Source organism: Pseudomonas sp. 22515 (assembly GCF_052044625.1).
In the GTDB taxonomy this organism is placed as follows: domain Bacteria; phylum Pseudomonadota; class Gammaproteobacteria; order Pseudomonadales; family Pseudomonadaceae; genus Aquipseudomonas; species Aquipseudomonas alloputida.
Genome location: NZ_JBQENN010000018.1, coordinates 1 through 53,340, shown reverse-complemented (window position 1 = coordinate 53,340; position 53,340 = coordinate 1). Strand labels below are relative to the sequence as shown.

Here is a 53,340-nt window from a genome sequence, read left to right as displayed (position 1 = left end):
GAACTTGGTGCCGAAGCCCGAGCCGTTGCGCGGCGCCATCAACGGCAGCTTCAGCGTTTCGCAACGCTCGCGGGTCATCGGCATGCAGATCAGGCCACGGGCATGCTTGGCCATGAAGTTGATGTGCTCAGGCTGGCAGCATTCGGCCGCCATGATGATGTCGCCTTCGTTCTCGCGGTCTTCGTCATCCATCAGGATGACCATTTTGCCCTGGCGGATGTCTTCGACCAGTTCTTCGATGCTGTTGAGCGCCACGCGGCACCCCCTTCTCAATCAGGATTTCAAGAAGCCATTGGCGGCCAGGAAGCTTTCGGTAATGCCACTGCCCTTGCTCGGTTCGGCGGCCTTGTCACCCAGCAGCAAGCGCTCCAGGTAACGGGCCAGCAGGTCGACCTCAAGGTTTACCCGACGCCCTGCACGGTAATCGGCCATGATGGTTTCGGACAGAGTGTGCGGGACAATGGTCAGCTCGAACTCGGCGCCATTGACCTCATTGACCGTCAGGCTGGTGCCGTCGACGGTGATCGAACCCTTGTGGGCGATGTACTTGGCCAGTTCCTTCGGTGCACGCACGCGGAACTGGATGGCGCGGGCGTTATCGCTGCGCGAAATGATTTCGCCAACCCCGTCGACGTGGCCGCTGACCAGGTGCCCGCCCAGGCGGGTGGTGGGGGTCAGGGCTTTTTCCAGGTTGACCTTGCTGCCGCTCTTGAGGTCGATGAAGGCGGTGCGCTTGAGGGTTTCGACGCTGACATCGGCCCAAAAGCCGTCGCCCGGCAGTTCTACGGCCGTGAGGCATACACCGTTGACGGCGATGCTGTCGCCGAGCTTGACGTCCCCCAGGTCGAGCTTGCCGGTTTCTACGTAGACGCGCACGTCTCCACCCTTGGGGGTCAGGCTGCGGATGGTGCCGATGGATTCGATGATGCCGGTGAACATGGGGTCTTCCTCAAAAACGGTTTGCGCGGGGCAAGCCCGGCATTATACGCCGGGTGCTGGCAGGGGGATGGCCGTGACCCGCCAGTCATCGCCCACTGCGCGCATTTCGGTAATTTTCAGCCGTGGTGCTTCGCTCATCTTGTCCATCGGCCAGTCCAGCAGCGGCCGGGCCTGAGAGCCGAGGAAGGTGCCAGCGACGAACAGCTGGTACTCGTCGACCAGGCCTTGCCGTGCAAAGGCACCGACCAGGCCGGCACCGGCTTCCAGCAGGACTTCGTTGACGCCGCGGGCAGCCAGGGCGCGAAGCAGCGCCGCCAGGTCGACCTGGCCATTGTCGCCCGGCAAGCTGAGCAATTCGTGGCCGGCAGCGGCATAGCGCGGGTCATCTGCGACAGCAGTCACCACCAGCGCTGGGCCCGCCTGGAAGAACGGCGCCGCCAGTGGCAGGCGCAGGCGGCCATCGACCAGCACCCGCAAGGGTGTGCGGCTGAGTGCCAGGGCGGCTGTTTCGGCATCCAGGCCCAGCTCGGCGCCACGCACGGTCATGCGTGCGTTGTCTGCCAGCACGCTGGCGGCGCTGGTCAGCACCACGCTGGAGCGGGCGCGCAAGCGCTGCACGGCTGAGCGCGCGGCCGGCCCGGTGATCCACTGGCTTTCACCACTGGCCATGGCCGTGCGGCCGTCCAGGCTCATGGCCAGCTTGGCGCGAACGAACGGCAGGCCGTGCTCCATGCGCTTGAGGAAGCCTGGGTTGAGGGCGCGGGCCTCGGCTTCGAGCACTCCGCTGGCCACTTCGATTCCGGCTTCGGCCAGGCGCCGCAGGCCCTGTCCCGCCACTTGCGGGTTAGGGTCCTGCATGGCGGCTACGACACGCGTCACGCCGGCCTTGACCAGTGCCTCGGCACACGGTGGCGTACGGCCATGATGGCTGCATGGTTCCAGGGTGACGTAGGCACAAGCACCGCGGGCAAGTTCACCGGCCTGGCGCAGGGCATGCACTTCGGCATGAGGCTCGCCGGCGCGAACGTGCCAACCTTCGCCAACCACTTCACCATCACGCACGATCACGCAGCCTACGCGCGGGTTCGGGTGGGTGGTGTACAGGCCTTTACGCGCCAGCTCCAGCGCGCGGGCCATGTAGTGGGCGTCGAGAATGGCAGCTTGGCTGGGCATGTTCACTCTTTAGCTGGCTCACGGGCCAGGCGGTCGATTTCTTCGCGGAACTCGTCGAGGTCCTGGAAGCGCCGGTACACCGAAGCAAAGCGGATATAGGCCACTTCATCGAGTTTGCGCAACTCGGCCATGACCATTTCACCGACCACCAACGATTTGACTTCGCGCTCGCCTGTGGCACGCAACCGGCTCTTGATGTGCGCCAGCGCAGCTTCCAGGCGCTCGACGCTGACCGGACGCTTTTCCAGGGCCCGTTGCATACCAGCGCGCAGCTTTTCTTCGTCGAAGGGCTGGCGCGTGCCGTCCTGCTTGATCAGCCGGGGCAGCACCAGCTCGGCGGTTTCGAAGGTGGTGAAGCGCTCGCCGCAGGCCACGCATTCACGGCGGCGGCGCACCTGCTCGCCCTCGGCGACGAGGCGAGAGTCGATGACCTTGGTGTCGTTGGCACCGCAAAAGGGACAGTGCATGGTGGCAGGCAACAAAAAAAGGGAGGGCCATGGTAGCGCATTGCACTGGCAAGACAAGCCAAAGGGGTTAACATCCATGGGAAATATGCCCGTGAAGGACTCCCCCATGCACTACCGAGCGCTCGTCGTGCTGTGCTGCGCCGCTCTGCTTGCCGCCTGCGGCAGCGACAGGCCAAAGACCGACAACCCAGTGCCCGCGCCAGCCCCTTCGGCCAAGGCCGAAGTACTGGGCCCGCTGCCGGCCTACCAGCGCGAGCTGAGCGGCACCTTGCTGGAAATTCCGGCGGGTGCCGAGGTGGAACTGGCCTTGCTGGTGATCGACGAACGCGACCGCCCGCAGCGCCTGCTGGCCAGCAGTAATCTGACCGGTACCGGCCAGGCACTGCCCTACCACCTGCGCTTCAACCCCGAAGCCTTCCCGCCCGGTGCCCGGGTCGAACTGCGTGGCCGCGCCAGCAACTCCGGCCAGCTGATCATGCACCTGCCCCCGGTGCGCATTACCCAAGCACAAACCCAGGCCACCGGCCCGCTGCGTTTCGAGAAGGCGCCTTAAGTGATGCCGCTGGCTCTGCAACAGGCCCTCAGCGGCCTGATCGGCGAAGCACGCCTGATCGTCAGCGAACTGCCCGACTGTGACCTGAAGCTATGGCTGATCGACGACCAGAACATGGATCGCGCCTTCAGCAGCGAAGAAACCCGGCGCATTCTTGAAGAACCTCCCTATTGGAGCTTCTGCTGGGCCAGCGGGCTGGCAATGGCCCGCTACCTGGCCGAACGCCCGGAGTGGGTGGCGAGCAAGCGCGTGCTGGACTTTGGCGCCGGCTCTGGTATCGCCGGCATTGCTGCTGCACGCGCCGGTGCACGGGAAGTGGTGGCCTGCGACCTCGACCCGCTGGCCCTCGATGCCTGCCGTGCGAATGCAGCACTGAACGGGGTGACATTACGCTACAGCAACGATTTTTTTGCCGAGGAAGACCGCTTCGACCTGATCCTGGTTGCCGATGTGCTGTACGACCGCGCCAACCTGCCGCTGCTGGATGCCTTCCTGAGCCGCGGTCGGCAGGCCTTGGTGGCCGACTCGCGGGTACGTGACTTTCACCACCCGTTGTACCAGCAATTGGGCGTGCTCGAAGCACTGACCCTGCCGGACCTGGCCGAGCCACACGAATTCCGCCGGGTCAGCCTGTACCACGCCAGCCGCGACACCTTATAGTGGTGCCATACACGAGTTTGCGAGAGTCGCGATGACCCAAGACACGCCTTACATTTTCGACGCCACCGATACCAACTTCCAGCAACTGGTGATCGAGAACTCCTTCCACAAGCCAGTGCTGGTGGACTTCTGGGCCGAGTGGTGCGCGCCGTGCAAGGCGCTGATGCCATTGCTGGCAAAGATTGCCGAGGGTTACCAGGGCGAACTGCTGCTGGCCAAGATCAACTGCGACGTGGAGCAACAGGTGGTTGCCCAGTTCGGCATCCGTAGCCTGCCGACAGTGGTGCTGTTCAAGGACGGTCAGCCGGTGGACGGTTTTGCCGGGGCGCAACCGGAGTCGGCGATCCGCGCCATGCTCGAGCCGCATGTACAAATGCCAGCCGCGCCCACCGCCTCGCCACTGGAGCAGGCAAAGGCGCTGTTTGCCGAAAGCCGTTTTGCCGAAACCGAAGCGCTGTTGCAGGCGCTGCTGGGTGAGGACAACAGCAATGTCGAGGCGCTGATCCTGTATGCCCGCTGCCTGGCCGAGCGTGGCGAGCTGGGCGAAGCGCAAGTGGTGCTGGATGCGGTCAAGACTGACGAACACAAAGCTGCACTGGCCGGTGCCAAGGCCCAGCTGACCTTCCTGCGCCAGGCTGCCAGCCTGCCGGAAGTGGCAGACCTTAAAAGCCGTCTGGCGCAGAACCCGCAAGACGACGAGGCGGCTTATCAGCTGAGCATTCAGCAACTGGCGCGCCAGCAGTATGAGGCGGCGCTGGAGGGGCTGCTGAAGCTGTTCCAGCGTAACCGTGGCTACGAGAACGGGCTGCCGCAGAAGGCGCTGTTGCAGGTGTTCGAATTGCTGGGTGGCGATCACCCGCTGGTTGGTGTTTATCGTCGCAAGCTGTCGGCGGCGATGTTCTGAGTGACCTTGAAGCCTGCGCTGGACCTGTGAGAGCGGGCATGCCCGCGAGGAACCAGCGCAGTGAAGGCACCGGCTCTGCCGGTGTTCGCGGGTAAACCCGCTCCTACAGGCGAGCGCGCAGGCTTGGCTCCAACAGCGAAAACAGCACTCACCCCACCCAGTGATACATCGGCGCATCCACGCCACTTTCTACCTTTACCTCACTGCTGTGCCGCAAGCGCACCAGCAACCGTTTACCCGCCGCCGTACTCCCCGCCAACCCTTCCAGCCGGTCCAGCAATTCCGGCCCGCTCATCTGTCCTGCCAGACGCAACACATCACGCGCCGCAGCCCACTGACCGTCATCTTGGCGCGGTGCGACCACCGCAGCTGTCGCGGCCGCCTGGAGTACCATCGGCACCTCGGTCTGCCGCCCCAGTTGCGCCCACTCTTCAGGCGTCAGCTCGATGGTCAGGTCCACCGGCCAATCACCAATCTGTCCACGAATTCTCATGATGCATTCCTTGAGCCCAAATCAATGCAGCCATGCTACCGCAACATGAAACATGCGCCACACAGGCTGGCGGCACGCTGAGAAGTTGTTATAACATAACTCGATCTTTCAGCCCGCTCCGGAGTCGTCCATGCGTCGCCTGCTGCTCGCCCTGCCCTTCGCTTTGCTGCCACTGGCCGTGGCCCATGCTCACGATGACCATGATCATGACCATGCCCACGGCTCCCTCGGCGCCCACGAGCATGGCGTAGCCAAGCTCAACGCAGTGCTCGATGGCAATACCTTGGAACTGGAACTGGACAGCCCGGCAATGAACCTGGTCGGCTTCGAGCATGCCGCCAGCAGCGATGCCGACAAGGCCAAAGTCGCCGCCGTGCGCCAGCAACTTGAACAACCACTAAAGCTGTTCGGCCTTTCCGCCGCCGCAGGCTGCAAGGAAGACCAGCAGGCACTGGAAAGCCCTCTCTTCGGTGACGCCTCCAAGGCCGACGACGAGGGTGACGAGCACGAGCACGGCCATCAGCACAGCGACATCGGCGCCCATTATCAGCTGACTTGCGCCAACCCCGACAAACTGACAGAGCTGGACCTGGCGCCGCTGTTCAAGGCCTTCCCCGCCACCCAGAAAATCAACGTGCAACTGATCGGCCCCAATGGCCAGAAAGGCGTGGAAACCACGCCGGCCAAGGCAACGGTCGCCTTCTGAATGAACCAGCCGTTGATCGATCTGCATGACCTGATGTTCGCCTGGCCAGGTCACCCGCCGCTGCTGGATATTCCGTCATTACGCCTGGACGCTGGTGAAGCGCTGTTTCTCAAGGGCCCCAGCGGCAGTGGCAAGACGACCTTGCTGGGCCTGCTGGGCGGGGTGAACGTGCCGGTCCAGGGCCGCATCCAGTTGCTCGGTCAGGACCTTGGCAGCCTGAGCCAGGGCGCCCGCGACCGCTTTCGGGTCGATCACACCGGGTATATCTTCCAGCAGTTCAACCTGCTGCCGTTCCTCTCGGTACGTGAAAACGTCGAGCTGCCCTGCCGCTTCTCGCGCAGCCGCAAGGCCCGCGCCGAGCAGCGCCATGGCAGTGTTGACCAGGCGGCCAGCACGCTGCTGACCCACCTGGGCCTGGGTGACCCTGCCATGCTCGCCCGCCGCGCCGACAGCCTGTCGATCGGCCAGCAGCAACGGGTCGCCGCCGCCCGCGCACTGATCGGCCAGCCTGAGCTGGTGATTGCCGACGAACCGACCTCGGCACTGGATGCAGACACCCGTGAAGCGTTCATCCGCCTGCTGTTCGATGAGTGCCGTGCCGCCGGTGCCAGCTTGTTGTTCGTCAGCCACGACCAGAGCCTGGCACCGCTGTTCGACCGCCACCTGTCGCTTGCCGAACTGAACCGCGCCGCCAAGCCCCGGGAGGCCTGATGTACCTGCTCCGCCTTGCCTTGGCCAGCCTGGCCAACCGCCGCTTCACGGCGTTTCTGACCGCCTTTGCCATTGCCCTGTCGGTGTGCCTGCTGCTGGCTGTCGAGCGGGTCCGTACCGAAGCCCGTGCCAGCTTCGCCAGCACCATCAGCGGCACCGACCTGATTGTCGGTGCCCGCTCCGGCTCGGTAAACCTGCTGCTGTATTCGGTGTTCCGCATTGGCAACGCGACCAACAACATCCGCTGGGACAGCTTCCAGCACTATGCACAGGACCCACGGGTGAAGTGGGCAATCCCGATCTCGCTGGGCGACTCGCACCGCAGTTACAGAGTGATGGGTACCACCACGGATTACTTCAGCCATTACCAGTACGGTCGCCGCCAGCACCTGGAACTGAGCCAGGGGCGTACGTTCGCCAACGACCCGTTCGAAGTGGTGCTCGGCGCCGAAGTGGCCGAGGCATTGCACTACAAGCTGGGTGACAAGCTGGTGCTGGCCCACGGTGTGGCCGCAATCAGCCTGGTCAAGCACGACGACAAGCCGTTTACCGTGGTCGGCGTACTCAAGCGCACCGGCACACCCGTCGACCGCACCCTGCATATCAGCCTGGGCGGCATGGAAGCGATCCATATCGACTGGCACAACGGCGTACCCGCCCGTGGCGCCGGCCGCATCAGCGCCGAGCAGGCCCGTACCATGGACCTGCAACCAGCCGCCATCACTGCGTTCATGCTTGGCCTTAACAGCAAGATCGCAACCTTCAGTTTGCAGCGAGAGATCAACGAGTACCGCAGCGAGCCGTTGCTGGCGATCCTGCCAGGGGTTGCCCTGCAGGAGCTGTGGAGCCTGATGGGCACTGCAGAACAGGCATTGTTCGTGGTGTCACTGTTCGTGGTGCTGACCGGTTTGATCGGCATGCTCACGGCGATTCTCACCAGCCTCAACGAACGCCGCCGAGAGATGGCGATCTTGCGTTCGGTCGGGGCCCGGCCTTGGCATATTGCGGGGTTGCTGGTACTGGAAGCACTGTCACTGGCCTCGGTCGGGATCGTGGCCGGGCTTGGCTTGCTATATGCGGGTATCGCCCTGGCACAGGGGTATGTGCAGGCCAACTATGGTTTGTACTTGCCACTGGCTATGCCGAGTACCCATGAATGGACCTTGCTGGCTATCATCCTGGGGGCCGCGTTGCTGATGGGCAGCGTGCCGGCGTGGCGGGCTTACCGGCAATCGCTGGCCGACGGCCTGTCCATACACCTCTGAGTGCGCGTAATGATCAAACACCTCACCGCCTGCTTCGCGGGCACGCCCGCTCCCACAGGGAGCCCCACAGGCTTCGGANCCCGCGAAGAGGCCGGCAATGCACATGCTGCTGGCCTTGCTGTTGCTGGTAGCGATGCCTCTATGGGCCGCCGAACCCAAGGAGCTGGACTGGCCCGCCCTGATCCCCGAAGGCGCCCCGGTCATCCCGCCGCAACTCACCCCGCTGCACGACATGTCACAGCTCAGCAACGCCCTGTCTGCCGAATCCGCCCCACCCGCGCGCCAACAGGCGCCCGATGCGCCAGTGGTAAAAAGCCTCGACGGCCAACAGGTCAAACTACCCGGCTACATCGTGCCACTGGAGGTCAGCGAAGAAGGCCGCACCACCGAATTCCTGCTGGTCCCTTACTATGGCGCGTGCATCCACGTGCCGCCGCCACCGCCGAACCAGATCGTGCACATTTTCAGCGAGATGGGCGTGCGCGTCGAAGACCTCTACCAGCCCTACTGGATCGAGGGAAAGATGCAGGTTAGAGCTTCCAGCAGCGAGTTGGCCGACGCCGGCTACCAGATGGAAGCCGAGAAAATCTACGCTTATGAGCTGAGATGAGAACTGTTTCGAATTCGTGAAGACGCTTCTTTGAGCTGGGTCAAACTTTCCGTTTAACCAGCTCCGTACCATTGGACCACTCGATTAATAACGTCCTTTGGGAGCTTCCATGAACAAGTCCTTGCTGGGTGCCTCGCTTGTGGCCCTTGCGCTCGCCGCCCCTGCCGCCCACGCCTATCAGGCGGGGGACATGATCCTGCGCGCAGGCGCCATCACCACCGCCCCGAACGAGAGCAGCGGCGACCTCAAGTTTGACGGTAACAAGGTGTCAGGCACCAAGGCGACCCTGGACAGCGATACCCAGTTGGGCCTGACCTTTGCCTACATGCTCACCGACCACATCGGCCTGGAGCTGCTGGCAGCTACCCCGTTCAAGCACACCGTCGCCGTAAAAGGCCTGGGCGGCGGGCTGGACGGCAAGCTGGCAGACATCAAGCAACTGCCACCGACGCTGTCGCTGCAGTACTACCCAATGGAACCGAATTCGCGCTTCCAGCCGTACGCTGGCGTCGGTATCAACTACACCCTGTTCTTTGACGAAGACTTGAGCAGCGCACGCAAGCAACAAGGCTTCAGCAACCTCAAGCTGCAGGATTCGGTAGGTATCGCCGGCCAACTGGGCATGGACTACTTGCTGACCGACAACCTGCTGGTAAACGCCTCGGTCTGGTACGTCGACATCGACACCAAGGCCAGCGTCAACGGCCCGACCGCCCTTGGCTACAGCAAGACCAAGGTCAACGTCGACGTCGACCCATGGGTATACATGGTCGGCCTTGGCTACAAGTTCTGACCTGAACATTGCAGGGCGGCTTCGGCCGCCCTCGCGCGTTGCAGCCATAGCCAGTAGCACAGTGCGACGGCACTGATGCCCATGCCAAGCCCACACACGGCAACCCAGCCCCAGTGTGCATACACCCAGCTCGCCAACACCGCCCCCAAACCGCTGCCCAGCGAATAGCAACACATATAGGCGCCGATCAAACGGCTAGCCATCGCACCACGCCCCGCCAGCAACAGGCTCTGGTTGGTGACATGCACTGCCTGCACGGCAAAGTCCAGCATCAGCACACCCAGCACGAAGGCCAGCAGTGAATGCTCGACGAACGCTGTTGGCAGCCACGACAGCGTCAGCAGGGCCAACGACACCCCGGTCGTACGCTCACCCCTTCCAAGGTCGGCCAGACGACCGGCATGCGAAGCCGCCAGCGTACCCGCGACACCTGCCAGGCCAAACAGGCCGATCTCGGTATGGCTCAGCGCCAGCGGCGCAGCACTGAGCGGCATGACCATGGCACTCCACAGCACGCTGAATGCGGCGAAGATCAACACACCGAACACGCCGCGCTGGCGCAGCAACCGGTCGTGCCGATACAGGCTGAACTGGGCCATGATCAGCGCCCGGTAACCCGGCCGACTCCTCATCGGCTGCCCGCCGGGCAGACTGCGCCACAGCACCAGCGCCAACACCATCAAGAGCCCTGCGGCGACCAGGTACACACTTCGCCAACCGGCCAGGTCAGCGAGCCCGCCCGAAGCCAGCCGTGCCAGCAGAATACCCAGCACCACACCACTGGTGACGGTGCCTACCGCCTGCCCTTGCTGGCCAGGTGAGGCCAGGCTCGCGGCATGAGCCACCATCACCTGCACCATGACTGCCATCAACCCGGCGATAGCCAAAGCCAGCAGCAATATTGCCCAGTTCGGCGCCATGCCAACGCCGACCAGCGCAAGCGCCGAGAACAGCAACTGGCCAAGCAACAGACGTTTACGGTCGACCAAGTCCCCGAGGGGAACAATCAGTAGCAGCCCCAGGGCGTAACCCCCCTGGGTCGCGCCAACGACCCAGCCAATCTGCTGCTGCGCCACCCCCAACTCAGCAGCCATCGACTCAAGCAGCGGTTGAGCGAAGTACACCGTCGCCACAGCCATCGCACTGGTGGTGGCAAGCAACAGGGTTATCCAGCGTGTCAGCGAAGGTGTCATCCGGCAAAGCCTCTGGAATCTGGTTTCAATTTGAAACCACATGCTGGCTATTTAGCAAATGTGGTTTTAATCTGCAACCAGGTAATCAAGGCAGGCTTGCCCCATGCTCGATGAAAACAATGCGCAGTGCCCCGTGGCCCGGGCTCTGGAGGTGCTGGGTGACCGTTGGGCGCTGATGATCCTGCGCGATGCCTTTGACGGCCTACGGCGTTTCAGTGAATTTCAGAAGAACCTGGGGCTGGCGAAGAACATCCTCACCTCGCGGCTAAAGCTGTTGGTGGAAAGTGGGTTGCTGATGACACAGCCGGCGTCGGATGGCAGTGCCTATAAAGAATATGTGCTGACCGACAAAGGGCGGTCGGTGTTTCCAGTGGTGGTTGGTTTGAGGCAGTGGGGGGAGCGGTTTCTGTTCGAGGCGGGTGAAACGCGTTCGGAGCTGGTGGACGGCGTGACGGGGCAGGCGCTTGAAATATTGCAGGTCCGTGGCCAGGATGGGCGGGTCTTACATCCCGAAGATTGCCAGCGCAGAAGGGTGCGGCATGGGTGATGTCAGGGCTGCTGAGCAGCCCCGCGGGGCTCAGCCTTTACCGAGAAGCTTTGTCAGGCCTTCAACCATCGGCGTTACCTGCGCAAATTTGAACCGCGCCAACAACCGCTGGTTATCCGCTCGCGAATGGCGGATATCACCCGATCGCGCCGCCGCATAGCTGATCGCTGGCAAGCTCCCTACAACCTTCTCCAGCGCAGCCAGCAACTGGTTCAGTGAGGTCGCCTGGTTCAGCCCGATGTTCACCGCCCCCTCCTCAACCTGCGGCTGCTCCAGTGCCTGCACCATCACCTGCACCAGGTCGCCCACGTAAAGGAAGTCACGGGTCTGCTCGCCGTCACCGAACACTGTAATCGGCAAGCCCTGCACAGCGCGCTCGCAGAAGATGCTGATCACCCCGGAATACGGTGAGGAAGGGTCCTGCCGTGGCCCGAAGATATTGAAGAAGCGAAACACCACCGGCTCCAGACCATGCTGGCGACGGTAGAAGTCCAGGTACTGCTCACTGGCCAGCTTGTCCACGGCATAAGGGGTCAACGGCGCCTTGGGCGTGTCTTCGGAAATCGACTCCCCTTCACCATTGTTGCCGTACACCGCTGCGCTGGAGGCGAAGAGCACCCGGCGCACGCCATGCACGCGCATGGCTTCGCAAACGTTGAGGGTACCGATGAAGTTACTCTGGTGGGTACGCACCGGGTCTTCGACCGAGGCCTGAACCGACGCTACCGCCGCCAGATGCACCACAGCACGGCAGCCAGCCGCAGCCTGAGTGACCAGCCCTGCATCGGCAACATCACCTTCGATCAGTTCCAGCCGTGGGTGGTCGACCTGCAGATTGCTTCGCCGGCCCGTGGAGAAGTCGTCGAGAATGCGTACGGCGTAGCCTTTGTCCAACAACGCATCGCACAGGTGGGAGCCAATGAAGCCGGCACCGCCGGTGATCAGGATGGGGGCGTCAGCCATGGCGGTAGAACCGGTCCAGTAGAGGTGGCAAACCAGCGCGCCAGGCACGCGGCTTGATACCGAAGGTATGAAGGATTTTCTTGCAGGCCAGTACCGCGTGCTGTGGCTCTTCGCTGGCATCCGGGCGCGCGGCATGGGCCTGCGGCGTGGGGGCCTGAACGGCCAGCTGGCGGTATTGACCGGCCTCGGCGAGGATCGCCTGGCCCAGCGCCAGCGGCGTGGTCGCCTCATTGCCGGCGTAATGGTAGGTGCCCCACAGCGGCGCATTGCAATCCAGTTGCTTGAGCACCGACAGGATCACTCGGGCGGCATCATCAACCGGCGTAGGGTTGCCACGTCGATCATCGGCCAGCAGCAGTTCCTGTGGTTGCTCGGCACGGGTCAGGAAGCGGCCCAACGCGCCATCGATGCTCTCGTCCAGCATCCAGCCAAAGCGCAGCAACACATGCTGCGGGCAGGCCGCACGCACGCTCTGCTCTATGCGCCATAGGGCCTGGCCACGCAAGCCCAGCGGCACTGGCTCGTCCTTTTCGCTATAGGCCGTGGCCCGCGAACCATCGAACACACGGTAGCTGGAGGGCTGCACCAAGGTGATCTGATGGTGCTGGCACAGCTCTGCCAACCGCTCCACCGCCCGCTCCTGTTGAGCCAGGCGCTGCTCGCTGACCGACTCGGCCTGGAACCAGTCGAAGTAATAGGCCAGGTTGACCAGCGCGTCGGGGCGATGGTCATCGAGCAGCTGAGTGAGGCTTGAGGGCGCCCAGCCGTTCTCGGGCGGGCGCGGTGCCAGGAATGCGATGTCCTCCTCGGCCCCAAGACGAATCAGCGCTTGCCCGAGGGCATTGCCACCACCCAACAGCATTAGGCGCATACGCATAGAGTCAGCAGATCCGGAGAGGTTGATGAGAAAAAAGAGTCATTTTGCGGTTTCCTGCCCGGGAAGTCCAACACCGGACCCGTTCGATGCCACAGGGGGTGATTCCACCGTTTCACCGCTCAATACCGCCACAGACAGAAATCTCCTACGACATACAAGGAATGGACTGACTACCACGTCACGGCATAACTGCATTGAATAGTCGACTCCCCACTTGCCGGCCAGGGAGTTTCACCTAAAAACGACAAGGAACGTTCAATGCTTCATTCGGAAGCTGCCTACCTGGATTTCTCCCCAGAGGACAACCGGCGCCTGCTTATCCGTCAATTCGGATACTCCCCCTTCGCCGTAACGTTGGTGCTCGCTGAAGACCCGCTGCTGGTACGTGGTTGAGCACAGGAAAATACCCCATGATCGAAATCGACTTGACGTTTGTTCTGCTACTCGCACTGGTTGCACTGATGGCCGGCTTTTTTGATGCTATCGCCGGCGGCGGTGGCCTTATCACGCTCCCGGTGTTGTTTATTGCCGGTGTAGAACCCTTGGCAGCTATTGCCACTAACAAGTTCCAGGCAGCTTCGGCTACGGTTTCGGCTACGTGCGCCTTCGCCCGCAAAGGCATGATCGACTGGAGACGAGGCAGTCCCATGGCTGTCATGGCGTTTATCGGCGGGGCGCTGGGGGCCTTGTCGATAACTTACGTCCCCAAAAGCGTTCTGCAGGCGTGCGTCCCACCACTGCTGATCCTGATCGCCGCCTACTTTGCCTTCAGTCCAAAGCCGAATGAACAAGCGCGCAAGGCAAAGGTATCGACTAGCCTATTCTGCGTGACGGCTGCACCCATCATTGGCTTTTATGACGGCATCTTCGGCCCTGGAGTCGGCTCGTTCTTCATGCTGGCCTGCGTGGTCCTCTTGGGCCAGCACCTCATTCAAGCCGTATGCACCAGCAAGCTTTTGAACGCGGCCTGTAACCTGGGCGCATTGTCAGTTTTTTCTCTCAGCGGGGCGATCATCTGGCCGCTGGCGCTGGCAATGGCGCTCGCCGCCTTTCTGGGCGCACAATTGGGGGCTCGCTGCGCAGTGCGCTTCGGCTCGCGCCTCATAAAACCGCTGCTGGTCAGTGTCTGCTGCATCATGGCACTCAAACTGCTGCTCGATACCGGCAACCCGCTCGGCGAATGGCTCAACCAGTTCTTCTAGAGAGCACCATGCACATTCAAAAGGCTTCCCCGCAGCGCGTGAAGTGGCAGTTTGACGAGCCCGCCCCGGGCAAAGAGCTGTTCATCAATGAAGTCTTTGAAAACTACCAGCAACAGGCGCGATTGCTGGTACCTGATATCGAGCGCGCAGCCCCCGCATTCGTTTTGGGGGGCGCGCGTTCCGACTTTACCCGGCTCAACCCTCTGCTTTATCGCCTGCAAACCGCAGGCATTGGTTCACTCACTGGCAATCTGTCAGGTCATAGCCTCGCCAGCGAGCCAGGCGCAATGTCGCCGTCACTGGCTACAAACCTTGATGAAGCAAAGCGTTTCCACGCGCATATCGCGCCTCGATGCCGAACGCTCATTGGCCACAGCCTTGGCGCGGCAATTACGCTTAAGCTTGCAGCACAGTTCCCACAAGTGGACAGCATCGTATTGATCTGCCCTGCAGTTTATCCAGACGATGCCCACCAGGCGCCGTTCGGCCCGGCATTCACTGCCGCCATCAACAAGCCTTTCGGTTTTCTGGAGAGCGATAGCTACACCTTCCTCAACCAGTTTCGAGGAAGAGTATTGATGGTGATCGGCGAGTACGACGGGCTCAACTCCCAGCGATTCGGCAAAGGCCCCGGCACCAGCGCTGGCAACCTGTGGCTTGCTGGCACTGAACGCTATAGCCCGATTCCTGAAGAAGTTACCCTCGCCTTGATGCGAGCAGTTTCAGTGTCACGTTTGCAATGCCTGTTTCTTACCGACTGCGACCATGGCATCGCAGCTCATTTGCGCAGTACTCCGGCAATAGCGGACCAGGTTGCCGACACGGTCGCAACGTTCATCCTCGACAATGCTTGAGGCGTTGAGCATTACTCGATCTCGAACAGACCGTTGCGCAACGGCGCCACACTCAACCGCTCACGCACATCGTCATCTATACGCGGATCATCCGGCCGGTACAGTTTCACCTGCCGATACGCATTGATGCGATTGATCTCCTCGCCCAGGTATTCCCACACCACCCGGGTACAGGCCGGGTTGCGCCGGTCACCGCTGGATACGCCGGCCTTCAGGCCATTCAGCCGGGTAATGCGGCTTTTGAAGCTGGGGATGAGGATGGTCTGGCTCATTTCGTTGAACGTCAGCGACTCGTAGTCGATGAGGAACATCCGGTCCTGCAGCTGGAACGCCGCCCCCAGGTAGCGGCAGCGTACCTCGGCATGCTGATCGGTGGTGCTGGAGCGTTCCTGCCGTTCCTGACGCTCGAACAGAAAACGGCCGCGCTCTTCCCACAGGTGCACCAGCGACACGAGGGTCGTGCCCGGCACCGACATGCAGTTGGAGTACTCGAAGTAGTAACCGCAATAGCGCGAAAGGTTGCCGCCATGTTCGTGCAACGGGCGGAACAACTCGCTGATCGGGTCACTGGGCTGCTGGGCCTGGGGCGATACCCGCGCACCGATCAGACGGGCGAACTGCTCGGCGGGCAGGTTCAGTTCGTAATCCTCGACACCGAAGAAGTCGCCGATACGCTTCAGGTTGAAAGCCGTCGGACGGCTTTGCCCGCTCAGGTACTTGTTGAACTGTGCGCGGTTGATCGACAGCTGGCGGCAAACTTCGGAAATAGAGCGGTAGTGACTGCAGGCAAGTTTGAGGTTTGTAGCGAAGTGATCGCTCATATGCGGAATCCAGGTGACGCGAATGACGCCATTGTAGCATCACGTCGCATCAATTCAGAGCAATCCGCGAAATTGTAACCACTCTTGTCATAGCCAACCATGCGCCCCAACGAATAGCGGTGCGCCTGCCGTCCGCTGGTCTTTCCACACGAAGAATAAGAATCGAGGTCATTTTCCAATGCTCGAAGTAATCAACGATTTCCTTTCGGGGAAACTCCTCATCGTGCTGATCGTAGGGCTGGGTAGCTACTTCACCATCCGCTCCCGGTTCGTCCAGTTCCGCCACTTCACCCATATGTTCAGCGTGTTCAAGGAATCGCTGCGTGGCCAGGCAGGCCAGCTGAGCTCCTTCCAGGCCCTGATGCTGAGCCTGGCCGGCCGCGTGGGCGCCGGCAACATCGCCGGTGTCGGTATCGCAGTGACCCTGGGTGGCCCTGGTGCCGTGTTCTGGATGTGGGTTACCGCACTGGTGGGCATGTCCAGCAGCTTCTTCGAATGCACCCTGGCCCAGGTGTACAAGCGCGCTGATGGCGACGGCCTGTACCGTGGCGGCCCGGCCTACTACATCCAGCACGGGCTGAAGCGCAAGAGCATGGCCATCGTGTTCTCGATCTTGCTGCTGGTCACCTACGGCTTCGCCTTCATCGGCCTGCAGTCGTACACCGTCACCCACTCGCTGCAGAATGCCTTTGCCTTCGACCCAAGCCACACCGGTATTGTGCTGGCCGTACTGCTGGCCATCACCTTCATCGGCGGCATCAAGCGCATCGCGGCGGTGTCGGACCTGCTGGTACCCGTCAAGACCCTGGCCTACATCGGCGTGACCCTGTACGTGATCGGCACCCAGATCGAACACGTGCCAGCCATGCTGGAAACCATCTTCAAGAGCGCCTTCGGCCTCGACCCGGCGTTTGCCGGCCTGCTCGGCAGCGCCATCGTCATGGGCGTGAAACGTGGCGTGTTCGCCAACGAAGCAGGCCTGGGCAGCGCGCCGAACGTCGCCGCCGTGGCCGCGGTGAAACACCCGGGCGCACAGGGCGTGGTCCAGGCCTTCAGCGTGTTCCTCGACACCTTCGTGATCTGCACCTGCACCGCCTTGCTGATCTTGCTGTCGGGCTTCTACACCCCGGGCTTCGAAGGTGACGGCATCGTCCTGACCCAGAACTCGCTGGCCGCCGTAGTCGGTGACTGGGGTCGCGTGTTCGTCAGCGTGGCGCTGTCGCTGTTCGTCTTCACCTGCATCCTCTACAACTACTACCTCGGCGAGAACAGCCTGCAATTCCTCAGCCGTAACCGCGCAGTGTTGATGGTGTTCCGTGGCCTGGTGCTGGCACTGGTCGTGTGGGGTTCGATGCAAGACCTGTCGACCGTGTTCGCCTTCGCCGACATCACCATGACCTGCCTGGCCTTCGTCAACCTGGTGGCCCTGGCCCTGCTGTTCAAGGTCGGCCTGCGGGTCATGCGCGACTACGACGACCAGCGCAAGGCCGGTGTAAAGCAGCCTGTGTTCGACTCGTCCAAGTTTGCCGACCTGGACCTGGACCGCAATGCCTGGCCTGCCAATCCGCAGGTGGAAACAGCCACTGACAAAGCAGTCGGCCAAGTTCAGACGCAGCGCTGATATCCTCCCCTGCCCAGCCGCCCCTTCCGCGGGCGGCTTTTCTTTGTCCGCTCACCGCTACGGATGCTTTCCATGCGCGCAGTAAAGAATCTTCTCGTTCTCTATACCGGTGGCACCATCGGCATGCTCGAAACACCCGAAGGCCTGGCACCGGCCGGTGGTTTTGACGCGCGGATGCGTGAACACTTTGCCCAGATGGCCAATGCACCCCAGGTGCAATGGACACTGCACGAGCTGAACCCGCTGCTCGACAGCGCCAATATGCAACAGCACAACTGGCTGGCGATGCGCGATGCCATCGTCGCGGCGGTGGATGTCGCGGGCCACGATGGCGTGTTGGTGCTGCACGGTACCGATAGCATGGCCTACAGCGCTGCTGCGTTGTCGTTCCTGTTGCTGGGCCTGCCAGCACCGGTAGTGCTGACCGGCTCGATGCTGCCGGCAGGTGCCCCGGACAGCGATGCCTGGGACAACCTGTGCGGCGCATTGCGTCAGTTCGAACACGGGCTGGAAGATGGCGTGCAGCTGTACTTCCACGGTCAGCTGCTGCATGGCTGTCGGGCGTCGAAGCTACGCAGCGAAGCGTTCGATGCCTTTGCTGCGCTGCCAAGCCACCGTGACGCTGAGCGGGCCGATACGATCCCTGCCGAGCTGGGCTACAAGCAACCGCGCAAACCGGTCAACCTGGCGGTTGTGCCGGTGTTCCCGGGGCTTCAGGCCGGGCATTTGCAGGCCTTGATCGACAGTGGTGTGCAGGGTTTGCTGCTGGAGTGCTACGGCAGCGGTACCGGGCCATCGGATGACCAGGCGCTGCTGAATGTGCTGAGCACAGCGCGCCAGCGCGGCGTGATGCTGGCGGCTATCAGCCAGTGCCCGGAAGGCTCGGTGGTGTTCGACACCTATGCAGCGGGCAACCGCTTGCGCGGGGCCGGGCTGGTCAGTGGCGGTGGCATGACCCGTGAAGCAGCGCTGGGCAAGATGGTGGCGCTACTGGGCGCAGGGTTGGATGCTGACGCAGCAGACCGCTGGTTTGTCCTGGATCTGTGTGGCGAACGGGCTTGATCAGCGCCTTTTAGGGCCTCTTCGCGGATAAACCCGCGCCTACGACGATTGCGTTTCCTGTGTAGGAGCGGGTTCACCCGCGAAGAGGCCCTGAAGGGTGAAAAAATGGCGGAAGGCAGCGGGAGTCGAACCTGCCCGGGAACGGCTGCCGTCCCCAACCGGGTTTGAAGCCCGGCCGCGCCACCGGGCGCGATTGCCTTCCTTGAACTCAGTGCCTGGCCTGTTGTTGGGCCAGGGCGCTGTCGGCGCGGATGTGACGCTGGTCGGCCACCCTCCGGGTCAGGCCGATGCGGTCGAAGTATTCCAGAATCTGCACACTGCGCTTGCGACCGATGCCCAACATATCGCGAAACTCGGCAACCTGCACTATCTGCGTTTCGCTGGCCTGCCCCAGCATCAACGCTGCCATGCGCTGCAGCGTCGCCTCTGGATAGAACAGGTCGCGCACCACCTGATGCACCAGACCCAGCCGGGCCAACTTGCGCAGTAACAGGCGCACATCGGCTTCGGCACGGTTCTCCTCACCCGCCAGCGTCCTGACCCAAGGTGGGTCGTATTGCCCTGCGATCAACTTCGGCTGCAGACGTGCCCACAATGCACTGTCGGCTTCGCTCAACTGCACCTTGTGGTCGGGCAGATGCAGCCATGGCCCGCTGCTGGCGATGGCGCTGTCGTCGAGCAGTTCATCCAGCAGGCTGACGAAAGCCGGCCGTTCCAGGGGCAAGGCTACAAAGCGCCGCAGGCGATCGCGGTCCGGGCCGAGCTGGTCGGGCTCTTGCTCGTGAAAGCGCGCCAGCTGTTCCAGAACCTGCTGCTTGAGCGCCTGCCATTGGGCGTTGGCGAACAGCAGTTGGCCCTGCCGGGTGGCCACCACCCGCACATCATCCGGTAACTGCCAGGTTTCCCGCAGGCGGTTGAACTGCCGCTCGAGTCGCTGCGGGCTAATGCCGCCCGGTGCACTGGCGAGCAGTGCTGGCAGTGCCTGCTCCAGATCCGCTGCATCGCGCAGCACCTGCAACTGCTGCAGACGGGCATCGCTGCGGCGTTGGCGGCTTGGTGCGAACGGGTCGAGCACCTTGCCGCCGCCCAGTGTGCGTTGGGCGCGCTGATCGCGCAGCACCAGGCGGTCGCCGTGCACGGCCTGCAACGGCGCGTTGAGCAACAACTGGGCAAACATGCGTTGACCGGCAGTCAGGCTTTCGCCTTCGAGCAAGGCGACCCGGGCCGTTACATCCTGGGTGCCGAGGTGCACATGCACAGCACTGAAATGTTCGAAAGCACGCTTCTCGCCAGGTAACAGGTTTAGCTCGATATCCACCCGAACACTGGGCGCATGCAACCATTCGGGCACCAGCCAGTCGCCCCGGTGCACCTGCTCCACGGCCAGGCGCTCGGCAGCGATGTTCAGCGCCACCCGTTGGCCTGCTTCTGCCACCAACGCGGCCTGGTTCTGTGCATGCAGGCCACGCACGCGTACCACCTTGCCGGCCTTGCCCAGCAACAACGTATCACCCGCACTGACCCGCCCGGCCAGTGCCGTGCCGGTGACCACCACACCGGCGCCGGTAACCGCAAAGGCACGGTCGACGGCCAGGCGAAAACCACCGACGACACTACGCTGCCGTGTACCTGCTTCGGCCTCCAGCAGGGCCTGACGCAACGCGTCCACGCCCTCCCCGCTGATGCTCGACAGCGGAAACTGCCGCGCACCGGCATATGGCCCAGGCGCCAGCAATTCACTGACTTGCATCTGCACCTCGGCCAGACGCGACGGCTCGACCCGGTCGCATTTGCTGATCGCCACCAAGGCCTGGGGAATGCCCAGCAGCTCGATGATCGCCAGGTGCTCACGGGTCTGCGGCATGACCCCGTCGTCGGCCGCCACTACCAACAGCACCAGGTCGATGCCATGGGCGCCGGCCAGCATGTTGTGGATAAAACGCTCGTGGCCCGGCACATCGATGAAGCCGGTCAGCGGCGCGCCTTCGCTCAGCGCCGCATAGCGGTAGCCAAGGTCGATGGTCATGCCGCGGGCGCGCTCTTCTTGCCGCTGATCGCCGGCCTGGCCGGTCAGCGCCAGCAGCAGTGCGGTCTTGCCGTGGTCGATGTGGCCAGCGGTACCAACGATCACTGCACCGGCCCCAGCTGCAGGGCTGGCAACTGGGCCAGCCACTGGGCTTCGTCATCCAGCTGGCGCAGGTCCAGCCACAGGGCATCGTCATCAATGCGGCCCAGCACCGGCACCGGTAGGTCACGCAGGGCTCGCTCCAGCACATGCAGGCTGCGCCCGCGCAACTTCTTCGACACTTGCGGGCGCAGGCACAGCGCGGCACTGGGCAAGCGTGCAACCGGCTGGCTGCCACTGCCGATCATGCCCAACGCGGGCTCTACACGGATGGCCCATTGCTCGCCGAGGCGCGCCTGGAGCTCAGGCGCCAGGCGCTCGGCCTGGGCCTGAATCTCGGCCTGGCTGCGAGTCAGCAAGCGCAGGCTGGGCAGGCGCTCGGCCAGGCGATCGGGGTTACGGTACAGCGCCAGCACCGCTTCGAGTGCAGCGAGGGTGATCTTGTCGACGCGCAACGCACGCTTGAGCGGATTTTTCTTGATCCTGGTGATCAAGTCCTTGTGGCCGACGATGATCCCGGCTTGCGGCCCCCCCAGCAGTTTGTCGCCACTGAAGGTGACGATATCGGCACCATCGGCCAGGGCCTGGCGTACCGTGGGTTCGGCGGGCAGGCCCCAGCGGGTAAGGTCGAGCAGGCTGCCGCTGCCCAGGTCTTCAAGCAGTGGCAGTTGATGTTGGTGGGCGATACGTGCCAGCTCGACAGTAGGCACCTGGGTGGTGAAGCCCTGGATGCTGTAATTGCTGCAATGCACCCGCATCAGCAGGCCAGTGCGCGGGCCGATGGCCGCCTCGTAGTCGCGGGCGTGAGTACGGTTGGTGGTGCCAACCTCGTGCAGCTTGACGCCGGCACGGGCCATGATGTCGGGAATGCGGAAAGCACCACCGATCTCGATCAGTTCACCGCGAGAGATGATGCCCTCCTTGCGCGCGCCCAGGCTGTTGAGCGCTAGCAGCACGGCGGCGGCATTGTTGTTGACCACAGTGACGGCTTCGGCGCCGGTCAGCTCGCGAATCAGGCCTTCGATCAGGTCATCACGGTCGCCACGTTTGCCGGTGGCCAGGTCAAATTCCAGGTTGAGCGGGTAACGAGCCGCGGTCTGCATGGCCTCGATGGCTTCTTCCGGTAGCAAGGCGCGGCCCAGGTTGGTGTGCAGCACGGTCCCGGTGAGATTGAACACGCGGCGAACCTGGCTGCGTTGCTGGAGGGCGAGGCGTTCGCCGCTGCGGCCAAGGAGGATTTCCGGAGCCAGTTCGGCGCTGCCGAGTTCGCCATGACGGGCGGGCTCGCGCAGGTCGTCGAGCAACTGGCGCAGGGTATTCAGCACGGCGTCACGGCCGTGGCGATCGATCAGAGGGAGGCAAGCCGGGTGGCGAAGGAGGGTATCGATGGACGGCAGGCGTGGGGTGTCGCTGGCAAGGCTGTTGGACATGCGGTACTACCTTGGACTGATCCGTTGTCTGTGCTGGCCCATTCGCGGGTGAACCCGCTCCTACAAGTACAGCGGGTTGGCGCAATTACCTGTAGGCAGGGGTTTGACCGCGAAGAAGGCAAGTCGATCTTTCAGTGTAGACACTCACCCGCCACCGGGCGCGAGCATCAGGTTGGGCGCCAGGCGATGGAAGCCCTCCCCGTCCAGGCGTATATCCAGGGCCAGGCTGGCCAGGTCATCGGCCAGCGGCTCGGCCGCCGCATCGTTCTCCAGGTAGTTCTGCTTCAGGTAGCTGTCGCACCCTGGGCAGCATTCCGCGCGCAGCGGCGCTTTGCCTGGCGCATGGCGATCATCCTCAAGGCTGGTGTAACGCAAGTCCTTGCTCGACTCGCAGTACACGCACTTGACCCGCACCACATGCCACTCACAGGCACACAACGAACAGGCCAGGTAACGCAAGCCGTTGTGCTTTCCACGGTTGCGCACCACCCCGGCCATCGCCGGCGAACCACAAGCCGGGCATTGGGCCAGGCTGCCGGCAGGCTTGAGCTGGTGTGCGGGCAGCGCCAGCAACCAGCTGGACCAGGCCGCCTGCAACGCGGCACCGAGAAACGGCACCAGTGCTGCAGGCACACCATCGTACTGGCCTGCCAGCAAAGCAATGCCCCAGCCCTTGCGCTGATTGTCATCACTGCGTCGTAGCACCTGCAGCGCCTCACCCATCGGGCCACGGGTTTCGCCGCTGAGGTGCTCTAGCAGTGCCTGCAACCAGACCAGCCATGGCCCTTCACGCACCAGGCTGTCAGCCGCCAGCGGCGGCAAACCATGATCCATGCACAGGCGCTGACGCGCCTCGGCCACGGGCAAGCCGCTGGGCGGGTTATCCACAAGCTGCTGCTGGATGCGGCATAAACGGGCAATCAGCCTCAGGTAATCGCCAAGCGCGTTGCCCTCAGCCAGTTGCTCCAGGCGCGCGGCGCGCAGTTCAAACAGGTTGGCGACAGGCAGGTGCAGAAATGGCGGCGTGACTGCCGACGCTTCGATCTGCCCGGGTTCGAGTAGGGTGCTCAAGCGCTTATCCTTCTTTTCGTCCGTGATCACCCGGCGTCTTGTCGCCGGTCACTTCGCGGTACCACAACTCATGATGCTTGCGGGCCCAGGCGCGGCTGACCCAGCCATGCAGCATGGCGCCGATCGAGCCCTTGATCCAGATGCCGGCGTAGATGTGCACGATGATGCTGAGAATCAGCACGAAGGCCGCCAGCGCATGCAGCAGCGCAGACAAGCGAATGGCATCGATGCCAAACCAATGGCTGAAGTATGCGCGCCAGATCACCACACCACTGACCAGCAGCACCAGCATGCACACCAGCAGGGTCCAGAACAGCAGCTTCTGCCCGGCATTGTACTTGCCGATCGGCGGTACGCCCTCCTCCTCGTTGCGCATTACCCGGTCCACCCGGCGCAGCCACAGGCGGTCATTGGCGGTGATGAAGTTGGCCCGCCAGAAGCGCAATACCAGGCCGAGGAAAAACACGAACATCGCCACCCCGATGAAGGGATGCAGAATGCGCGTCCACGGCCCGCCGCCGAACAGGTTGCTGAGCCAGAATAGCGCCGGATGGAACAGCGCAAGCCCCGACAGCCCAGCCAGGATGAACAGGATCGCCACCACCCAGTGGTTGCTACGCTCGTTGGCGTTGTAGCGCAGGATGGGTTTGTTGTCGTTCATGGCCGCTGCTCCCCTTGCCCACCGGGCTGCTTCGGATCATAGACATGGACCGACGGGTCCACTTGATGCACGCTTTCGTCCGGCGGTGTCGGGTGTTCATCCTCCTCGACACGCTGTGGGCCGATCCGCACATAGTGGAAGAACCCCGCCAGCACCGCCGCGCCCATGGCCAACAGCGCCAGCGGCTTGGTGAAGCCCTTCCACAACCCCACCAACGGGCTGATCACCGGCTGGTCCGGCAGGCCGGCATACAGCTTCGGCGTGTCGGCATGGTGCAGCACGTACATCACGTGGGTACCACCGACGCCATCCGGGTCGTACAACCCGGCCTTGTCGTAGCCCCGCGACTTCAGATCGACGATGCGCTCGGCCGCATGCACTTTCATCTCGTCCTTGCTGCCGAACACGATCGCTCCGGTCGGGCAGGTTTTCACACACGCCGGCTCCAGCCCCACGCTGACGCGATCGGAACACAGGGTGCACTTGTACGCCTTGTGGTCTTTCTGCGAGATACGCGGGATGTTGAACGGGCAGCCGGTGATGCAGTAGCCGCAGCCGATGCAGTGGTCCTGGTTGAAGTCGACGATACCGTTGGCGTGCTTGATGATCGCGCCCGGGCTCGGGCATGCCTTCAGGCAACCTGGGTCGGCACAGTGCATGCAGCCGTCCTTGCGGATCAGCCACTCCAGGTTGCCGTCGTCGCGCTCATGCTCGGTAAAGCGCATCAGTGTCCAGGTCTCGGCAGTGAGGTCCTGGGGGTTGTCGTAGGTGCCGTGGTTGTGGCCAACCTCGTCACGCAGTTCATTCCACTCCGAGCACGCCACCTGGCAGGCCTTGCAGCCGATGCACTTGGTAGTGTCGATCAGCTTGGCGACCTGCTCCTGCTGACGCACCGAGGGCGGCACGGTAGTGGTGGCCGAGCGGGCGATGATGTCTTGGCTGGCCATCAGAGTTTCTCCACTTTCACGAGGAACGACTTGGACTCTGGCGTCTGGGTATTGCCGTCACCGAGGAACGGCACCAAGGTATTGGTCAGGTAGCCATGCCGGGTAGCGCCGGTGAAGCCCCAGTGCAGCGGAATGCCGATTTGGTGCACGGTCTGATTATTGACCTGCAGCGGGCGAATCCGCTTGGTCACCACCGCCACCGCATCGATATGCCCACGCTTGCTCGACACCCGTACCCGGTCGCCGGCCTTGATGCCTTTCTCGTTGGCCAGCACCTCGCCTATCTCGACGAACTGCTCGGGCTGGGCAATGGCGTTGAGCCGGCAATGCTTGCTCCAGAAGTGGAAATGCTCGGTTAGCCGGTAGGTGGTCGCCGCATAAGGGAACTCATCGTGCGTGCCGAGGGTGTCCCACACAGAATCGAAGATGCGCCCGGCCGGGTTGCTGGTGGCCTTCTTGTTCTGCGGGTGCAGCGGGTTGATGCCGATCGGTGTTTCGAAGGGCTCATAGTGCTCGGGGAACGGGCCTTCGGCCATTTTGTCGATGGCGAAGAAACGCGCCACGCCTTCGGGGTTCATGATGAAGGGGTTCATCCCCGCCTCGGGCGGCGAGTCGACCTTGAAGTCCGGCACGTCGGTGCCGGTCCAGGCCTTGCCGTTCCACCATACCAGGCGCTTTTTCTCCGGGTCCCACGGCTTGCCTTGCGGGTCGCTGGAGGCACGGTTGTAAAGGATGCGGCGGTTGGCCGGCCAGGCCCAGGCCCAGTTCTGCACCTGGTGCATGCCATACGGGTCGCTGTTGTCGCGGCGAGCCATCTGGTTGCCCTGTTCGGTCCAGCTACCGGCAAAGATCCAGCAGCCAGACGCGGTGCTACCGTCGTCCTTGAGCTGACCGAAGCCCGCCAGTTGCTGGCCCGCCTTGATCACCGCGCCAGTCGGGTCGGTGACATCGGCCACCGCCCAGCCGTTCATCTCCTTGGCCAGCTCCTCCGGGGAGGGCTCTTCAGGGATCTTGTACGGCCAGCTGATATTCATTATCGCGTCAGGGTAGGCGCCCCCTTCGGCCTGGTAACGTTGGCGCAGGCGCAGGAACAGCTCGCTCATGATCTGCACGTCGGTGCGCGTCTCGCCCGGGCCGTCTGCGCCCTTCCAGTGCCATTGCAGCCAGCGGCTGCTGTTGACCAGCGAGCCGTCTTCCTCGGCGAAGCAGGTAGTGGGCAAGCGGATCACTTCGGTCTGGATAGAGGCCGTGTCGACATCGTTGAACGGCCCGACGTTACGCCAGAATTCCGAGGTCTCGGTGGCCAAGGGGTCCATGATCACCAGCCACTTGAGCTTGCCCAGTGCCGCAGTGACGCGGTTTTTGTCCGGCAGCGCGGCGATCGGGTTGAAGCCCTGGCACATATAACCGTTGACTTTGCCCTGGCCCATCATCTCGAACATGCGCAGCACGTCGTAGGCCGGTACATCGAGTTTGGGCAGCCAGTCATAACCCCAGTTGTTTTCCGCCGTGGCATTGGCGCCGTACCAGGCCTTCATCAGGCTGACGTGGAACTTGCCGTAGTTCTGCCAGTACGACAACTGCCCAGGCCGCAGCGGCTTGGAAGCGCGCTTGTCGATGTAGGCGGCGTAGTCCTGCTCGGCGTCACCGGCCAGGGTCAGGTAGCCCGGCAGCGAATTGGACAGCAGGCCGAGGTCGGTCAGGCCCTGGATGTTGGAGTGCCCGCGCAGGGCATTGACCCCGCCACCGGGCATGCCGACGTTGCCGAGCAGCAGCTGGACCATGGCCGCACTGCGGATAATCTGCGCACCGATCGAATGCTGCGTCCAACCTAGCGCATAAAGGATCGTCATGGTCTTGCCCGGAACCGAGCAGGAGGCGATCTCTTCCCAGACCTTCATCATGGCGTCCTGTGGCATGCCACAGGTCATGCTCGCCAGTTCCGGGGTATAGCGGCTGTAATGCTGCTTCATCAGCTGGAACACGCAGCGAGGATGCTGCAGTGTCGGGTCGACCTTGGCATAGCCGTCCTCACCCAGCTCGTAACCCCAGCCGGACTTGTCGGCGTACACACGCTTGGCCTCGTCGTAGCCGCTGAACAGGCCATCCTCGAAGCCATAGTTCTCTTTGACGATGAACGACACGTCAGTGTAGTTGCGCACGTACTCGTGCTGGATCTTGTCGTTGCTGAGCAGGTAGTTGATCAGCCCGCCCATGAAGGCGATATCGGTGCCGGTCCGGATCGGCGCGTAGTAGTCCGCCACCGAAGCGGTACGGGTAAACCGCGGGTCGACCACAATAAGCCGCGCCTTGTTGTGCGCTTTGGCCTCGGTCACCCACTTGAAGCCGCACGGATGCGCTTCTGCTGCGTTGCCACCCATCACCAGGACCAGATTCGCGTTGGCGATATCGGACCAGTGGTTGGTCATGGCGCCACGGCCGTACGTCGGGGCAAGACTTGCCACCGTCGGGCCATGTCAGACACGTGCCTGGTTATCGAACCCCAGCATGCCTGTTGCGCGGATGACCTTGTGGGTCAGGTAGCCAGCCTCGCTGGAAGCAGCGGAAGCGGCAAGAAAACCGGTGGTGAGCCAGCGGTTGACCGTTTGGCCTTGGGCATTCTTCTCGATGAAGTTGGCATCGCGGTCCTGCTTCATCAGGTCGGCGACGCGGTCCAGCGCCTCGTCCCAGCTGACCCGCACCCACTCTTTGCTGCCCGGCTTGCGAACCTCGGGGTACTGCAGGCGGCTCGGGCTGTGGATAAAGTCCAGCAAGCCGGCGCCTTTCGGGCAAAGTGTGCCGCGGTTGACCGGGTGGTCGGCGTCCCCTTCGATATGGATGATATTCTGTTTGACGTTTTTCCCCGCATCGCCCTGGCTGTACAGGATCAGGCCGCAGCCGACCGAACAGTAGGGGCAGGTGTTACGGGTTTCTTTGGTATGCGCCAGCTTGAAGTGACGCACCTGCTCGGCGAATGCCGGCGTTGGGGCCATGCCCAACGCCGCAAGGCTCGAGCCTCCAAGGCCGACGGCGGCGACCTTGAAGAACTGCCGACGGTTCAGGTCCATCGTGCACTCCTGATCAGGTGGTGGACGCGCGGAACATTGCCGGCGCCTCTTGGTAGTCACGGTGGCGGCCAATTGATGGCCGCCAAAGGATAAGACTAGTCAAGAATCCAGAAGGTGCGATGACCTGGGTCAGTGGTGCGGCCTCGATCAGGCACGTGGCAAGTTGCGCACCACATTCAGCGCCGCACTGCTCTGCGCCACAGGCATGATCTCGATGGTATTGATATTCACGTGCGCCGGCTGCTCGGCAACCCAGGCTACCGTTGCTGCGATGTCCTCCGGCAGGAGGGCCTCTACATCCCGATACAAGGCCTGCACGGCGTCCAGGTCGCCATTGAGGCGCACCACCGAGAAGTCAGTGCCAGAGCACAACCCCGGCTCGATGTTGCTCACCCGCACGCGGGTGCCAGCCAGGTCGGCACGCAGGTTGAGGCTGAACTGGCGGACGAACGCCTTGCTGGCGCCATACACGTTACCGCCCGGGTAGGGGTAAGTGCCGGCAATCGAGCCGATGTTGATGATCATGCCGCTATCGGCTTCCACCATTTGCGGCAGGATCTTGTGGGTGACCATGGCCAAGCCGGTGATGTTGGTGTCGATCATCTGCTGCCAGTTTGCGGCACTGCTGGTTTGGGCTCGATCCACGCCCAGCGCCAGCCCCGCGTTGTTGACCAGCAGATCGATCTGCAGCGACGCCTCACGCAGCTGCTCGACCGCCTTCTCGAGCGATTCGGGGTCAGTGACATCCAGCGCCAGCGGAATGAAATTTACGCCCAGTTCGTCCTCAAGTGCTTTCAGTTTGTCCATGCGCCTGGCGCCACCGACCACACGGTAGCCTTTGCCGATCAGGGTGCAGCAGATGGCGCGGCCAAAGCCTGAGGAAGCACCGGTTACAAATGCGGTTTTCATTCGTTATCTCCTATCAATGGGTCAGGTCAGGTACTTCACGCCCAGGCTGGTGAACAGGCAGAGCATCGAGAACACCAACGCCTTGCGCACCACATCGTTGCCTTTACGCAAGGCCAGGGAACTGCCCAGGTGGTTACCGAGGATGTTGCAGGCCACAAGTGGCAATGCCAGCAGGTAGACGACCTTGCCTGCGCTGACGAACGCCACCAAAGCACCGATGTTGGAAGCGAAGTTGAAGGTTTTGGAGTTGGCTGAACTGGAGACCAGGTCCATGCGCAGCAGGTAATGGAAAGCGATGATGAACATGCTGCCGGTACCGGGGCCGAAAAAGCCGTCATAGAAGCCGATGACCAGGCAAGTCAACGGCACTACGGTGTACAGCATTCGCGAAGACAGCTCGCGCTCCTCGACCGGACGATCCTTGGGGGTAAGGAAAATGAGAATGCCGAGCGGGATCAGTGCCAGGATGATCTTGCCCACCGTTTCCTGCGAGATCGATACGATCAGGTGTGCCCCCAGGTAGGCGCCTAATAGCGAAAACGGCACCCCGACCAACGCTACCTGCCAGACCATCTTGCTGTTGGCCAGGAAGTTGCGGATAGCCGCCAGCGTGCCGAGGGTACTGACCAGTTTTTCCTGGCCCAGTGCCACTTGGGGCGGCAGGCCAACCAGCAGAAAACCCGGCACCAGAAACAAACCACCACCACCGGCAATGCTGTCGACGAAGCCCGCAACGAAGGCGATCGCGCCAAGTATGAGGACTGCCAGCAACCAGTGCTCCGCCCAGTAAGAACCCAACATTTCCATAGCGATGTCCATCCAGTGGAGCGTTATGCCAGGCGCAGCCCGAGTGTGGCCGGTCTGATCGGTGCGATGATTGTAATTTCAAAAATTGAATCGATTCAATCTAAAATAAATTCAACTCAATTTAACCAATTACCATCATTACCTGCATCCGAGCTTTCATGCTAGGCTTTCGCGCTCTTGCAGAGCCTGGTGCCATCTCCCATGTGGGTTCCCCAATACAGCCATCAAACACAGCCGGTTTACCTGATGATCGCTGATGCCCTTGAACAGGACATCGAACGTGGTCGGCTTGCAGAAGGTGATCGCTTACCCACGCTCAAGGACCTGGCCGAGGCGCTGAATGTAACCCCCGGCACGGTTGGCAGGGCCTACGACGAAGCAGCCAAGCGTGGTTTGGTGGCTGGCGAGGTAGGCCGAGGCACATTTGTCAGGCAACTGCGGCAGCCATTACCCGCCCCGTCGGTGCCCACACCCGTTGCCGGCGAAAGTAGCCAGATCGACCTCTCGATCATCAAGCCCAACGACGCTCACATGAGCGAGTGGCTAGGCACGGCTATCCGCGAACTGGCCGCCTCCTCGGACTTGGGGCAGGTACTCGACTATGTGACAGAAGGTGGCCACACGTCCCACAAACAAGCCGGTGCGACCTGGATACAGCGCTGGCTGCCTGATGCTCGCTGGCAGCAGGTGGTACTGACCGCTGGCGCCCAGCATGGGCTGCTGGTGGCCATCAGCAGCCTGTCGAAGAGTGACGATGTGGTGCTGTGCGAGTCGCTCTGCTACCCGGGCATCATATCCCTGGCCCACAGCCTGGGCCGGCGCCTGCGCGGCGTCGCCATGGACGAACACGGGCTCATCCCGGAGGCATTGCGCGCGGCCTGCCTGGAACACCGCCCTTCCCTGCTGGTGTGCGTCACCACGCACCAGAACCCGACCAACTCGATCATGCCCCCAGCAAGGCGTCAGGCTATCGCCGAGATCGCCCGTGAGTTCGACCTGTTCATCGTGGATGACGATATCTACGGTTTTCTCGAGCCCGACCCGGGCTACAAGCCGCTTGCAGCGTATGCGCCTGAACGCTCGGTGTACCTCACCAGCCTGTCCAAAAGCGTGCTGCCGGCACTGCGCATCGGCTACCTGTACGCCCCGCCGCAAACCCTGTCGCGGTTATCATCGATGGTACGCAGCAGCGTGTGGATGCCATCGCCACTGATGGCGCAACTGGCCAGCAACCTGATCAACAGCGGCAAGGCCGACCAGCTGGTGCGTATGCAGCAACAGGAGGCGGCCGCGCGCCAGCACATGGCCCGGGAGATTCTTGGCCAATACAAGATCCGCACCCAGCCTCACAGCTTCCATATCTGGCTGGAGCTGCCAGAACCGTGGACCAGCGACGAGTTTGCCAACCTGGCGCGTGATAACGGCGTAACGGTGGTCAGCGGCAGCCAGTTCCTGCCAGAACGCAGCCACCCCACCAGCGGTGTGCGCATCGCCCTGATGGCACCCAGCCGCCAGGCACTGGGCTTTGCCCTGACCAAGCTGGCAAGCCTGCTGGATTCGGCGGAGCCGCGGTTGTTCTACTGAAAGCGATGCCAGATACGCGGTGCTGCCCATAAAAAAACCCAGGGCAACTGCCCTGGGTTTCTGGTCTTGCTGAACGCCTTACCGCTCTGATCAGAACGGAATATCGTCATCGAAGCTGTCGAAGTCAGCAGCCGGCTGCGGCGCAGGCTGTTGCGGCGCTGGGCGCTGAGGGGCCTGTTGCGGGCGCTGGGCCTGCTGGCGTGGCGGTGCCTGGTTGTACTGTTGCTGCTGGCCGCCACCGTAATTGCCGCCACCCTGGTTGTATGGGTCGCCGCCCTGCTGCTGGCCTTGCGGACGACCGCCGAGCAGCTGCATGGTGCCGTTGATGTCGACGATGATCTCGGTGGTGTAGCGCTTGATGCCGTCTTTTTCCCACTCGCGGGTCTGCAGCTTGCCTTCGATGTAGCACTGCGAACCCTTGCGCAGGTACTCGCCAGCGATTTCGGCAACCTTGCCGAACAGCGACACACGGTGCCACTCGGTACGCTCGACCTTCTGGCCCGACTGCTTGTCAGTCCACTGCTCGCTGGTGGCCAGGCTCAGGTTGGTCACGGCGTTACCGTTGGGCAGGTAGCGGACTTCGGGATCCTGGCCACAGGTACCGACCAGAATGACTTTGTTAACCCCACGGGCCATAACGTTCTCCTAGGCTTCGCACGCCGAAGAGGCTGGATTCACCAGTCGCTCGAGGGTCGCACGGTCCAAAATTTTCGTATCCAGTTTGATATAGATGGCGGCTTCTTCTGCCACCACCACAGCGTCGGTCACACCCGGCACGGCCATCAGGCGCTCGGTCAGGCCGGCTTCCCGGACCGCCTCAGGCGTCAGGGGCATGCGCAGGCTGGTCACATATGGCGGCTCGTTCATGCGCAAGGCGACGATCAGCCAGATAGCACACAGCACCGCGCTACCGAGGAACACCGTGTTCAGCCCACCGTGCTGGAACAGCCAGCCGCCAAGGATCCCGCCTAACGCTGCACCGAGGAACTGGCTGGTGGAATACACCCCCATTGCCGTCCCCTTGCCACCGGCAGGCGACACCTTGCTCACCAGAGAAGGCAGCGAAGCCTCCAGCAGGTTGAATGCGGTAAAGAATACCACGGTGCCAACCACCAGTCCGCGCAAACCGTCAGCCCACTCCCAGAAGTATATCTCCGTCAGCAGCAGGACACTGACCGCGCCGGCCAACACACGTTTCATCTTGCGCTTTTTTTCGCCGTAGATGATGAACGGGACCATTGCAAAAAATGAGATGAACAGCGCGGTCAGGTACACCCACCAATGCTGCTCCTTGGGCAGGCCGCCACGCTCGACGAACGCCAGCGGCAGCGCAACGAAGCTGGCCATGAGGACGGCGTGCAGGATGAAAATGCTGACGTCCAGGCGCAGAAGGTCCGGATGGCGCAGGGTCGGGCCGATGGCCTGGCGCGCCACACCCGACTCGCGGTGCTGCAAAATGCTGTGGGTGCTGGGCACGACAAACGCGATCAACAGCATGCCGACCAGGGCCAGCCCAGCCGTGACCAGGAACAAACCTGACAAACCAAAGGCACTTGTCAGCAATGGACCGACGACCATGGCGACAGCAAACGACAGGCCGATGCTCATGCCGATCATGGCCATGGCCTTGGTCCGGTGTTGTTCGCGGGTGAGGTCCGACAGCAGTGCCATGACCGCAGCAGAAATTGCCCCCGCGCCCTGCAGGATGCGCCCGGCAATCACGCCCCAGATAGAGTCGGCCTGGGCCGCCAGTACACTGCCCAGGGCGAAGATCACCAGCCCCAGATAAATCACCGGCCGGCGACCGATGCGGTCGGAAATCATCCCGAACGGGATCTGCAATACCGCCTGGGTCAGGCCATAGGCACCAATGGCCAGGCCGATCAGGGCAGGCGTGGCGCCAGCCAGGTCCATGCCGTAGGTGGCCAGTACCGGCAAGACCATGAACATGCCCAGCATACGAAAGGCAAAGACCAGGGCAAGGCCGCCAGCGGCGCGGGTTTCGCCGCCACTCATACGCTCGTTGTGGGTGTCGTGCATGGATTAACCTCGTGTGAACCGGCGGCGATTCTATCAGTCCGACAGCTTGACGGCATCTACGCGACGCTTTGCCGCGTCATACTGGCGCGCCGTATACTTCCTTGTTTATGCCCGCCAAGCGAGGCCGCAGTGGACAAGATCCTGATTCGTGGGGCACGTACCCACAACCTGAAGAACATCGACCTGACCCTGCCCCGGGACAAGTTGATCGTGATCACCGGCCTGTCCGGTTCCGGCAAGTCGTCCCTGGCGTTCGATACCTTGTACGCCGAAGGCCAGCGCCGCTACGTGGAATCGCTGTCGGCCTACGCCCGGCAGTTCCTGTCGATGATGGAAAAGCCCGACGTCGACACCATCGAAGGCCTGTCGCCGGCGATTTCCATCGAGCAGAAGTCGACCTCGCACAACCCGCGCTCCACGGTCGGCACCATCACCGAAATCTACGACTATCTGCGCCTGTTGTACGCCCGCGTCGGTACTCCACGCTGCCCGGACCACGATATCCCGCTGGAGGCGCAAACGATCAGCCAGATGGTCGACCTGGTGCTGGAGCGCCCGGAAGGCAGCAAGCTGATGCTGCTCGCGCCGGTGGTGCGCGAGCGCAAGGGCGAGCACCTGGCGGTGTTTGACGAGCTTCGCGCCCAGGGCTTCGTGCGGGCCAGGGTCAACGGCAAGCTCTACGAACTCGATGAATTGCCCAAGCTGGACAAACAGAAGAAGCACAGCATCGATGTGGTGGTTGACCGCTTCAAAGTCCGCGCCGACCTGCAACAGCGCCTGGCCGAATCGTTCGAAACCGCGTTGAAGCTGGCCGACGGTATTGCCCTGGTGGCACCGATGGACGACGAACAAGGCGAAGAGACGATCTTCTCCGCGCGCTTCGCCTGTCCGGTGTGCGGCCACGCAATCAGCGAGCTGGAACCGAAGCTGTTTTCCTTCAACAACCCGGCGGGCGCTTGCCCGACTTGCGACGGCCTGGGGGTCAAGCAGTTCTTCGACACCAAACGCTTGGTCAACACGGAACTGACCTTGGCCGAAGGCGCGATCCGCGGCTGGGACCGGCGTAACGTGTACTACTTCCAGATGCTCGGTTCGTTGGCTGCGCACTATGGCTTCAGCCTGGAGGAGCCTTTCGGCGAGCTGTCAGCCGAACACCAGAAAGTGATCCTGCAGGGCAGCGGCAAGCAGAGTGTCGATTTCAAGTACCTCAACGACCGAGGCGATATCGTCAAGCGATCGCACCCGTTCGAAGGCATTGTGCCGAACCTTGAGCGCCGCTACCGTGAAACCGAATCGGCCACAGTGCGTGAAGAACTGGCCAAATTCCTTGGTACGCAACCGTGCCCGGATTGCCGGGGTACGCGCCTGCGCCGCGAGGCGCGCCATGTGTGGGTGGGCGAGAAAACCCTGCCGGCGGTAACCAATTTGCCGATTGGTGAAGCCAGCAACTACTTTGGTCAACTGACCCTCACCGGCCGCCGTGGCGAAATCGCGGCAAAAATCCTCAAGGAAATCTGCGAACGACTTCAGTTCCTGGTCAATGTCGGCCTCGACTACCTGACCCTGGATCGTAGCGCCGACACCCTGTCCGGCGGTGAAGCGCAACGTATCCGACTCGCCAGCCAGATCGGCGCCGGTCTGGTGGGGGTGATGTACATCCTCGATGAACCGTCCATCGGCCTTCATCAACGCGACAACGACCGCCTGTTGGCCACCCTCAACCATTTGCGCGACCTGGGCAACACGGTGATCGTGGTGGAACACGACGAGGACGCCATTCGGCTGGCCGACTACGTGGTCGATATCGGCCCAGGCGCCGGTGTTCACGGTGGGCAGATCGTCGCCGAGGGCTCGCCCCAGGAGGTCATGAACCATCCCGATTCGCTGACTGGCAAGTACCTGTCCGGGCGCAAGAAGATCGTCGTGCCGGCCAAGCGCACGCCGCGCAACAAGAAGCTGCAGCTCAAGCTCAAAGGCGCGCGTGGCAACAACCTGCAGAACGTCGACCTGGAAGTACCGATCGGCCTGCTGACCTGCGTGACTGGTGTATCCGGCTCGGGCAAATCGACGCTGATCAACAACACCCTTTTCCCCTTGGCCGCCACGGCACTCAATGGCGCAAGCAGTCTGGAAGCCGCACCGCACAGCAGCATGGACGGCCTGCAGCACCTGGACAAGGTGGTGGATATCGACCAGAGCCCGATCGGCCGCACACCACGCTCCAACCCGGCGACCTACACCGGCATCTTCACGCCGATCCGCGAGCTGTTCTCCGGTGTACCGGAGTCACGCTCGCGGGGTTATGGTCCGGGGCGTTTCTCATTCAACGTCAAGGGGGGCCGTTGCGAGGCCTGCCAGGGCGATGGCCTGATCAAGGTGGAAATGCACTTCCTGCCGGACATCTACGTGCCGTGTGACGTGTGCAAGAGCAAGCGCTACAACCGCGAAACCTTGGAGATCAAGTACAAGGGCAAGAACATCCACGAGGTGCTGGAAATGACCATCGAGGATGCCCGAGAGTTCTTCGATGCGGTGCCGGCGCTGGCGCGCAAGCTGCAAACGTTGATGGATGTGGGCCTGTCGTACATCAAACTGGGGCAATCAGCGACCACGTTGTCCGGCGGTGAGGCGCAGCGGGTGAAGCTGTCGCGCGAATTGTCCAAGCGCGATACCGGCAAGACCTTGTACATCCTCGACGAACCTACTACCGGTCTGCACTTTGCCGATATCCAGCAACTGCTGGATGTGTTGCATCGCCTGCGCGACCACGGCAATACCGTGGTGGTGATCGAGCATAACCTGGATGTGATCAAGACTGCCGACTGGCTGGTTGACCTGGGGCCTGAGGGCGGCTCCAAGGGTGGGCAGATCATTGCCTGCGGTACGCCAGAAGAGCTGAGCGAGATGAAGCAGTCATATACCGGCCATTACCTGAAACCATTGCTGGAGCGGGATCGGGCCTAAGTGTTGCCAGCGCAATGAAAAAGCCCCTGGTACCGAGGGTGCCAGGGGCTTTTACTTGAGCCTGTGGGTAACTTACATCTGCGACTGCAGGTAGTTTTCCAGCCCAATGGCCTTGATCAGGCCCTGCTGCTTCTCAAGCCAGTAGGTGTGATCTTCTTCGGTGTCGGCCAGCTGCGCACGCAGGATGTCACGACTGACGTAGTCCTTGTGCAGTTCGCATAGCTCGATGCCTTTACAAAGCGCACCGCGCACCTTGTATTCGAGCTTGAGGTCTGCCTCGATCATTTCCGGCACGGTGCTACCGACCTCCAGGTCATCCGCACGCATGTCAGGGGTCCCTTCGAGCATGAGGATACGACGCATCAGGGCATCGGCGTGCTGCGTCTCTTCCTCCATCTCGTGGTTGATGCGCTCGTAGAGCTTGGACAGGCCCCAGTCTTCGTACATGCGCGAATGAATGAAGTACTGGTCGCGTGCCGCCAGTTCGCCCTTCAGCAGCGTGACGAGATAGTTGATTACATCCGGGTGGCCTTGCATCGCCCTGATTCTCCATGTGAAAACGTCTATGCCACATAGTGTGAACCAGCTTTTGCCTATGGTCACTGAAAAACGCGCAATCAGACGCAAAAAATCGGTTAAACAGTAGTGATATTCATTGAAAAACCGCCCAAATGAGGGCGGTTCTTCTTATCACTTCGACTTAGGCGAGATTGATGCCCAAAGCCTTCGCAATCCCTTCGCCATAGGCCGGATCCGCCTTGAAGAAGTACTGTAGCTGACGCTGAATCACGTCTTCGCTGACACCGGCCATGGCACCGGCGATGTTGCTGATCAGCAGGGCTTTCTGCTCATCGCTCATCAAACGGAACAAGGCGCCAGCATGGCTGAAGTAGTCGGTGTCCTCGCGGTGATCGTAGCGATCAGCCGCACCATTCATTGCCAATGCTGGCTCAGCATGACGTGGCGACTGTTTCGGGGCATCGCTGTAGCTGTTTGGCTCGTAGTTCGGTGCACTACCGTAACTGCCGGTGGCCATCGAGCCGTCGCGCTGATAGCTGTTGACCGGGCAACGTGGCGCGTTGACTGGCAATTGCTGGTGGTTGGTGCCCACGCGATAGCGGTGCGCGTCGGCGTAGGCGAATACACGGCCTTGCAGCATGCGGTCCGGTGAAAGACCGACGCCGGGCACCATATTGCTCGGGCCGAACGCGGCCTGCTCGACCTCTGCAAAATAGTTGAGTGGGTTACGGTTGAGCTCCAGCACACCCACCTCGATGAGCGGATAATCCTTCTGCGACCAGGTTTTGGTCACGTCGAATGGGTTCTCGTCGCGGCTGGCAGCCTCGGCTTCGCTCATCACCTGAATGCAGACAGTCCAGCGCGGGTAGTCGCCACGCCCAATGGCCTCGAAGAGGTCGCGCTGAGCGTAATCCGGGTCGGTACCTGCCAGGCGTGCAGCGTCTGCCGGGGTGAGGTTCTTGATGCCTTGTTGGGTCTTGAAGTGCCACTTGACCCAAGTGCGTTCGCCCTTTGCATTGATCAGGCTGTAGGTGTGGCTGCCGAAGCCATGCATGTGACGGTAGCCGTCCGGAATGCCACGGTCGGAAAACAGGATGGTGACCTGATGCAGCGCTTCTGGGGAGTGCGACCAGAAATCCCACATCATCTGAGCGTTCTTCAGGTTGGACTGCGGGTGGCGTTTCTGGGTGTGGATAAAGTCCGGGAATTTCAGTGGATCGCGAATGAAGAACACTGGCGTGTTGTTACCGACGATGTCCCAGTTGCCTTCCTCGGTGTAGAACTTCACCGCGAAGCCACGCGGGTCACGCTCGGTATCTGCAGAGCCGCGCTCGCCACCAACGGTGGAGAAACGCAAGAAAGTCTCGGTTTGTTTACCGACCTCTTCGAACAGCTTGGCGCTGGTATAGCCGGTGATATCGTGAGTAACGGTAAAGTTACCGTAGGCGCCCGAGCCTTTGGCATGGACGCGGCGCTCAGGAATGTTCTCGCGATTGAAATGGGCGAGCTTCTCGATCAGGTGGAAGTCGTCGAGCAACAGCGGACCGCGCGGGCCGGCGGAGCGGGAGTTCTGGTTGTCGGCTACAGGTGCACCGCTGGCGGTGGTGAGAATCTTGCTCATGGGCTCTCCTTTTCGGTCTTCAAGGGCCGGCTAATCGGCTGTAGAGAGAGTATTGACGAGCAAGATTACAGGGACAAATTCATTACATGACTTACATCAATAGAAATAAACAATAGATGTAAAAACAAAAAACCGGGCACTAGGCCCGGTTTTCTGTAGCAGACAGAACGTCTTACTCAGCAGCTTCTACAGCACCGCCGACCGGACGATCAACCAGCTCGACGTACGCCATAGGCGCGTTGTCGCCAGCGCGGAAACCGCACTTCAGGATGCGCAGGTAGCCGCCCTGACGGGTGGCGTAACGCTTGCCCAGGTCGTTGAACAGTTTGCCAACAGCGGACTTCGAACGGGTACGGTCGAAGGCCAGACGACGGTTAGCAACGCTGTCTTCCTTGGCCAGGGTGATCAGCGGCTCGGCAACGCGGCGCAGTTCCTTGGCTTTCGGCAGGGTGGTTTTGATCAGCTCGTGCTCGATCAGCGACACTGCCATGTTCTGGAACATAGCCTTGCGGTGAGAGCTGGTGCGGCTCAGGTGACGTCCACTTTTACGATGACGCATGATTCATTCCTTACCAAACACTACGTTCGGTGATTACGACGATCAGGCGGTCGCCTTGTCGTCTTTCTTAAGACTTGCAGGCGGCCAGTTGTCGAGGCGCATGCCGAGAGACAGACCACGAGAGGCCAGAACGTCCTTGATTTCAGTCAGGGACTTCTTACCCAGGTTAGGAGTCTTCAACAGCTCTACTTCGGTACGCTGAATCAGGTCGCCGATGTAGTAGATGTTCTCCGCCTTGAGGCAGTTGGCCGAACGTACAGTCAGTTCCAGGTCGTCAACCGGACGCAGCAGGATCGGATCGATCTCGTCTTCCTGCTCGACTACGACAGGCTCGCTGTCACCTTTGAGGTCGACGAACGCGGCCAACTGCTGTTGCAGAATGGTCGCAGCGCGGCGGATAGCCTCTTCAGGATCCAGGGTGCCGTTGGTTTCCAGATCAATGACCAGTTTGTCCAGGTTGGTACGCTGTTCAACACGGGCGTTCTCGACCACATAGGCGATACGACGCACCGGGCTGAAGGAGGCGTCCAACTGCAGACGGCCAATGCTACGGCTTTCGTCTTCGTCGGTTTGACGGGAGTCGGCCGGCTCGTAACCACGACCACGAGCTACAGTGAGCTTCATGTTCAGAGCGCCGTTCGACGCCAGGTTCGCGATTACGTGATCGGGGTTGACGATCTCGACATCGTGATCCAGCTGAATATCGGCAGCGGTAACCACCCCCGAACCCTTTTTCGACAAGGTCAGCGTAACTTCGTCACGACCATGCAGTTTGATAGCGAGACCTTTCAGGTTCAACAGGATTTCAATTACGTCTTCCTGAACACCTTCGATCGCGGAGTACTCATGGAGTACGCCATCGATCTCGGCCTCGACTACTGCACAGCCAGGCATGGAGGACAACAGGATGCGGCGCAGCGCGTTGCCCAGGGTATGGCCGAAACCACGCTCGAGAGGCTCGAGCGTAATTTTGGCGCGGGTCGGACTGACTACCTGCACATCAATGTGGCGGGGAGTCAGGAACTCATTTACCGAAATCTGCATGGATGCACCTATTTTCTAGCCCTTACTTGGAGTAGAGCTCGACAATCAGGTTTTCGTTGATGTCGGCAGACAGGTCGCTGCGAGCAGGAACGTTCTTGAAAACGCCCGACTTTTTAGCAGCATCCACATCAACCCACTCAACGCGGCCACGCTGGGCGCACAGTTCAAGGGCTTGAACAATGCGCAACTGGCCCAGCGATTTCTCGCGGACTGCGACCACGTCCCCCGGACGAACTTGGTAGGATGGAATGTTTACAGTCTTACCGTTGACGCTGATCGCTTTGTGCGAAACCAGCTGACGGGACTCGGAACGAGTCGAGCCGAAGCCCATACGGTAAACGACGTTATCCAGACGGCACTCGAGCAGTTGCAGCAGGTTCTCACCGGTTGCGCCTTTTTTCGAGGCAGCAGCTTGGTAGTAACCGCGGAACTGACGCTCCAGAACACCGTAGATACGACGGACTTTTTGTTTCTCACGCAGCTGGGTGCCGTAGTCGGACTGACGGCCACGGCGCTGGCCGTGGATACCTGGGGCTGCTTCGATATTGCACTTCGATTCCAGAGCGCGAACGCCGCTCTTCAGGAACAGATCGGTGCCTTCACGACGAGACAGTTTGCATTTTGGACCAATGTAACGTGCCATTCTTCTGTCTCCTGATTACACGCGACGCTTCTTCGGCGGACGGCACCCGTTGTGCGGGATTGGCGTCACGTCGGTGATGCTGGCGATCTTGTAGCCGCAGCTGTTCAATGCACGAACGGCGGACTCACGACCTGGACCTGGACCCTTGACGTTAACGTCGAGGTTCTTCAGACCGTATTCCAGCGCAGCTTGACCAGCACGCTCAGCAGCGATCTGAGCTGCGAACGGGGTGGATTTGCGCGAACCACGGAAACCCGAACCACCGGAGGTCGCCCAGGACAAAGCATTGCCCTGACGGTCGGTGATGGTCACGATGGTGTTGTTGAAAGAAGCATGGATGTGGGCGATGCCATCAACCACTGTCTTTTTGACTTTCTTACGAGGACGAGCAGCAGGTTTTGCCATGTCTATATTCCTGGGCGATTACTTGCGGATCGGCTTACGCGGGCCCTTACGGGTGCGTGCGTTGGTCTTGGTGCGCTGACCGCGAACCGGCAGACCTTTACGATGACGCAGGCCGCGGTAGCAACCCAGGTCCATCAAGCGCTTGATCTTCATGTTGATGTCACGACGCAGGTCACCTTCGGTGGTGAACTTCGCGACTTCGCCACGCAGGGTTTCGATTTGCTCGTCGCTCAGATCCTTGATCTTAGCGGCTGGGTTTACACCAGCGTCTGCACAAATCTTCTGTGCAGTTGTGCGACCGACACCATAGATGTAGGTCAGCGAGATAACAGTATGCTTGTTATCTGGAATGTTGACGCCTGCAATACGGGCCATTCAGTGGGACTCCAATTGACAGCTACCTACGCCCCGGAAGCCAAGAAATAGGGCGCGAGATAATATCGCTGTAGAAACGAATAATCAACCCAGCAGCACACTAGCTGCTGGGTTTGAAGCGCAGATCACACTCAGCCTTGGCGCTGTTTGTGACGCGGTTCCGCGCTGCAGATCACTCGTACGACGCCTTCGCGACGGATGATCTTGCAGTTACGGCACAGCTTTTTCACCGATGCACGAACTTTCATTACCGACTCCTCGAACCTTAGGGGCGTATCAGCGCAGCAAACCGCTGCCACCGTAGCCTTTCAGGTTGGCTTTCTTCATCAGGGATTCGTACTGGTGCGAAACGAGGTGCGATTGTACTTGGGACATGAAGTCCATCACAACCACTACCACAATCAGCAACGAGGTCCCGCCAAGGTAGAACGGCACATTTGCTGCCACCACCAGGAACTGGGGCAGAAGGCAGACGGCCATCATGTAAAGAGCACCGAACATGGTCAAACGGGTCAGAACGCCATCAATGTAGCGCGCCGACTGCTCACCAGGACGGATACCCGGAATAAAGGCACCGGACTTCTTCAGGTTTTCCGCTACGTCTTTCGGGTTGAACATCAACGCTGTGTAGAAGAAGCAGAAGAAAATGATCCCTGCACTAAACAGCAGAATGTTCAACGGCTGACCAGGAGCGATCGACTGCGAGATGTCCTGCAGCCAGCCCATACCTTCGGACTGACCAAACCAGGCACCCAGCGAAGCCGGGAACAGCAAAATGCTGCTCGCGAAAATGGCCGGGATAACCCCCGCCATGTTCACCTTCAGCGGCAAGTGGCTAGTCTGCGCAGCGAAGACCTTGCGGCCCTGCTGACGCTTGGCGTAATGAACGGCGATACGACGCTGACCACGCTCAATGAACACCACAAAACCGATAATCGCTACTGCCAGCAAACCGATGGCGACCAAGGCGAAAATGTTGATATCGCCTGTGCGTGCAGACTCGAAAGACTGCCCGATTGCTCTCGGAAGACCGGCAACGATACCTGCGAAGATCAACATCGAGATACCGTTGCCCACACCGCGCTCGGTGATCTGCTCGCCCAGCCACATCATGAACATCGCGCCTGCCACGAAAGTGGAAACAGCGACGACGTGGAAGCCCAGGCCTGCAGAAAACGCCACGCCCTGGTTGGCCAGGCCAATGGACATGCCAATGGCTTGGACCAGTGCCAGGATAACGGTGCCGTAGCGGGTGTACTGGCTGATCTTGCGACGGCCAGCTTCACCTTCCTTCTTCAACTGCTCCAGTTGCGGGCTGACCGCCGTCATCAACTGCATGATGATCGATGCCGAGATGTACGGCATGATCCCCAGTGCAAAGATGCTCATGCGCTCGAGCGCGCCACCGGAAAACATGTTGAACAAGCTAAGAATGGTCCCCTCATTCTGCCGAAACAGATCCGCCAGACGGTCCGGATTGATGCCGGGAACCGGGATATGCGCACCTATCCGATAGACGATGATCGCCATGAACAGAAAGCGCAGACGAGCCCAGAGTTCCGACATCCCGCCCTTACCGAGCGAAGAGAGAGCACCTTGCTTAGCCATTTATTCCTCGAATTTGCCGCCAGCTGCTTCGATAGCCGCACGCGCACCCTTGGTGGCTGCGATACCCTTGATGGTGACTGCGCGAGTAACTTCGCCAGACAGCATGATTTTCACACGCTGAATGTGCTGGTTGATCACGTTGGCATCCTTCAGGGATTGCACGGAGATCACGTCGCCTTCCACTTTGGCCAGCTCGGACAGACGCACTTCAGCGCGGTCCATGGCTTTCAGGGAAACGAAGCCGAACTTCGGCAGGCGACGGTGCAGCGGCTGTTGACCGCCTTCGAAGCCAGGAGCGATCGAACCACCCGAACGGGAAGTCTGACCTTTGTGGCCACGGCCGCCGGTCTTACCCAGACCGCTACCGATACCACGACCTGGACGATGCTTCTCGCGACGGGAACCCGGCGCTGGACTCAGATCATTGAGTTTCATCGATTAGCCCTCGACCTTCAGCATGTAGTAAGCCTTGTTGATCATCCCGCGGTTCTCGGGAGTATCCTGGACTTCTACAGTGTGACCGATGCGACGCAGACCCAGGCCTTTAACACACAGCTTGTGGTTAGGCAGACGGCCCGAGACGCTCTTGATCAGCGTTACTTTTACGGTTGCCATGATCAGAAGATCTCCTCGACGCTCTTGCCACGCTTGGCGGCAATGGATTCAGGAGATTGCATGGCTTTCAGACCCTTGAAGGTGGCGTAAACCACGTTCACTGGGTTGGTCGAACCGTAGCACTTGGCCAGAACGTTCTGAACACCAGCAACTTCCAGGACAGCACGCATTGCGCCACCGGCGATGATACCGGTACCTTCCGAGGCAGGCTGCATGTAAACCTTCGAGGCGCCGTGGGCAGCCTTGGTGGCGTACTGCAGGGTGGTGCCCTTCAGGTCAACCTGGATCATGTTGCGGCGAGCAGCTTCCATGGCTTTCTGGATCGCGGCTGGTACTTCGCGCGACTTGCCACGGCCGAAGCCAACACGACCTTTACCATCACCAACCACGGTCAGCGCGGTGAAGGTGAAGATACGGCCGCCTTTTACGGTTTTGGCAACGCGGTTAACTTGAACCAGCTTCTCGATGTAGCCTTCGTCGCGCTTTTGATCGTTATTTGCCATAACTTAGAACTCCAGCCCGCCTTCACGAGCAGCATCAGCCAGCGCTTTGACGCGGCCATGGTACTTGAAGCCGGAACGGTCAAAGGCAACTTGAGATACACCGGCGGCTTTCGCACGCTCAGCTACCAGCTTGCCAACCTTAGTGGCCGCGTCGATGTTGCCAGTGGCGCCATCACGCAGGTCTTTGTCCAAGGTCGAGGCGCTTGCCAGAACCTTGCTGCCGTCGGCCGAAATGACCTGGGCGTAGATGTGCTGCGAGGAGCGGAACACGCACAGGCGCACGACTTCGAGTTCGTGCATCTTGAGACGTGCTTTGCGAGCGCGACGCAGTCGAATAACTTTTTTGTCGGTCATTTACTAGGCCCTACTTCTTCTTGGCTTCTTTACGACGGACTACTTCGTCCGCGTAACGCACACCTTTACCTTTGTAAGGCTCTGGCGGACGGAAGTCGCGGATTTCAGCGGCCACCTGACCTACCAGCTGCTTGTCGATACCCTTGATCAGGATGTCGGTCTGGCTAGGTGTTTCAGCGGTGATACCGGCTGGCAGTTCGTAGTCCACTGGGTGAGAGAAGCCCAGGGCCAGGTTCAGGACGGTGCCTTTAGCCTGTGCCTTGTAACCAACACCGACCAGCTGGAGCTTGCGCTCGAAGCCTTGGCTTACGCCTTGGACCATGTTGTTGACCAGAGCGCGGGTGGTACCGGCCATGGCACGAGCTTGCTGGTCACCATTGCGAGCGACGAAACGCAGCTCACCAGACTCTTCGGTAACTTCAACAGACGAGTGAACGTTCAGTTCGAGAGTACCTTTGGCACCCTTCACCGAAAGCTGCTGACCGGCGAATTTGACTTCGACACCGGATGGCAGCTTAACGGGGTTCTTAGCGACGCGAGACATGTCTATCCCCCCTTAGAACACTGTGCACAGAACTTCGCCGCCGACACCGGCAGCGCGCGCAGCGCGATCAGTCATCACACCTTTGTTGGTGGAGACGATAGACACGCCCAGACCGCCACGTACTTTCGGCAGATCGGTGACGGCCTTGTACTGGCGCAGGCCTGGACGGCTGGAGCGCTTCAGTTCCTCGATGACCGGACGGCCTTCGAAGTACTTCAGTTCGATCGACAGGGAAGGCTTGGCCTCACCAGTTACCTGGTAGCCAGCGATGTAACCTTCGTCCTTCAGAACTTTGGCAACCGCGACCTTCAGGGTAGAGGAAGGCATGCTTACGACGGACTTTTCAGCCATCTGGGCATTACGGATGCGAGTTAGCATGTCCGCTAACGGGTCCTGCATACTCATGGGCTAGATGCTCCTGATACAAGAATTATTAGCCTTGCGGCTATGACAACCACCCGAACGGTTTGGGCAAAAACCCAGGCTCAGGTGAGCCGGTCATTCTAGACACAAGGCAGAAACGAAACAAGCCCCATATAGGGGCTTGTTTGTTGGCAAGGTCACCGGCGGTCGGAAGATTGCTCCCCTTCCACCCGCGCCTTGCCTGCAGCGATTACCAGGAGGCCTTGACCAGGCCTGGTACGTCACCGCGCATTGCAGCTTGACGCAGCATGTTACGGCCCAGGCCGAACTTACGGTATACACCGTGAGGACGACCGGTCAGGCGGCAACGGTTGCGCAGGCGCGAGGCGCTAGCGTCGCGTGGCTGCTTCTGCAGAGCGACAACGGCAGCGAAACGCTCTTCTGGAGAGGCGTTCAGGTTGACGATGGTCGCTTTCAGCTCAGCACGCTTCTTGGCGAACTTTGCTACCGTGAGCTGACGCTTCAGCTCGCGGTTTTTCATGCTCTTCTTGGCCATTTTCCTACTCCAATCAGTTGCGGAACGGGAACTTGAAAGCACGCAGCAGAGCGCGGCCTTCGTCGTCCGAACGAGCAGTGGTGGTCAGGGTGATGTCCAAACCGCGCAGAGCATCGATCTTGTCGTAGTCGATTTCCGGGAAGATGATCTGCTCTTTCACGCCCATGCTGTAGTTGCCACGACCATCGAAGGACTTGGCATTCAGGCCGCGGAAGTCGCGAACCCGAGGCAGGGAGATCGCCAGCAGGCGGTCCAGGAATTCGTACATCTTGTCGCTACGCAGGGTCACCTTGACGCCGATCGGCCAGCCTTCGCGGACTTTGAAGCCAGCGATGGATTTGCGAGCGAAAGTCACGACCGGCTTTTGACCGGTGATCTTTTCCAGGTCGGCAACAGCGTGCTCGATGACTTTCTTGTCGCCGATCGCTTCGCCCAGACCCATGTTCAGGGTGATCTTGGTAACGCGCGGAACTTCCATCACGTTCGACAGCTTAAGTTCTTCCTTAAGCTTAGGAGCGATTTCGTTCCGGTAAATCTCTTTCAGTCGTGCCATGGTCTTCTACCTAGCAGTGTTCAAGCATCAACCGCTTTTTGGGTCGACTTGAAGACACGAATTTTTTTACCGTCTTCTACTTTGAAACCAACGCGGTCAGCCTTGTTGGTTTCACCGTTGAAGATGGCAACGTTGGAAGCGTGCAGAGGCGCTTCTTTCTCGACGATACCGCCCTGTACGCCCGCCATCGGGTTAGGCTTGGTATGACGCTTGACCAGGTTCACGCCACCGATAACCAGACGGTCATCAGCCAGAACCTTCAGCACCTTACCGCGCTTACCTTTGTCTTTGCCGGCGATCACGATGATCTCGTCGTCACGACGAATCTTTTGCATGTCGGATCTCCTTACAGCACTTCAGGGGCGAGCGAGACGATCTTCATGAACTTCTCAGTACGAAGTTCACGGGTCACTGGCCCGAAGATGCGAGTGCCGATCGGCTCTTGCTTGTTGTTCAGCAGAACAGCAGCGTTGCCGTCGAAACGAATGATGGAACCGTCAGCGCGACGAACACCATGACGGGTACGTACGACGACTGCGGTCATCACCTGGCCTTTTTTGACCTTACCGCGCGGAATTGCTTCCTTGACGGTTACTTTGATGATGTCACCGATACCGGCGTAACGGCGGTGCGAACCGCCGAGTACCTTGATGCACATGACGCGACGAGCGCCGCTGTTATCGGCCACATCGAGCATGGATTGAGTCTGAATCATAAAATTTCTCCGACCCCTAGCCCTTAGACTTCAACAGCGCGTTCGAGGACTTCAACCAGTGCCCAGGACTTGGTCTTGGCCAGCGGACGGGTTTCACGGATGGAAACCTTGTCGCCGATCTTGCACTGGTTGGCTTCGTCGTGCGCGTGCAGCTTAGTCGAACGCTTAACGTATTTACCGTAGATCGGGTGCTTTACGCGACGCTCGATCAGAACGGTGATGGTCTTGTCCATTTTGTCGCTGACGACACGGCCAGTCAGCGTACGGACGGTTTTTTCAGCTTCAGCCATGATCACTTACCTGCCTGCTGGTTGAGCACAGTTTTCACGCGAGCGATGTCACGCTTAACTTGCGAGAGCAGGTGCGACTGCCCCAACTGGCCAGTTGCTTTCTGCATACGCAGATTGAACTGGTCGCGCAGCAAGCCGAGCAGTTGCTCGTTCAGTTGCTGTGCCGATTTTTCACGAAGTTCATTCGCTTTCATCACATCACCGTCCGCTTAACAAAGGAGGTGGCGAGAGGCAGCTTTGCAGCAGCCAGGGCGAAAGCTTCGCGCGCCAGCTCTTCAGAAACACCCTCGATCTCGTACAGGACTTTGCCTGGCTGAATCTGGGCAACCCAGTATTCCACGGAGCCCTTACCTTTACCCATACGAACCTCAAGAGGTTTTTTGGAGATCGGCTTGTCCGGGAACACACGGATCCAGATCTTACCGCCACGCTTAACGTGACGGGTCAGCGCACGACGTGCGGACTCGATCTGGCGAGCGGTGAGGCGACCGCGAGCAACAGCTTTCAGGGCGAATTCGCCGAAGCTGACTTTGCTACCGCGCAGTGCCAGACCACGGTTGTGGCCAGTCATCTGCTTGCGGAATTTTGTACGCTTTGGTTGCAACATTTGGCGTACCCCTTACTTAGCAGCTTTTTTACGAGGCGCTGGTGCTTGTGGTTTCAGTTCTTCTTGGCGACCACCAATAACTTCGCCTTTGAAGATCCAAACCTTCACACCGATCACACCGTAAGTGGTGTGAGCTTCGTAGGTGTTGTAGTCGATATCGGCACGCAGGGTGTGCAGAGGCACACGACCTTCGCGATACCACTCGGTACGAGCAATCTCAGCACCGCCGAGACGACCGCTCACCTGGATCTTGATGCCCTTGGCACCAATACGCATGGCGTTCTGTACCGCGCGCTTCATGGCGCGACGGAACATTACACGGCGTTCCAGCTGCTGAGCTACGCTCTGCGCAACCAGCATAGCGTCGAGTTCCGGCTTGCGGATCTCTTCGATGTTGATGTGCACAGGCACACCCATCTGCTTGGTCAGGTCCTGACGCAGCTTCTCGACATCTTCACCTTTCTTACCGATAACGATACCGGGACGAGCGGTGTGGATGGTGATGCGTGCAGTTTGAGCCGGACGATGAATATCGATACGGCTTACGGACGCGCTTTTTAGTTTGTCTTGGAGGTACTCACGCGTTTTCAGATCCTTCAACAGGTAATCTGCGTAAGTAGCACCGTCTGCGTACCAGACGGAGGTGTGCTCCTTGACGATTCCCAGGCGAATGCCAGTGGGATGTACTTTCTGACCCATCTGATCGACTCCGTTACTTGTCCGCAACCTTGACAGTGATATGGCAAGACCGCTTGACGATGCGATCAGCACGGCCTTTGGCACGTGGCATGATGCGCTTCAGCGAACGCCCTTCGTTGACGAAGACGGTGGAGACCTTCAGGTCATCAACGTCTGCGCCTTCGTTGTGTTCGGCGTTGGCTACGGCCGACTCGAGGACTTTCTTCATGATTTCAGCGGCTTTTTTGCTGCTGAAGGCCAACAGGTTGAGCGCTTCGCCCACCTTCTTCCCGCGGATCTGGTCGGCGACCAAGCGGGCTTTCTGGGCGGAGATGCGAGCGCCCGACAACTTAGCGGCTACTTCCATTTCCTTACCCCTTAACGCTTGGCTTTCTTGTCAGCCACGTGCCCGCGATAGGTGCGGGTACCGGCGAACTCGCCCAGTTTGTGGCCGACCATGTCTTCGTTCACGAGAACTGGAACATGCTGGCGACCGTTGTGAACCGCGATGGTCAGACCGACCATTTGTGGCAGGATCATCGAACGGCGCGACCAGGTTTTAACTGGCTTGCGATCGTTCTTCTCCACCGCCACTTCGACCTTCTTCAACAGGTGAAGATCGATAAAAGGACCTTTTTTCAGAGAACGTGGCACTGTCGTATCCCTCTAGTTACTTGCGACGACGGACGATCATGTTGTCGGTACGCTTATTACCACGGGTTTTAGCACCCTTGGTTGGGAAGCCCCATGGCGATACCGGATGACGACCACCGGAGGTACGACCTTCACCACCACCGTGTGGGTGGTCAACCGGGTTCATGGCAACACCACGAACGGTTGGGCGAACGCCGCGCCAGCGTTTGGCACCAGCTTTACCCAGCGAACGCAGGCTGTGCTCGGAGTTCGAGACTTCGCCCAGGGTCGCACGGCACTCAGCCAGGACTTTACGCATTTCACCAGAGCGCAGACGCAGGGTCACGTAGACACCTTCGCGAGCGATCAGCTGAGCCGAAGCACCAGCGGAACGAGCGATCTGAGCACCTTTACCCGGCTTCAGTTCGATGCCGTGAATGGTGCTACCTACTGGAATGTTGCGCAGCTGCAGGGAGTTACCGGCCTTGATTGGGGCCAGGGCACCTGCGATCAGCTGGTCGCCAGCGCTCACGCCTTTAGGCGCGATGATGTAGCGACGCTCACCGTCTGCGTAGCACAGCAGGGCGATGTGAGCAGTACGGTTTGGATCGTATTCGATACGCTCGACAGTGGCTGGAATGCCATCTTTGTCGTTGCGACGGAAGTCGACCAGACGGTAATGCTGCTTGTGACCACCACCAACGTGACGAGTGGTAATGCGGCCATTGTTGTTACGACCACCAGACTTCGATTTTTTCTCGATCAGCGGTGCGTGAGGAGCGCCTTTGTGCAGCTCCTTGTTGACCACCTTGACCACGAAACGGCGGCCAGGGGAAGTCGGTTTGCATTTAACGATTGCCATGATGCACCCCTTCCTTACTCAGCACTGCTGCTGAAATCGAGATCTTGGCCTGGCTGAAGGGAGACGATCGCCTTCTTCCAGTCATTACGCTTGCCCAGACCACGTGCGGTACGCTTGGTTTTACCCAGAACGTTAACAGTCGACACGTTTTCAACTTTTACGTTGAACAGGCCTTCGACAGCTTTCTTGATTTCCAGCTTGGTTGCATCAGTAGCAACCTTGAATACGAACTGGCCTTTTTTCTCAGCCAGAACGGTAGCCTTCTCGGAAACGTGCGGGCCAAGGAGGACTTTGAATACGCGTTCCTGGTTCATCCCAGCAGCTCCTCGAATTTCTTCACGGCCGAGACAGTGATCAACACTTTCTCGTATGCGATCAGACTGACCGGGTCGGAACCTTGTACGTCACGTACATCGACGTGCGGCAGGTTACGAGCAGCCAGGTACAGGTTCTGATCAACAGCGTCGGAAACGATCAACACGTCGCTCAGACCCATGCCGTTCAGCTTGTTCAGCAGATCTTTGGTTTTCGGTGCTTCAACAGCGAAGTCCTGAACCACGACCAGACGGTCGCTACGCACCAGCTCAGCGAGGATGGAGCGCAGAGCTGCGCGATACATCTTCTTGTTGAGCTTTTGCGAGTGATCTTGAGGGCGAGCTGCGAAGGTTACACCACCGCCACGCCAGATCGGACCACGAGTGGTACCAGCACGAGCACGGCCAGTACCCTTCTGACGCCATGGGCGCTTACCGCCACCAGCCACGTCGGAACGGGTCTTCTGCTGCTTGGTACCCTGACGGCCGCCAGCCATGTAGGCCACGACTGCTTGGTGAACCAGCGTCTCGTTGAATTCGCCACCGAAAGTCAGTTCGGAAACTTCGATCGCCTGAGCGTCATTTACATTAAGTTGCATGTCAGTTTCCCCTTAACCGCGAGCCTTGACAGCTGGACGTACAACCACGTCGCCGCCAGTAGCGCCAGGTACGGCACCCTTGATCAGCAGCAGGTTGCGTTCAGCGTCTACGCGAACTACTTCCAGGGACTGAACAGTCACGCGCTCGGCGCCCATGTGACCGGACATTTTCTTGCCCTTGAACACACGACCAGGAGTCTGGCACTGGCCGATGGAACCAGGAACACGGTGCGACACGGAGTTACCGTGGGTGTTGTCCTGACCACGGAAGTTCCAGCGCTTGATGGTACCGGCGAAGCCTTTACCTTTGGACTGACCAGTAACGTCAACCAGCTGGCCTGCAGTGAAGAGTTCAGCTTTGATCAGATCGCCAGCCTGGAAATCGCCTTCTTCAAGACGGAACTCCCAAACACCGCGACCAGCGGCAACGTTGGCCTTGGCGAAGTGGCCTGCCTGAGCGGCAGTCACACGCGAAGCACGACGCTCGCCGACAGTGACTTGCACTGCACGGTAGCCATCGGTTTCTTCAGTTTTGAACTGGGTGACGCGATTCGGCTCGATCTCAATGACCGTGACCGGAATGGAGACACCTTCTTCGGTGAAAATGCGGGTCATACCGCACTTGCGACCGATTACACCAATAGTCATGTTGTAAACCTCATGAGTGTACGGGGCTTTCACCCGCTATGGCCGCCCATTTCAGAGCGTTACACGACTAGACCGAAGTCTTAGCCGAGGCTGATCTGTACTTCCACACCTGCCGCCAGATCAAGCTTCATCAGCGCGTCAACGGTTTTATCCGTTGGCTGGACGATGTCCAGAACACGCTTATGAGTGCGAATCTCGTACTGGTCACGCGCGTCTTTGTTGACGTGCGGGGAAACCAGAACGGTGAAACGCTCTTTGCGGGTAGGCAGTGGAATTGGACCACGCACTTGTGCACCAGTACGTTTCGCGGTTTCCACGATTTCCTGGGTGGATTGGTCGATCAGGCGATGGTCGAAAGCCTTCAACCTGATACGGATTTGCTGATTTTGCATTGGATTTCAGACTCCAGGCTGTTCCCAACGGACGCACTACGCCCGCTAAAAGGAGGCGTGATTCTATAGACGCCCCCAATTAGTGTCAACCCAATAAAAAAAACCCCCGCTGAGCGGGGGTTTTTTCAATCGGTCGAGTGATTACTCGATGATTTTGGCCACAACGCCGGCGCCGACGGTACGACCGCCTTCACGGATAGCGAAGCGCAGACCGTCTTCCATTGCGATGGTCTTGATCAGGGTAACAGTCATCTGAATGTTGTCACCTGGCATTACCATTTCAACGCCTTCCGGCAGTTCGCAGTTACCGGTCACGTCAGTGGTACGGAAGTAGAACTGTGGACGGTAGCCTTTGAAGAACGGCGTGTGACGGCCGCCTTCTTCCTTCGACAGGACGTAGACTTCTGCGGTGAACTTGGTGTGCGGCTTGACCGAACCTGGCTTGACCAGAACCTGACCACGCTCAACGTCGTCACGCTTGGTGCCACGCAGCAGAACGCCGCAGTTCTCGCCAGCACGACCTTCGTCCAGCAGCTTGCGGAACATCTCAACACCGGTGCAGGTGGTGGTGGTGGTGTCACGCAGACCAACGATTTCCAGCGGATCCTGAACGCGGACGATACCACGCTCGATACGACCGGTAACAACGGTACCACGACCCGAAATCGAGAACACGTCTTCGATCGGCATCAGGAACGGCTGGTCGATAGCACGAACTGGCTCAGGAATGTAGCTGTCCAGAGTTTCTACCAGCTTCTTAACAGCGGTAGTGCCCATTTCGTTGTCGTCTTTGCCTTCCAGCGCCATACGAGCCGAACCGATGATGATCGGGGTGTCGTCGCCTGGGAAGTCATAGGTGGACAGCAGGTCGCGAACTTCCATCTCGACCAGTTCCAGCAGCTCAGCGTCATCTACCAGGTCAGCCTTGTTCAGGAAGACCACGATGTACGGAACGCCCACCTGACGGGACAGCAGGATGTGCTCACGGGTTTGTGGCATCGGACCATCGGCGGCCGAGCAAACCAGGATCGCGCCGTCCATCTGGGCAGCACCGGTGATCATGTTCTTCACGTAGTCAGCGTGACCTGGGCAGTCAACGTGAGCGTAGTGACGAATGGTCGAGTTGTACTCAACGTGAGCGGTGTTGATGGTGATACCGCGCGCTTTTTCTTCCGGAGCCGAGTCGATCTTGTCGAACTCAACGATTGCCGAACCGAAAACTTCGGAGCAAACGCGAGTCAGAGCTGCGGTCAGAGTGGTCTTACCGTGGTCAACGTGGCCGATAGTGCCGACGTTAACGTGGGGAAGGGAACGATCAAA

Annotated in this window: 66 protein-coding genes and 1 tRNA gene (1 of these 67 only partly in view); 16 read left to right on the top strand and 51 right to left on the bottom strand. The window is 60.5% G+C overall.

The window, feature by feature from the left end; genetic code table 11:
• The 4 genes in view from ribBA to nrdR are tightly spaced (at most 42 nt apart) and all read right to left on the bottom strand, a layout consistent with a single transcriptional unit that may run on beyond the window.
• A protein-coding gene (gene ribBA / locus ACTJJN_RS17655) for a bifunctional 3,4-dihydroxy-2-butanone-4-phosphate synthase/GTP cyclohydrolase II (RefSeq protein WP_003255398.1) crosses the window boundary here: on the bottom strand, positions 1-255 show its start. 837 nt of this gene lie to the left of the window's left edge; the window shows 255 of its 1,092 coding nt (coding positions 1-255); the start codon lies at positions 253-255; the stop codon falls past the left edge of the window.
• Positions 256-273: 18 nt separating this feature from the next.
• Positions 274-939: a riboflavin synthase gene (locus tag ACTJJN_RS17650; protein WP_003255399.1), complete on the bottom strand. Its 666-nt coding sequence runs from the start codon at positions 937-939 to the stop codon at positions 274-276.
• A 42-nt stretch (positions 940-981) separates the two neighbouring features.
• A complete protein-coding gene (gene ribD / locus ACTJJN_RS17645) occupies positions 982-2,112 on the bottom strand; it encodes a bifunctional diaminohydroxyphosphoribosylaminopyrimidine deaminase/5-amino-6-(5-phosphoribosylamino)uracil reductase RibD (RefSeq protein WP_017148064.1) in 1,131 nt (376 codons plus the stop codon).
• Between the two features lie 2 nt (positions 2,113-2,114).
• Positions 2,115-2,579, bottom strand: a complete 465-nt coding sequence (gene nrdR / locus ACTJJN_RS17640) for a transcriptional regulator NrdR (protein ID WP_003255402.1) — start codon at positions 2,577-2,579, stop codon at positions 2,115-2,117.
• A gap of 106 nt (positions 2,580-2,685) precedes the next feature.
• On the opposite strand from nrdR, the gene ACTJJN_RS17635 reads away from it, so the two are divergent.
• From ACTJJN_RS17635 to trxA, 3 genes are read left to right on the top strand one after another with little or no spacing between them, the layout of a single operon-like run.
• Positions 2,686-3,132, top strand: a complete 447-nt coding sequence (locus ACTJJN_RS17635; protein WP_003255404.1) for a YbaY family lipoprotein — start codon at positions 2,686-2,688, stop codon at positions 3,130-3,132.
• Positions 3,133-3,135: 3 nt separating this feature from the next.
• On the top strand, positions 3,136-3,792 hold the full coding sequence (locus ACTJJN_RS17630) for a class I SAM-dependent methyltransferase (protein ID WP_014755174.1): 657 nt from the start codon (positions 3,136-3,138) through the stop codon (positions 3,790-3,792).
• A 31-nt stretch (positions 3,793-3,823) separates the two neighbouring features.
• Positions 3,824-4,696, top strand: a complete 873-nt coding sequence (gene trxA / locus ACTJJN_RS17625; protein WP_014755173.1) for a thioredoxin — start codon at positions 3,824-3,826, stop codon at positions 4,694-4,696.
• Positions 4,697-4,844: 148 nt separating this feature from the next.
• On the opposite strand, the gene ACTJJN_RS17620 is transcribed toward trxA, so the two are convergent.
• Positions 4,845-5,189 (bottom strand): hypothetical protein, encoded by a 345-nt coding sequence (locus ACTJJN_RS17620; RefSeq protein ID WP_014755172.1) that lies wholly within the window; start codon positions 5,187-5,189, stop codon positions 4,845-4,847.
• 130 nt (positions 5,190-5,319) lie between these two features.
• On the opposite strand from ACTJJN_RS17620, the gene ACTJJN_RS17615 reads away from it, so the two are divergent.
• The 5 genes from ACTJJN_RS17615 (at position 5,320) to ACTJJN_RS17595 (ending at position 9,274) form a co-directional block, all read left to right on the top strand.
• Positions 5,320-5,895 (top strand): DUF2796 domain-containing protein, encoded by a 576-nt coding sequence (locus tag ACTJJN_RS17615; protein ID WP_014755171.1) that lies wholly within the window; start codon positions 5,320-5,322, stop codon positions 5,893-5,895.
• Positions 5,896-6,606: an ABC transporter ATP-binding protein gene (locus ACTJJN_RS17610; protein WP_014755170.1), complete on the top strand. Its 711-nt coding sequence runs from the start codon at positions 5,896-5,898 to the stop codon at positions 6,604-6,606. It begins immediately after the preceding gene.
• Entirely contained in the window at positions 6,606-7,871 is a 1,266-nt protein-coding gene (locus ACTJJN_RS17605) for an ABC transporter permease (protein WP_014755169.1), read from the top strand. Before ACTJJN_RS17610 ends, ACTJJN_RS17605 begins: the two co-directional genes overlap by 1 nt.
• Positions 7,872-7,968: 97 nt before the next feature.
• The gene (locus ACTJJN_RS17600) at positions 7,969-8,481 is read left to right on the top strand and encodes a DUF3299 domain-containing protein (protein ID WP_014755168.1); all 513 of its coding nucleotides are present in this window, start codon (positions 7,969-7,971) and stop codon (positions 8,479-8,481) included.
• Between the two features lie 109 nt (positions 8,482-8,590).
• Entirely contained in the window at positions 8,591-9,274 is a 684-nt protein-coding gene (locus ACTJJN_RS17595; protein WP_003255412.1) for an OmpW/AlkL family protein, read from the top strand.
• On the opposite strand, the gene ACTJJN_RS17590 is transcribed toward ACTJJN_RS17595, so the two are convergent.
• Positions 9,262-10,467: an MFS transporter gene (locus ACTJJN_RS17590; RefSeq protein ID WP_011953339.1), complete on the bottom strand. Its 1,206-nt coding sequence runs from the start codon at positions 10,465-10,467 to the stop codon at positions 9,262-9,264. The two genes, ACTJJN_RS17595 and ACTJJN_RS17590, sit on opposite strands and share 13 nt — an antisense overlap.
• 103 nt (positions 10,468-10,570) lie before the next feature.
• Here ACTJJN_RS17590 and ACTJJN_RS17585 point away from each other — a divergent pair, with 103 nt between their 5' ends.
• The gene (locus ACTJJN_RS17585) at positions 10,571-11,014 is read left to right on the top strand and encodes a winged helix-turn-helix transcriptional regulator (protein ID WP_011953338.1); all 444 of its coding nucleotides are present in this window, start codon (positions 10,571-10,573) and stop codon (positions 11,012-11,014) included.
• Between the two features lie 30 nt (positions 11,015-11,044).
• On the opposite strand, the gene ACTJJN_RS17580 is transcribed toward ACTJJN_RS17585, so the two are convergent.
• Positions 11,045-11,977 (bottom strand): NAD-dependent epimerase/dehydratase family protein, encoded by a 933-nt coding sequence (locus ACTJJN_RS17580; protein WP_003255418.1) that lies wholly within the window; start codon positions 11,975-11,977, stop codon positions 11,045-11,047.
• Complete coding sequence (locus ACTJJN_RS17575; RefSeq protein ID WP_221100845.1) at positions 11,970-12,854, bottom strand: sugar nucleotide-binding protein; 885 nt, start codon at positions 12,852-12,854, stop codon at positions 11,970-11,972. The genes ACTJJN_RS17580 and ACTJJN_RS17575 overlap by 8 nt, the downstream gene beginning before the upstream one ends.
• Positions 12,855-13,112: 258 nt before the next feature.
• On the opposite strand from ACTJJN_RS17575, the gene ACTJJN_RS17570 reads away from it, so the two are divergent.
• The 3 genes from ACTJJN_RS17570 to ACTJJN_RS17560 are packed head-to-tail and all read left to right on the top strand — an operon-like array spanning position 13,113 to position 14,910.
• Positions 13,113-13,247 (top strand): hypothetical protein, encoded by a 135-nt coding sequence (locus ACTJJN_RS17570; RefSeq protein ID WP_440781480.1) that lies wholly within the window; start codon positions 13,113-13,115, stop codon positions 13,245-13,247.
• A 17-nt stretch (positions 13,248-13,264) separates the two neighbouring features.
• On the top strand, positions 13,265-14,056 hold the full coding sequence (locus ACTJJN_RS17565; protein WP_014755162.1) for a TSUP family transporter: 792 nt from the start codon (positions 13,265-13,267) through the stop codon (positions 14,054-14,056).
• A gap of 8 nt (positions 14,057-14,064) precedes the next feature.
• A complete protein-coding gene (locus ACTJJN_RS17560) occupies positions 14,065-14,910 on the top strand; it encodes an alpha/beta hydrolase (RefSeq protein WP_440781464.1) in 846 nt (281 codons plus the stop codon).
• 11 nt (positions 14,911-14,921) lie between these two features.
• Here the strand turns inward: ACTJJN_RS17560 and ACTJJN_RS17555 are convergent, their stop codons facing one another.
• Complete coding sequence (locus ACTJJN_RS17555; RefSeq protein ID WP_011953334.1) at positions 14,922-15,731, bottom strand: helix-turn-helix domain-containing protein; 810 nt, start codon at positions 15,729-15,731, stop codon at positions 14,922-14,924.
• 178 nt (positions 15,732-15,909) lie between these two features.
• On the opposite strand from ACTJJN_RS17555, the gene ACTJJN_RS17550 reads away from it, so the two are divergent.
• Positions 15,910-17,352 carry an alanine/glycine:cation symporter family protein gene (locus ACTJJN_RS17550; RefSeq protein WP_221100848.1) on the top strand — a complete coding sequence of 481 codons (1,443 nt, stop codon included), beginning with the start codon at positions 15,910-15,912 and terminating at the stop codon, positions 17,350-17,352.
• Between the two features lie 63 nt (positions 17,353-17,415).
• Positions 17,416-18,414 carry an asparaginase gene (locus tag ACTJJN_RS17545; protein ID WP_440781463.1) on the top strand — a complete coding sequence of 333 codons (999 nt, stop codon included), beginning with the start codon at positions 17,416-17,418 and terminating at the stop codon, positions 18,412-18,414.
• 106 nt (positions 18,415-18,520) lie between these two features.
• Here ACTJJN_RS17545 and ACTJJN_RS17540 read toward each other — a convergent pair.
• The 9 genes from ACTJJN_RS17540 to ACTJJN_RS17500 all read right to left on the bottom strand — a co-directional run bounded on the left by ACTJJN_RS17540 (position 18,521) and on the right by ACTJJN_RS17500 (position 29,432).
• Positions 18,521-18,616, bottom strand: a tRNA-Sec gene (locus ACTJJN_RS17540).
• A 6-nt stretch (positions 18,617-18,622) separates the two neighbouring features.
• Positions 18,623-20,545 carry a selenocysteine-specific translation elongation factor gene (gene selB / locus ACTJJN_RS17535; protein WP_014755158.1) on the bottom strand — a complete coding sequence of 641 codons (1,923 nt, stop codon included), beginning with the start codon at positions 20,543-20,545 and terminating at the stop codon, positions 18,623-18,625.
• Positions 20,542-21,969, bottom strand: coding sequence for an L-seryl-tRNA(Sec) selenium transferase (gene selA, locus ACTJJN_RS17530; protein ID WP_014755157.1), 1,428 nt, complete (start codon positions 21,967-21,969; stop codon positions 20,542-20,544). The genes selB and selA overlap by 4 nt, the downstream gene beginning before the upstream one ends.
• A gap of 144 nt (positions 21,970-22,113) precedes the next feature.
• Positions 22,114-23,040, bottom strand: coding sequence for a formate dehydrogenase accessory protein FdhE (fdhE, locus tag ACTJJN_RS17525; RefSeq protein ID WP_440781462.1), 927 nt, complete (start codon positions 23,038-23,040; stop codon positions 22,114-22,116).
• Between the two features lie 4 nt (positions 23,041-23,044).
• On the bottom strand, positions 23,045-23,701 hold the full coding sequence (locus ACTJJN_RS17520; protein WP_011953329.1) for a formate dehydrogenase subunit gamma: 657 nt from the start codon (positions 23,699-23,701) through the stop codon (positions 23,045-23,047).
• Positions 23,698-24,648 carry a formate dehydrogenase subunit beta gene (gene fdxH / locus ACTJJN_RS17515; RefSeq protein WP_011953328.1) on the bottom strand — a complete coding sequence of 317 codons (951 nt, stop codon included), beginning with the start codon at positions 24,646-24,648 and terminating at the stop codon, positions 23,698-23,700. Before fdxH ends, ACTJJN_RS17520 begins: the two co-directional genes overlap by 4 nt.
• Positions 24,648-27,716, bottom strand: a complete 3,069-nt coding sequence (gene fdnG, locus ACTJJN_RS17510) for a formate dehydrogenase-N subunit alpha (RefSeq protein ID WP_143494999.1) — start codon at positions 27,714-27,716, stop codon at positions 24,648-24,650. The genes fdxH and fdnG overlap by 1 nt, the downstream gene beginning before the upstream one ends.
• Before the next feature lie 147 nt (positions 27,717-27,863).
• Positions 27,864-28,625, bottom strand: a complete 762-nt coding sequence (locus ACTJJN_RS17505) for an SDR family NAD(P)-dependent oxidoreductase (RefSeq protein ID WP_004576896.1) — start codon at positions 28,623-28,625, stop codon at positions 27,864-27,866.
• Between the two features lie 21 nt (positions 28,626-28,646).
• Positions 28,647-29,432, bottom strand: a complete 786-nt coding sequence (locus ACTJJN_RS17500; protein ID WP_017148059.1) for a sulfite exporter TauE/SafE family protein — start codon at positions 29,430-29,432, stop codon at positions 28,647-28,649.
• A 201-nt stretch (positions 29,433-29,633) separates the two neighbouring features.
• Between ACTJJN_RS17500 and ACTJJN_RS17495 the strand changes: the two genes are divergently transcribed.
• Positions 29,634-31,016, top strand: a complete 1,383-nt coding sequence (locus ACTJJN_RS17495; RefSeq protein WP_003255445.1) for an aminotransferase-like domain-containing protein — start codon at positions 29,634-29,636, stop codon at positions 31,014-31,016.
• Positions 31,017-31,106: 90 nt separating this feature from the next.
• Here ACTJJN_RS17495 and ACTJJN_RS17490 read toward each other — a convergent pair whose 3' ends face one another.
• Together ACTJJN_RS17490 and ACTJJN_RS17485 are read right to left on the bottom strand one after the other, a co-directional pair.
• A complete protein-coding gene (locus tag ACTJJN_RS17490) occupies positions 31,107-31,652 on the bottom strand; it encodes a single-stranded DNA-binding protein (protein ID WP_003255446.1) in 546 nt (181 codons plus the stop codon).
• 9 nt (positions 31,653-31,661) lie between these two features.
• The gene (locus ACTJJN_RS17485) at positions 31,662-33,056 is read right to left on the bottom strand and encodes an MFS transporter (RefSeq protein WP_088513613.1); all 1,395 of its coding nucleotides are present in this window, start codon (positions 33,054-33,056) and stop codon (positions 31,662-31,664) included.
• Positions 33,057-33,185: 129 nt separating this feature from the next.
• Here ACTJJN_RS17485 and uvrA point away from each other — a divergent pair, with 129 nt between their 5' ends.
• Complete coding sequence (uvrA, locus tag ACTJJN_RS17480; RefSeq protein WP_060538760.1) at positions 33,186-36,020, top strand: excinuclease ABC subunit UvrA; 2,835 nt, start codon at positions 33,186-33,188, stop codon at positions 36,018-36,020.
• A gap of 72 nt (positions 36,021-36,092) precedes the next feature.
• Here the strand turns inward: uvrA and bfr are convergent, their stop codons facing one another.
• The 31 genes from bfr to tuf form a co-directional block, all read right to left on the bottom strand.
• Complete coding sequence (gene bfr / locus ACTJJN_RS17475) at positions 36,093-36,557, bottom strand: bacterioferritin (RefSeq protein WP_003255449.1); 465 nt, start codon at positions 36,555-36,557, stop codon at positions 36,093-36,095.
• Positions 36,558-36,720: 163 nt separating this feature from the next.
• Complete coding sequence (locus ACTJJN_RS17470; RefSeq protein ID WP_088513612.1) at positions 36,721-38,160, bottom strand: catalase; 1,440 nt, start codon at positions 38,158-38,160, stop codon at positions 36,721-36,723.
• Positions 38,161-38,332: 172 nt separating this feature from the next.
• A complete protein-coding gene (rplQ, locus tag ACTJJN_RS17465; protein WP_003255451.1) occupies positions 38,333-38,719 on the bottom strand; it encodes a 50S ribosomal protein L17 in 387 nt (128 codons plus the stop codon).
• A 42-nt stretch (positions 38,720-38,761) separates the two neighbouring features.
• Positions 38,762-39,763 carry a DNA-directed RNA polymerase subunit alpha gene (locus tag ACTJJN_RS17460; protein ID WP_003255452.1) on the bottom strand — a complete coding sequence of 334 codons (1,002 nt, stop codon included), beginning with the start codon at positions 39,761-39,763 and terminating at the stop codon, positions 38,762-38,764.
• 22 nt (positions 39,764-39,785) lie between these two features.
• A complete protein-coding gene (gene rpsD, locus ACTJJN_RS17455; protein ID WP_003255453.1) occupies positions 39,786-40,406 on the bottom strand; it encodes a 30S ribosomal protein S4 in 621 nt (206 codons plus the stop codon).
• A gap of 15 nt (positions 40,407-40,421) precedes the next feature.
• Positions 40,422-40,811, bottom strand: a complete 390-nt coding sequence (gene rpsK / locus ACTJJN_RS17450) for a 30S ribosomal protein S11 (protein ID WP_003255454.1) — start codon at positions 40,809-40,811, stop codon at positions 40,422-40,424.
• 18 nt (positions 40,812-40,829) lie between these two features.
• Positions 40,830-41,186: a 30S ribosomal protein S13 gene (gene rpsM, locus ACTJJN_RS17445; protein WP_003255457.1), complete on the bottom strand. Its 357-nt coding sequence runs from the start codon at positions 41,184-41,186 to the stop codon at positions 40,830-40,832.
• 131 nt (positions 41,187-41,317) lie between these two features.
• Entirely contained in the window at positions 41,318-41,434 is a 117-nt protein-coding gene (gene rpmJ, locus ACTJJN_RS17440) for a 50S ribosomal protein L36 (RefSeq protein ID WP_002555468.1), read from the bottom strand.
• A gap of 28 nt (positions 41,435-41,462) precedes the next feature.
• A complete protein-coding gene (secY, locus tag ACTJJN_RS17435; protein WP_003255459.1) occupies positions 41,463-42,794 on the bottom strand; it encodes a preprotein translocase subunit SecY in 1,332 nt (443 codons plus the stop codon).
• Positions 42,795-43,229 carry a 50S ribosomal protein L15 gene (gene rplO / locus ACTJJN_RS17430; RefSeq protein ID WP_003255461.1) on the bottom strand — a complete coding sequence of 145 codons (435 nt, stop codon included), beginning with the start codon at positions 43,227-43,229 and terminating at the stop codon, positions 42,795-42,797.
• A 3-nt stretch (positions 43,230-43,232) separates the two neighbouring features.
• A complete protein-coding gene (gene rpmD, locus ACTJJN_RS17425) occupies positions 43,233-43,409 on the bottom strand; it encodes a 50S ribosomal protein L30 (RefSeq protein ID WP_003255463.1) in 177 nt (58 codons plus the stop codon).
• A gap of 2 nt (positions 43,410-43,411) precedes the next feature.
• Positions 43,412-43,912: a 30S ribosomal protein S5 gene (gene rpsE / locus ACTJJN_RS17420; protein WP_003255465.1), complete on the bottom strand. Its 501-nt coding sequence runs from the start codon at positions 43,910-43,912 to the stop codon at positions 43,412-43,414.
• 3 nt (positions 43,913-43,915) lie between these two features.
• Entirely contained in the window at positions 43,916-44,266 is a 351-nt protein-coding gene (rplR, locus tag ACTJJN_RS17415) for a 50S ribosomal protein L18 (RefSeq protein WP_003255467.1), read from the bottom strand.
• A gap of 10 nt (positions 44,267-44,276) precedes the next feature.
• A complete protein-coding gene (gene rplF, locus ACTJJN_RS17410) occupies positions 44,277-44,810 on the bottom strand; it encodes a 50S ribosomal protein L6 (protein WP_003255469.1) in 534 nt (177 codons plus the stop codon).
• Between the two features lie 12 nt (positions 44,811-44,822).
• Positions 44,823-45,215 (bottom strand): 30S ribosomal protein S8, encoded by a 393-nt coding sequence (gene rpsH / locus ACTJJN_RS17405; RefSeq protein WP_003255471.1) that lies wholly within the window; start codon positions 45,213-45,215, stop codon positions 44,823-44,825.
• 208 nt (positions 45,216-45,423) lie between these two features.
• Positions 45,424-45,729, bottom strand: coding sequence for a 30S ribosomal protein S14 (gene rpsN / locus ACTJJN_RS17400; RefSeq protein ID WP_003255472.1), 306 nt, complete (start codon positions 45,727-45,729; stop codon positions 45,424-45,426).
• Between the two features lie 13 nt (positions 45,730-45,742).
• Positions 45,743-46,282, bottom strand: coding sequence for a 50S ribosomal protein L5 (gene rplE, locus ACTJJN_RS17395; RefSeq protein ID WP_003255474.1), 540 nt, complete (start codon positions 46,280-46,282; stop codon positions 45,743-45,745).
• A gap of 20 nt (positions 46,283-46,302) precedes the next feature.
• Positions 46,303-46,617, bottom strand: coding sequence for a 50S ribosomal protein L24 (gene rplX, locus ACTJJN_RS17390; RefSeq protein ID WP_003255476.1), 315 nt, complete (start codon positions 46,615-46,617; stop codon positions 46,303-46,305).
• 11 nt (positions 46,618-46,628) lie between these two features.
• Positions 46,629-46,997 (bottom strand): 50S ribosomal protein L14, encoded by a 369-nt coding sequence (gene rplN, locus ACTJJN_RS17385; protein ID WP_002555479.1) that lies wholly within the window; start codon positions 46,995-46,997, stop codon positions 46,629-46,631.
• 23 nt (positions 46,998-47,020) lie between these two features.
• Positions 47,021-47,287, bottom strand: coding sequence for a 30S ribosomal protein S17 (rpsQ, locus tag ACTJJN_RS17380; RefSeq protein WP_003255478.1), 267 nt, complete (start codon positions 47,285-47,287; stop codon positions 47,021-47,023).
• Positions 47,288-47,289: 2 nt separating this feature from the next.
• Positions 47,290-47,481, bottom strand: coding sequence for a 50S ribosomal protein L29 (rpmC, locus tag ACTJJN_RS17375; protein ID WP_002555481.1), 192 nt, complete (start codon positions 47,479-47,481; stop codon positions 47,290-47,292).
• Positions 47,481-47,894, bottom strand: a complete 414-nt coding sequence (gene rplP / locus ACTJJN_RS17370) for a 50S ribosomal protein L16 (RefSeq protein WP_003255479.1) — start codon at positions 47,892-47,894, stop codon at positions 47,481-47,483. Before rplP ends, rpmC begins: the two co-directional genes overlap by 1 nt.
• Positions 47,895-47,906: 12 nt before the next feature.
• Complete coding sequence (gene rpsC / locus ACTJJN_RS17365; protein WP_003255481.1) at positions 47,907-48,593, bottom strand: 30S ribosomal protein S3; 687 nt, start codon at positions 48,591-48,593, stop codon at positions 47,907-47,909.
• Between the two features lie 13 nt (positions 48,594-48,606).
• A complete protein-coding gene (gene rplV, locus ACTJJN_RS17360; RefSeq protein ID WP_003103908.1) occupies positions 48,607-48,939 on the bottom strand; it encodes a 50S ribosomal protein L22 in 333 nt (110 codons plus the stop codon).
• A gap of 11 nt (positions 48,940-48,950) precedes the next feature.
• Positions 48,951-49,226 carry a 30S ribosomal protein S19 gene (gene rpsS / locus ACTJJN_RS17355; RefSeq protein WP_003255482.1) on the bottom strand — a complete coding sequence of 92 codons (276 nt, stop codon included), beginning with the start codon at positions 49,224-49,226 and terminating at the stop codon, positions 48,951-48,953.
• 16 nt (positions 49,227-49,242) lie between these two features.
• Positions 49,243-50,067, bottom strand: a complete 825-nt coding sequence (rplB, locus tag ACTJJN_RS17350; RefSeq protein ID WP_003255483.1) for a 50S ribosomal protein L2 — start codon at positions 50,065-50,067, stop codon at positions 49,243-49,245.
• A gap of 14 nt (positions 50,068-50,081) precedes the next feature.
• On the bottom strand, positions 50,082-50,381 hold the full coding sequence (gene rplW, locus ACTJJN_RS17345) for a 50S ribosomal protein L23 (protein WP_003255484.1): 300 nt from the start codon (positions 50,379-50,381) through the stop codon (positions 50,082-50,084).
• Positions 50,378-50,980, bottom strand: coding sequence for a 50S ribosomal protein L4 (rplD, locus tag ACTJJN_RS17340; RefSeq protein WP_003255485.1), 603 nt, complete (start codon positions 50,978-50,980; stop codon positions 50,378-50,380). The genes rplW and rplD overlap by 4 nt, the downstream gene beginning before the upstream one ends.
• A gap of 12 nt (positions 50,981-50,992) precedes the next feature.
• Positions 50,993-51,628: a 50S ribosomal protein L3 gene (rplC, locus tag ACTJJN_RS17335; protein ID WP_003255486.1), complete on the bottom strand. Its 636-nt coding sequence runs from the start codon at positions 51,626-51,628 to the stop codon at positions 50,993-50,995.
• An 80-nt stretch (positions 51,629-51,708) separates the two neighbouring features.
• Positions 51,709-52,020, bottom strand: coding sequence for a 30S ribosomal protein S10 (gene rpsJ, locus ACTJJN_RS17330; RefSeq protein WP_003186070.1), 312 nt, complete (start codon positions 52,018-52,020; stop codon positions 51,709-51,711).
• Between the two features lie 141 nt (positions 52,021-52,161).
• Positions 52,162-53,340 (bottom strand): elongation factor Tu (tuf, locus tag ACTJJN_RS17325; protein ID WP_304485061.1); only part of this gene is annotated, 1,179 nt, incomplete at its 5' end.

What these genes read in the sequence shown, in the direction of transcription:
- rplN (WP_002555479.1), bottom strand. Translation starts at nt 46,997, where the DNA reads ATGATTCAGACTCAATCCATGCTCGATGTGGCCGATAACAGCGGCGCT.
- ACTJJN_RS17600 (WP_014755168.1), top strand. Translation starts at nt 7,969, where the DNA reads ATGCACATGCTGCTGGCCTTGCTGTTGCTGGTAGCGATGCCTCTATGG.
- rplP (WP_003255479.1), bottom strand. Translation starts at nt 47,894, where the DNA reads ATGTTGCAACCAAAGCGTACAAAATTCCGCAAGCAGATGACTGGCCAC.
- rpsC (WP_003255481.1), bottom strand. Translation starts at nt 48,593, where the DNA reads ATGGGTCAGAAAGTACATCCCACTGGCATTCGCCTGGGAATCGTCAAG.
- rpsE (WP_003255465.1), bottom strand. Translation starts at nt 43,912, where the DNA reads ATGGCAAATAACGATCAAAAGCGCGACGAAGGCTACATCGAGAAGCTG.
- ACTJJN_RS17635 (WP_003255404.1), top strand. Translation starts at nt 2,686, where the DNA reads ATGCACTACCGAGCGCTCGTCGTGCTGTGCTGCGCCGCTCTGCTTGCC.
- rpmD (WP_003255463.1), bottom strand. Translation starts at nt 43,409, where the DNA reads ATGGCAACCGTAAAAGTAACGCTGATCAAGAGCGTCTCGGGCCGTCTG.
- rplE (WP_003255474.1), bottom strand. Translation starts at nt 46,282, where the DNA reads ATGGCACGACTGAAAGAGATTTACCGGAACGAAATCGCTCCTAAGCTT.
- ACTJJN_RS17590 (WP_011953339.1), bottom strand. Translation starts at nt 10,467, where the DNA reads ATGACACCTTCGCTGACACGCTGGATAACCCTGTTGCTTGCCACCACC.
- rplV (WP_003103908.1), bottom strand. Translation starts at nt 48,939, where the DNA reads ATGGAAGTAGCCGCTAAGTTGTCGGGCGCTCGCATCTCCGCCCAGAAA.
- rplQ (WP_003255451.1), bottom strand. Translation starts at nt 38,719, where the DNA reads ATGCGTCATCGTAAAAGTGGACGTCACCTGAGCCGCACCAGCTCTCAC.
- ACTJJN_RS17495 (WP_003255445.1), top strand. Translation starts at nt 29,634, where the DNA reads ATGTGGGTTCCCCAATACAGCCATCAAACACAGCCGGTTTACCTGATG.
- ACTJJN_RS17560 (WP_440781464.1), top strand. Translation starts at nt 14,065, where the DNA reads ATGCACATTCAAAAGGCTTCCCCGCAGCGCGTGAAGTGGCAGTTTGAC.
- rplO (WP_003255461.1), bottom strand. Translation starts at nt 43,229, where the DNA reads ATGAAACTCAATGATCTGAGTCCAGCGCCGGGTTCCCGTCGCGAGAAG.
- rpsN (WP_003255472.1), bottom strand. Translation starts at nt 45,729, where the DNA reads ATGGCCAAGAAGAGCATGAAAAACCGCGAGCTGAAGCGTCAGCTCACG.
- rpsJ (WP_003186070.1), bottom strand. Translation starts at nt 52,020, where the DNA reads ATGCAAAATCAGCAAATCCGTATCAGGTTGAAGGCTTTCGACCATCGC.
- rpmJ (WP_002555468.1), bottom strand. Translation starts at nt 41,434, where the DNA reads ATGAAAGTTCGTGCATCGGTGAAAAAGCTGTGCCGTAACTGCAAGATC.
- ACTJJN_RS17630 (WP_014755174.1), top strand. Translation starts at nt 3,136, where the DNA reads ATGCCGCTGGCTCTGCAACAGGCCCTCAGCGGCCTGATCGGCGAAGCA.
- ACTJJN_RS17520 (WP_011953329.1), bottom strand. Translation starts at nt 23,701, where the DNA reads ATGAACGACAACAAACCCATCCTGCGCTACAACGCCAACGAGCGTAGC.
- ACTJJN_RS17490 (WP_003255446.1), bottom strand. Translation starts at nt 31,652, where the DNA reads ATGGCCCGTGGGGTTAACAAAGTCATTCTGGTCGGTACCTGTGGCCAG.
- rplX (WP_003255476.1), bottom strand. Translation starts at nt 46,617, where the DNA reads ATGCAAAAGATTCGTCGTGACGACGAGATCATCGTGATCGCCGGCAAA.
- rpsQ (WP_003255478.1), bottom strand. Translation starts at nt 47,287, where the DNA reads ATGGCTGAAGCTGAAAAAACCGTCCGTACGCTGACTGGCCGTGTCGTC.
- rplB (WP_003255483.1), bottom strand. Translation starts at nt 50,067, where the DNA reads ATGGCAATCGTTAAATGCAAACCGACTTCCCCTGGCCGCCGTTTCGTG.
- rplC (WP_003255486.1), bottom strand. Translation starts at nt 51,628, where the DNA reads ATGACTATTGGTGTAATCGGTCGCAAGTGCGGTATGACCCGCATTTTC.
- ACTJJN_RS17650 (WP_003255399.1), bottom strand. Translation starts at nt 939, where the DNA reads ATGTTCACCGGCATCATCGAATCCATCGGCACCATCCGCAGCCTGACC.
- rplD (WP_003255485.1), bottom strand. Translation starts at nt 50,980, where the DNA reads ATGCAACTTAATGTAAATGACGCTCAGGCGATCGAAGTTTCCGAACTG.
- bfr (WP_003255449.1), bottom strand. Translation starts at nt 36,557, where the DNA reads ATGCAAGGCCACCCGGATGTAATCAACTATCTCGTCACGCTGCTGAAG.
- rpsH (WP_003255471.1), bottom strand. Translation starts at nt 45,215, where the DNA reads ATGAGTATGCAGGACCCGTTAGCGGACATGCTAACTCGCATCCGTAAT.
- ACTJJN_RS17550 (WP_221100848.1), top strand. Translation starts at nt 15,910, where the DNA reads ATGCTCGAAGTAATCAACGATTTCCTTTCGGGGAAACTCCTCATCGTG.
- rpsK (WP_003255454.1), bottom strand. Translation starts at nt 40,811, where the DNA reads ATGGCAAAACCTGCTGCTCGTCCTCGTAAGAAAGTCAAAAAGACAGTG.
- ACTJJN_RS17610 (WP_014755170.1), top strand. Translation starts at nt 5,896, where the DNA reads ATGAACCAGCCGTTGATCGATCTGCATGACCTGATGTTCGCCTGGCCA.
- trxA (WP_014755173.1), top strand. Translation starts at nt 3,824, where the DNA reads ATGACCCAAGACACGCCTTACATTTTCGACGCCACCGATACCAACTTC.
- ACTJJN_RS17470 (WP_088513612.1), bottom strand. Translation starts at nt 38,160, where the DNA reads ATGAGCAAGATTCTCACCACCGCCAGCGGTGCACCTGTAGCCGACAAC.
- nrdR (WP_003255402.1), bottom strand. Translation starts at nt 2,579, where the DNA reads ATGCACTGTCCCTTTTGCGGTGCCAACGACACCAAGGTCATCGACTCT.
- ACTJJN_RS17460 (WP_003255452.1), bottom strand. Translation starts at nt 39,763, where the DNA reads ATGCAGATTTCGGTAAATGAGTTCCTGACTCCCCGCCACATTGATGTG.
- ACTJJN_RS17575 (WP_221100845.1), bottom strand. Translation starts at nt 12,854, where the DNA reads ATGCGTATGCGCCTAATGCTGTTGGGTGGTGGCAATGCCCTCGGGCAA.
- ACTJJN_RS17555 (WP_011953334.1), bottom strand. Translation starts at nt 15,731, where the DNA reads ATGAGCGATCACTTCGCTACAAACCTCAAACTTGCCTGCAGTCACTAC.
- rpmC (WP_002555481.1), bottom strand. Translation starts at nt 47,481, where the DNA reads ATGAAAGCGAATGAACTTCGTGAAAAATCGGCACAGCAACTGAACGAG.
- selA (WP_014755157.1), bottom strand. Translation starts at nt 21,969, where the DNA reads ATGTCCAACAGCCTTGCCAGCGACACCCCACGCCTGCCGTCCATCGAT.
- ACTJJN_RS17585 (WP_011953338.1), top strand. Translation starts at nt 10,571, where the DNA reads ATGCTCGATGAAAACAATGCGCAGTGCCCCGTGGCCCGGGCTCTGGAG.
- rpsM (WP_003255457.1), bottom strand. Translation starts at nt 41,186, where the DNA reads ATGGCCCGTATTGCAGGCGTCAACATTCCAGATAACAAGCATACTGTT.
- secY (WP_003255459.1), bottom strand. Translation starts at nt 42,794, where the DNA reads ATGGCTAAGCAAGGTGCTCTCTCTTCGCTCGGTAAGGGCGGGATGTCG.
- rpsD (WP_003255453.1), bottom strand. Translation starts at nt 40,406, where the DNA reads ATGGCACGTTACATTGGTCCAAAATGCAAACTGTCTCGTCGTGAAGGC.
- rplF (WP_003255469.1), bottom strand. Translation starts at nt 44,810, where the DNA reads ATGTCTCGCGTCGCTAAGAACCCCGTTAAGCTGCCATCCGGTGTCGAA.
- rplW (WP_003255484.1), bottom strand. Translation starts at nt 50,381, where the DNA reads ATGAACCAGGAACGCGTATTCAAAGTCCTCCTTGGCCCGCACGTTTCC.
- ACTJJN_RS17485 (WP_088513613.1), bottom strand. Translation starts at nt 33,056, where the DNA reads ATGCACGACACCCACAACGAGCGTATGAGTGGCGGCGAAACCCGCGCC.
- ACTJJN_RS17500 (WP_017148059.1), bottom strand. Translation starts at nt 29,432, where the DNA reads ATGGAAATGTTGGGTTCTTACTGGGCGGAGCACTGGTTGCTGGCAGTC.
- ACTJJN_RS17605 (WP_014755169.1), top strand. Translation starts at nt 6,606, where the DNA reads ATGTACCTGCTCCGCCTTGCCTTGGCCAGCCTGGCCAACCGCCGCTTC.
- ribD (WP_017148064.1), bottom strand. Translation starts at nt 2,112, where the DNA reads ATGCCCAGCCAAGCTGCCATTCTCGACGCCCACTACATGGCCCGCGCG.
- ACTJJN_RS17595 (WP_003255412.1), top strand. Translation starts at nt 8,591, where the DNA reads ATGAACAAGTCCTTGCTGGGTGCCTCGCTTGTGGCCCTTGCGCTCGCC.
- ACTJJN_RS17545 (WP_440781463.1), top strand. Translation starts at nt 17,416, where the DNA reads ATGCTTTCCATGCGCGCAGTAAAGAATCTTCTCGTTCTCTATACCGGT.
- fdxH (WP_011953328.1), bottom strand. Translation starts at nt 24,648, where the DNA reads ATGGCCAGCCAAGACATCATCGCCCGCTCGGCCACCACTACCGTGCCG.
- rplR (WP_003255467.1), bottom strand. Translation starts at nt 44,266, where the DNA reads ATGACCGACAAAAAAGTTATTCGACTGCGTCGCGCTCGCAAAGCACGT.
- ACTJJN_RS17580 (WP_003255418.1), bottom strand. Translation starts at nt 11,977, where the DNA reads ATGGCTGACGCCCCCATCCTGATCACCGGCGGTGCCGGCTTCATTGGC.
- ACTJJN_RS17615 (WP_014755171.1), top strand. Translation starts at nt 5,320, where the DNA reads ATGCGTCGCCTGCTGCTCGCCCTGCCCTTCGCTTTGCTGCCACTGGCC.
- ACTJJN_RS17565 (WP_014755162.1), top strand. Translation starts at nt 13,265, where the DNA reads ATGATCGAAATCGACTTGACGTTTGTTCTGCTACTCGCACTGGTTGCA.
- ACTJJN_RS17570 (WP_440781480.1), top strand. Translation starts at nt 13,113, where the DNA reads ATGCTTCATTCGGAAGCTGCCTACCTGGATTTCTCCCCAGAGGACAAC.
- ACTJJN_RS17620 (WP_014755172.1), bottom strand. Translation starts at nt 5,189, where the DNA reads ATGAGAATTCGTGGACAGATTGGTGATTGGCCGGTGGACCTGACCATC.
- ACTJJN_RS17505 (WP_004576896.1), bottom strand. Translation starts at nt 28,625, where the DNA reads ATGAAAACCGCATTTGTAACCGGTGCTTCCTCAGGCTTTGGCCGCGCC.